Source organism: Psychrobacter glacincola, assembly GCF_904846075.1.
GTDB classification, from domain to species: Bacteria; Pseudomonadota; Gammaproteobacteria; order Pseudomonadales; family Moraxellaceae; genus Psychrobacter; species Psychrobacter glacincola_C.
The window spans coordinates 461,373-519,043 of the sequence record NZ_CAJGZH010000001.1 but is presented as its reverse complement, the minus strand read 5'-3'; the positions used below and the strand labels follow the sequence as shown (position 1 = coordinate 519,043).

Annotated in this window: 52 protein-coding genes, 3 tRNA genes and 1 pseudogene (2 of these 56 cut by a window edge); 20 read left to right on the top strand and 36 right to left on the bottom strand. The window is 43.6% G+C overall.

What is annotated here, in order from left to right; translation table 11 throughout:
• The 19 genes from JMW85_RS02300 to JMW85_RS02210 all read right to left on the bottom strand — a co-directional run.
• On the bottom strand, positions 1-2,014 hold the 5' portion of the coding sequence (locus JMW85_RS02300) for a hypothetical protein (RefSeq protein ID WP_201580833.1). It extends 569 nt beyond the left edge of the window; only the first 2,014 of its 2,583 coding nucleotides appear in the window; the start codon lies at positions 2,012-2,014; its stop codon lies off the left edge, out of view.
• Positions 2,015-2,123: 109 nt separating this feature from the next.
• Positions 2,124-2,486 (bottom strand): hypothetical protein, encoded by a 363-nt coding sequence (locus JMW85_RS14140; RefSeq protein ID WP_227681644.1) that lies wholly within the window; start codon positions 2,484-2,486, stop codon positions 2,124-2,126.
• A 73-nt stretch (positions 2,487-2,559) separates the two neighbouring features.
• Entirely contained in the window at positions 2,560-2,952 is a 393-nt protein-coding gene (locus JMW85_RS14135; RefSeq protein WP_227681643.1) for a PilX N-terminal domain-containing pilus assembly protein, read from the bottom strand.
• Positions 2,953-2,980: 28 nt separating this feature from the next.
• The gene (locus JMW85_RS02290; protein WP_055123503.1) at positions 2,981-3,922 is read right to left on the bottom strand and encodes a PilW family protein; all 942 of its coding nucleotides are present in this window, start codon (positions 3,920-3,922) and stop codon (positions 2,981-2,983) included.
• The gene (locus JMW85_RS02285) at positions 3,922-4,335 is read right to left on the bottom strand and encodes a hypothetical protein (protein WP_201580832.1); all 414 of its coding nucleotides are present in this window, start codon (positions 4,333-4,335) and stop codon (positions 3,922-3,924) included. Before JMW85_RS02285 ends, JMW85_RS02290 begins: the two co-directional genes overlap by 1 nt.
• Positions 4,332-5,093 carry a type IV pilus modification protein PilV gene (pilV, locus tag JMW85_RS14130; protein WP_227681642.1) on the bottom strand — a complete coding sequence of 254 codons (762 nt, stop codon included), beginning with the start codon at positions 5,091-5,093 and terminating at the stop codon, positions 4,332-4,334. Before pilV ends, JMW85_RS02285 begins: the two co-directional genes overlap by 4 nt.
• Before the next feature lie 367 nt (positions 5,094-5,460).
• On the bottom strand, positions 5,461-6,312 hold the full coding sequence (locus tag JMW85_RS02270; protein ID WP_201580831.1) for a ComF family protein: 852 nt from the start codon (positions 6,310-6,312) through the stop codon (positions 5,461-5,463).
• Positions 6,313-6,339: 27 nt separating this feature from the next.
• The gene (locus tag JMW85_RS02265) at positions 6,340-7,767 is read right to left on the bottom strand and encodes a phospholipase A (RefSeq protein ID WP_055123507.1); all 1,428 of its coding nucleotides are present in this window, start codon (positions 7,765-7,767) and stop codon (positions 6,340-6,342) included.
• Positions 7,768-8,141: 374 nt separating this feature from the next.
• Positions 8,142-10,277, bottom strand: a complete 2,136-nt coding sequence (locus JMW85_RS02260; protein ID WP_201580830.1) for a cytochrome c biogenesis protein CcdA — start codon at positions 10,275-10,277, stop codon at positions 8,142-8,144.
• A 67-nt stretch (positions 10,278-10,344) separates the two neighbouring features.
• Positions 10,345-10,908, bottom strand: coding sequence for a protein-disulfide reductase DsbD domain-containing protein (locus JMW85_RS02255; protein ID WP_201580829.1), 564 nt, complete (start codon positions 10,906-10,908; stop codon positions 10,345-10,347).
• Positions 10,909-11,171: 263 nt separating this feature from the next.
• The gene (gspG, locus tag JMW85_RS02250; protein WP_201581226.1) at positions 11,172-11,639 is read right to left on the bottom strand and encodes a type II secretion system major pseudopilin GspG; all 468 of its coding nucleotides are present in this window, start codon (positions 11,637-11,639) and stop codon (positions 11,172-11,174) included.
• 613 nt (positions 11,640-12,252) lie between these two features.
• Positions 12,253-13,455, bottom strand: a complete 1,203-nt coding sequence (gene gspF, locus JMW85_RS02245) for a type II secretion system inner membrane protein GspF (RefSeq protein WP_109591221.1) — start codon at positions 13,453-13,455, stop codon at positions 12,253-12,255.
• Between the two features lie 81 nt (positions 13,456-13,536).
• A complete protein-coding gene (locus tag JMW85_RS02240; RefSeq protein WP_055123511.1) occupies positions 13,537-14,589 on the bottom strand; it encodes a hypothetical protein in 1,053 nt (350 codons plus the stop codon).
• A 291-nt stretch (positions 14,590-14,880) separates the two neighbouring features.
• Positions 14,881-15,816, bottom strand: a complete 936-nt coding sequence (locus JMW85_RS02235; RefSeq protein WP_045452534.1) for an AraC family transcriptional regulator — start codon at positions 15,814-15,816, stop codon at positions 14,881-14,883.
• Between the two features lie 532 nt (positions 15,817-16,348).
• Positions 16,349-16,424 (bottom strand) — tRNA-His (locus tag JMW85_RS02230).
• Between the two features lie 39 nt (positions 16,425-16,463).
• A tRNA-Arg gene (locus JMW85_RS02225) sits at positions 16,464-16,540 on the bottom strand.
• Positions 16,541-16,636: 96 nt separating this feature from the next.
• Positions 16,637-16,713 (bottom strand) — tRNA-Pro (locus JMW85_RS02220).
• 243 nt (positions 16,714-16,956) lie between these two features.
• The gene (locus JMW85_RS02215) at positions 16,957-18,537 is read right to left on the bottom strand and encodes an McrC family protein (protein WP_227681641.1); all 1,581 of its coding nucleotides are present in this window, start codon (positions 18,535-18,537) and stop codon (positions 16,957-16,959) included.
• A 12-nt stretch (positions 18,538-18,549) separates the two neighbouring features.
• Positions 18,550-20,010 carry an McrB family protein gene (locus tag JMW85_RS02210; protein WP_201580828.1) on the bottom strand — a complete coding sequence of 487 codons (1,461 nt, stop codon included), beginning with the start codon at positions 20,008-20,010 and terminating at the stop codon, positions 18,550-18,552.
• Between the two features lie 346 nt (positions 20,011-20,356).
• Between JMW85_RS02210 and JMW85_RS02205 the strand changes: the two genes are divergently transcribed.
• Both JMW85_RS02205 and JMW85_RS02200 read left to right on the top strand, forming a co-directional pair.
• Positions 20,357-21,058 (top strand): DUF4442 domain-containing protein, encoded by a 702-nt coding sequence (locus JMW85_RS02205; protein ID WP_201580827.1) that lies wholly within the window; start codon positions 20,357-20,359, stop codon positions 21,056-21,058.
• A gap of 118 nt (positions 21,059-21,176) precedes the next feature.
• Positions 21,177-21,665 (top strand): RidA family protein, encoded by a 489-nt coding sequence (locus JMW85_RS02200; RefSeq protein ID WP_201580826.1) that lies wholly within the window; start codon positions 21,177-21,179, stop codon positions 21,663-21,665.
• Positions 21,666-21,841: 176 nt separating this feature from the next.
• On the opposite strand, the gene gspE is transcribed toward JMW85_RS02200, so the two are convergent.
• Positions 21,842-23,395 carry a type II secretion system ATPase GspE gene (gene gspE, locus JMW85_RS02195; protein WP_193011286.1) on the bottom strand — a complete coding sequence of 518 codons (1,554 nt, stop codon included), beginning with the start codon at positions 23,393-23,395 and terminating at the stop codon, positions 21,842-21,844.
• Between the two features lie 161 nt (positions 23,396-23,556).
• Between gspE and JMW85_RS02190 the strand changes: the two genes are divergently transcribed.
• Both JMW85_RS02190 and JMW85_RS02185 read left to right on the top strand, forming a co-directional pair.
• A complete protein-coding gene (locus tag JMW85_RS02190; RefSeq protein ID WP_201580825.1) occupies positions 23,557-24,381 on the top strand; it encodes a thiazole synthase in 825 nt (274 codons plus the stop codon).
• A 113-nt stretch (positions 24,382-24,494) separates the two neighbouring features.
• Positions 24,495-25,934 (top strand): WS/DGAT/MGAT family O-acyltransferase, encoded by a 1,440-nt coding sequence (locus JMW85_RS02185; protein ID WP_201580824.1) that lies wholly within the window; start codon positions 24,495-24,497, stop codon positions 25,932-25,934.
• Positions 25,935-25,987: 53 nt separating this feature from the next.
• On the opposite strand, the gene JMW85_RS02180 is transcribed toward JMW85_RS02185, so the two are convergent.
• Both JMW85_RS02180 and dxs read right to left on the bottom strand, forming a co-directional pair.
• Complete coding sequence (locus tag JMW85_RS02180) at positions 25,988-26,815, bottom strand: inositol monophosphatase family protein (RefSeq protein WP_045443417.1); 828 nt, start codon at positions 26,813-26,815, stop codon at positions 25,988-25,990.
• Between the two features lie 346 nt (positions 26,816-27,161).
• Positions 27,162-29,219 carry a 1-deoxy-D-xylulose-5-phosphate synthase gene (gene dxs / locus JMW85_RS02175; RefSeq protein WP_201580823.1) on the bottom strand — a complete coding sequence of 686 codons (2,058 nt, stop codon included), beginning with the start codon at positions 29,217-29,219 and terminating at the stop codon, positions 27,162-27,164.
• 554 nt (positions 29,220-29,773) lie between these two features.
• Between dxs and ribA the strand changes: the two genes are divergently transcribed.
• The 3 genes from ribA to JMW85_RS02160 all read left to right on the top strand — a co-directional run bounded on the left by ribA (position 29,774) and on the right by JMW85_RS02160 (position 32,368).
• Positions 29,774-30,445, top strand: coding sequence for a GTP cyclohydrolase II (ribA, locus tag JMW85_RS02170; protein WP_201580822.1), 672 nt, complete (start codon positions 29,774-29,776; stop codon positions 30,443-30,445).
• Between the two features lie 30 nt (positions 30,446-30,475).
• Entirely contained in the window at positions 30,476-31,483 is a 1,008-nt protein-coding gene (gene hemF, locus JMW85_RS02165) for an oxygen-dependent coproporphyrinogen oxidase (RefSeq protein WP_201580821.1), read from the top strand.
• A 414-nt stretch (positions 31,484-31,897) separates the two neighbouring features.
• Positions 31,898-32,368, top strand: coding sequence for a c-type cytochrome (locus JMW85_RS02160; RefSeq protein ID WP_045443409.1), 471 nt, complete (start codon positions 31,898-31,900; stop codon positions 32,366-32,368).
• Positions 32,369-32,494: 126 nt separating this feature from the next.
• Here the strand turns inward: JMW85_RS02160 and JMW85_RS02155 are convergent, their stop codons facing one another.
• The 3 genes from JMW85_RS02155 to JMW85_RS02145 all read right to left on the bottom strand — a co-directional run bounded on the left by JMW85_RS02155 (position 32,495) and on the right by JMW85_RS02145 (position 34,957).
• Positions 32,495-33,481 (bottom strand): mechanosensitive ion channel family protein, encoded by a 987-nt coding sequence (locus JMW85_RS02155; protein ID WP_227681640.1) that lies wholly within the window; start codon positions 33,479-33,481, stop codon positions 32,495-32,497.
• 103 nt (positions 33,482-33,584) lie between these two features.
• Positions 33,585-34,166: a lactoylglutathione lyase gene (gene gloA / locus JMW85_RS02150; protein ID WP_201580820.1), complete on the bottom strand. Its 582-nt coding sequence runs from the start codon at positions 34,164-34,166 to the stop codon at positions 33,585-33,587.
• 152 nt (positions 34,167-34,318) lie between these two features.
• Positions 34,319-34,957 (bottom strand): carbonic anhydrase, encoded by a 639-nt coding sequence (locus tag JMW85_RS02145; RefSeq protein ID WP_201580819.1) that lies wholly within the window; start codon positions 34,955-34,957, stop codon positions 34,319-34,321.
• Positions 34,958-35,362: 405 nt separating this feature from the next.
• On the opposite strand from JMW85_RS02145, the gene potA reads away from it, so the two are divergent.
• The 5 genes and pseudogenes from potA to JMW85_RS02120 all read left to right on the top strand — a co-directional run bounded on the left by potA (position 35,363) and on the right by JMW85_RS02120 (position 40,023).
• Positions 35,363-36,625, top strand: a complete 1,263-nt coding sequence (gene potA, locus JMW85_RS02140; protein WP_201580818.1) for a spermidine/putrescine ABC transporter ATP-binding protein PotA — start codon at positions 35,363-35,365, stop codon at positions 36,623-36,625.
• Positions 36,625-37,503, top strand: a complete 879-nt coding sequence (gene potB / locus JMW85_RS02135; RefSeq protein WP_201580817.1) for a spermidine/putrescine ABC transporter permease PotB — start codon at positions 36,625-36,627, stop codon at positions 37,501-37,503. The genes potA and potB overlap by 1 nt, the downstream gene beginning before the upstream one ends.
• On the top strand, positions 37,503-38,333 hold the full coding sequence (potC, locus tag JMW85_RS02130) for a spermidine/putrescine ABC transporter permease PotC (RefSeq protein ID WP_201580816.1): 831 nt from the start codon (positions 37,503-37,505) through the stop codon (positions 38,331-38,333). The genes potB and potC overlap by 1 nt, the downstream gene beginning before the upstream one ends.
• A gap of 93 nt (positions 38,334-38,426) precedes the next feature.
• Positions 38,427-39,316: pseudogene (locus JMW85_RS02125) on the top strand (LysR family transcriptional regulator).
• 263 nt (positions 39,317-39,579) lie between these two features.
• Entirely contained in the window at positions 39,580-40,023 is a 444-nt protein-coding gene (locus JMW85_RS02120) for a hypothetical protein (RefSeq protein ID WP_201580815.1), read from the top strand.
• Between the two features lie 120 nt (positions 40,024-40,143).
• Here JMW85_RS02120 and crcB read toward each other — a convergent pair whose 3' ends face one another.
• The 4 genes from crcB to JMW85_RS02100 form a co-directional block, all read right to left on the bottom strand.
• Positions 40,144-40,515, bottom strand: a complete 372-nt coding sequence (gene crcB, locus JMW85_RS02115) for a fluoride efflux transporter CrcB (protein WP_201580814.1) — start codon at positions 40,513-40,515, stop codon at positions 40,144-40,146.
• 56 nt (positions 40,516-40,571) lie between these two features.
• Positions 40,572-41,630 (bottom strand): tRNA (adenosine(37)-N6)-threonylcarbamoyltransferase complex transferase subunit TsaD, encoded by a 1,059-nt coding sequence (tsaD, locus tag JMW85_RS02110; protein ID WP_201580813.1) that lies wholly within the window; start codon positions 41,628-41,630, stop codon positions 40,572-40,574.
• A gap of 321 nt (positions 41,631-41,951) precedes the next feature.
• Complete coding sequence (locus JMW85_RS02105; protein ID WP_201580812.1) at positions 41,952-42,461, bottom strand: c-type cytochrome; 510 nt, start codon at positions 42,459-42,461, stop codon at positions 41,952-41,954.
• Between the two features lie 84 nt (positions 42,462-42,545).
• Complete coding sequence (locus JMW85_RS02100) at positions 42,546-42,923, bottom strand: hypothetical protein (RefSeq protein ID WP_201580811.1); 378 nt, start codon at positions 42,921-42,923, stop codon at positions 42,546-42,548.
• Positions 42,924-43,331: 408 nt separating this feature from the next.
• On the opposite strand from JMW85_RS02100, the gene rpsU reads away from it, so the two are divergent.
• Together rpsU and JMW85_RS02090 are read left to right on the top strand one after the other, a co-directional pair.
• On the top strand, positions 43,332-43,547 hold the full coding sequence (rpsU, locus tag JMW85_RS02095) for a 30S ribosomal protein S21 (protein ID WP_010195908.1): 216 nt from the start codon (positions 43,332-43,334) through the stop codon (positions 43,545-43,547).
• Between the two features lie 141 nt (positions 43,548-43,688).
• On the top strand, positions 43,689-44,138 hold the full coding sequence (locus JMW85_RS02090; protein WP_201580810.1) for a GatB/YqeY domain-containing protein: 450 nt from the start codon (positions 43,689-43,691) through the stop codon (positions 44,136-44,138).
• A 46-nt stretch (positions 44,139-44,184) separates the two neighbouring features.
• Here the strand turns inward: JMW85_RS02090 and JMW85_RS02085 are convergent, their stop codons facing one another.
• Complete coding sequence (locus tag JMW85_RS02085; RefSeq protein WP_201580809.1) at positions 44,185-45,813, bottom strand: M48 family metalloprotease; 1,629 nt, start codon at positions 45,811-45,813, stop codon at positions 44,185-44,187.
• 575 nt (positions 45,814-46,388) lie between these two features.
• Between JMW85_RS02085 and JMW85_RS02080 the strand changes: the two genes are divergently transcribed.
• The 4 genes from JMW85_RS02080 (at position 46,389) to thiS (ending at position 48,715) form a co-directional block, all read left to right on the top strand.
• A complete protein-coding gene (locus tag JMW85_RS02080; RefSeq protein WP_201580808.1) occupies positions 46,389-46,844 on the top strand; it encodes a sulfurtransferase TusA family protein in 456 nt (151 codons plus the stop codon).
• A gap of 241 nt (positions 46,845-47,085) precedes the next feature.
• Complete coding sequence (gene rpoH, locus JMW85_RS02075; RefSeq protein WP_198329691.1) at positions 47,086-47,949, top strand: RNA polymerase sigma factor RpoH; 864 nt, start codon at positions 47,086-47,088, stop codon at positions 47,947-47,949.
• Between the two features lie 63 nt (positions 47,950-48,012).
• Entirely contained in the window at positions 48,013-48,390 is a 378-nt protein-coding gene (locus JMW85_RS02070; RefSeq protein ID WP_201580807.1) for a DUF423 domain-containing protein, read from the top strand.
• A gap of 124 nt (positions 48,391-48,514) precedes the next feature.
• Positions 48,515-48,715: a sulfur carrier protein ThiS gene (gene thiS / locus JMW85_RS02065; RefSeq protein WP_201580806.1), complete on the top strand. Its 201-nt coding sequence runs from the start codon at positions 48,515-48,517 to the stop codon at positions 48,713-48,715.
• 238 nt (positions 48,716-48,953) lie between these two features.
• On the opposite strand, the gene hpf is transcribed toward thiS, so the two are convergent.
• Complete coding sequence (gene hpf / locus JMW85_RS02060) at positions 48,954-49,322, bottom strand: ribosome hibernation-promoting factor, HPF/YfiA family (RefSeq protein WP_045443369.1); 369 nt, start codon at positions 49,320-49,322, stop codon at positions 48,954-48,956.
• A gap of 428 nt (positions 49,323-49,750) precedes the next feature.
• Entirely contained in the window at positions 49,751-51,406 is a 1,656-nt protein-coding gene (locus JMW85_RS02055) for an RNA polymerase factor sigma-54 (RefSeq protein ID WP_201580805.1), read from the bottom strand.
• A gap of 313 nt (positions 51,407-51,719) precedes the next feature.
• Here JMW85_RS02055 and JMW85_RS02050 point away from each other — a divergent pair, with 313 nt between their 5' ends.
• Positions 51,720-52,616: a carbon-nitrogen hydrolase family protein gene (locus JMW85_RS02050; RefSeq protein ID WP_201580804.1), complete on the top strand. Its 897-nt coding sequence runs from the start codon at positions 51,720-51,722 to the stop codon at positions 52,614-52,616.
• 41 nt (positions 52,617-52,657) lie between these two features.
• Here the strand turns inward: JMW85_RS02050 and JMW85_RS02045 are convergent, their stop codons facing one another.
• From JMW85_RS02045 to JMW85_RS02030, 4 genes are all read right to left on the bottom strand, one after another.
• Entirely contained in the window at positions 52,658-53,692 is a 1,035-nt protein-coding gene (locus JMW85_RS02045; protein WP_227681639.1) for a tyrosine recombinase XerC, read from the bottom strand.
• A 14-nt stretch (positions 53,693-53,706) separates the two neighbouring features.
• Positions 53,707-54,594: a diaminopimelate epimerase gene (gene dapF / locus JMW85_RS02040; protein ID WP_045443366.1), complete on the bottom strand. Its 888-nt coding sequence runs from the start codon at positions 54,592-54,594 to the stop codon at positions 53,707-53,709.
• A gap of 252 nt (positions 54,595-54,846) precedes the next feature.
• The gene (gene lysA / locus JMW85_RS02035) at positions 54,847-56,202 is read right to left on the bottom strand and encodes a diaminopimelate decarboxylase (RefSeq protein ID WP_201580803.1); all 1,356 of its coding nucleotides are present in this window, start codon (positions 56,200-56,202) and stop codon (positions 54,847-54,849) included.
• Positions 56,203-56,295: 93 nt separating this feature from the next.
• Complete coding sequence (locus JMW85_RS02030) at positions 56,296-56,637, bottom strand: LptM family lipoprotein (protein WP_201580802.1); 342 nt, start codon at positions 56,635-56,637, stop codon at positions 56,296-56,298.
• A gap of 617 nt (positions 56,638-57,254) precedes the next feature.
• Here JMW85_RS02030 and JMW85_RS02025 point away from each other — a divergent pair.
• A protein-coding gene (locus JMW85_RS02025) for an acetate/propionate family kinase (RefSeq protein WP_055123535.1) crosses the window boundary here: on the top strand, positions 57,255-57,671 show its start. It continues 816 nt past the right edge of the window; 417 of the gene's 1,233 nt are visible here — the first part of the coding sequence; the start codon lies at positions 57,255-57,257; the stop codon falls past the right edge of the window.

The window sequence follows — 57,671 nt, the reverse complement described above, 5'->3', positions numbered from 1 at the left end:
TTAGCTGACTGTACGCTCCTGTATCTATTAGCTTGTCAAACCCTTGAGGCTTACCGCTACTATCCACACTCAATTTACGTAAAATCGGTGTGGTATTACCACTCGAAGTATAGTCCTCAACATAAAGGCTACGAACACTACCAAGGCTTGAGCTTGGTGTACGCAATTGCGCATAAACACCACCAGCGGTAATATTATTGTTGGCTATACTGCCTTCTACTTTGAAATCAGCAGTTTGCCATAGATCTTGAGTTTTCTCATCAAGGTTACCTGCGACATCTTTGTATAGCAGTTTGCTGCTATTACCAAATAGCGTGCCTTTATTCAGCTCATACTTCTTAAGATTGCCTCTCCAAATACTGGATGCTGAAGCAATACTAGGATCGAGCATCGGTAGATAGGCATAGGGTAGTTGGTTTGCAGCGCGATAAGGATCCTCTGGAATAGTAATAGTACCTGAAGGTGCCGTATTGATTATCTGTACCAAGCCTGAGGCAAAATCAACAATACTGGCAGCAATATCTGCTGACTCTTCGGTATAGTAAAAACCGCCATCACCAAAGGTTTTGACTTCATTGTCACCTTTACGCTCACCCAGTTTACATAAATTCCGAGTATTCGCGTTTACACTTCTACCACTATCACAGTCTGTGACTTCTTTCGTTTTTCCATCGATAACGATAGAGCGTTTGCCTGTCAGTCCATCAAAGGCTTTACCAAAACCAACAGTGGCGGTTTTTATCGGCAACCCAAGAGGGTTATTGGCTGGGTTACGTAATATTTCTGCATAGTCAGCCATACACCCCCAAGCACCGTTGCTGCTACCACCAGATAGACCATTACAACTACTGACTGACAATGGTGATGTAGCCCCTAATAATGAGGTATTCATTAATGTTTTCGATCTATCGTTGCTACTACCATTCGGCTCACCATCCGTTAACAGATAGATGCCATTTCCACTACATTCTTTTGGGTTTAAAGGAGACTTATAGCTATTTTTATCTTGAGTTTTGGCTGTCTCTACTGAGTCATTGAAACCGCTATCTCTATTGTCGCTACCTTGATAATAAAGACGGTCGTAATAACCAGTATTGACTGTAGAATCATAACTGGGCAAGATAGATTGGTCCCATGACCAAGAACCCCAAGTACTACACGTATAGACGTATTTATTGAGACCAGTGTCAAGTGATAGTGAATTGGCGTTTTTTTCACATTTACGGTACTGGTAGTAGTTTCCACTTACGCCACGCTCACCAACGATTTTTATGTCAGGTGCCGTTGTAGTACCCATCATATAAGCCCCAGATTCTGCTAGAGCATGTGAGGTTGGTGTACCACCGGTTGCTTGTAAATCCTTCGTTGATTCAATCAATTTGGCACGTTGTTCAGCTGTCAGTGCTTTAGTCGGTACAACAACCACGCCTGAGCGACCATCTCCTTTATAGCTATAGTTACCTAAGCCTATTTCATAGTCGTCCGCTAATGAACCAGTGTCTTTTAAACTATTATCTGATTTATAGACATCATCTGCTAACAATTCAATAAGGGCTATTTGTAAACGCACCAATCTAGAATATCTTGTCACACGATTGACAGTACAACCACTAGGCGTGAAACTGATGGTCGCGTATTTATTTTGGAAGTCTTTAACCGTATTACCATCTACATCTCGAAGTAACCCGTCTTCAGCAGATGGATCAAGTTTACGCTTATAGATAACCGCATTGATTTTTTCTGAACTCACGGAACTGGTACTACAATTCCGAAACGAGTTTCCATAATCATCGTCTATGAAACCATCACCCATACTACCTGAGGTATCCAACATCATAAAGATGGTCGCGGTGCCTGGTTTGGCTGGTGCATAAATCTCCAAGTCACCTATCGGCTTTCTATTGACAGTAGCGGCTTGAGTCACCGTACCAGTCAGCCCTATGACCACCGCTATCGCTAAAGCTTTGATAGGCCATGACTGTCGGTTAGACCTTTTGCTATATACATGTTGCATGACCTATTCCTTATATGTGTCAATTCAATTTGCTAACCATATGTCAATCATATCCCGATGGTCAGCTGCACAGATTTTTTGTCTATAAAATAGTTGCTAGTGACGATTATTAGGTAGAAGGAAGCGTACAACGTAGGCCACTGCCTTTACCAAAGTCAACACACTGTGTACGCTCTGATTTATTCTCTACATTAGCCTTTTCATACAAGACTTTACTGGGAACACCAGCTTTTATCATGCAACCACCAATAGTGTTGTCTTTATTGCTAACGCTATCGACTTTACTAGTCTGCTCAAAACAATCTTTACCATTAACCTTTGGATCAGCATAAGCAGGTAATACAGAAGTGCTGTTGATATCAAACATAAACGCTTGACTGGAAATTGTGCCACTGTCTTGACCAATCGTATAACTACCAAATGCTTCATTGCTAGCACTTGGTGGTGTCAGTGATATATTTACTTGGGTCATGCTCGCATTACGTTCGCTGACATAATCAGCAGATTTAGCAGGATTACAATAGCCTTTGCCAGCGCCTAGTATATTACCCCACCAGGTACAGTAATAGTTGTCTTATTAATGTCAAAAAACCGACTACGAGGACGGAAACAAAAACATATTCATGGTTGGTGCTACTGGTATCTAAGATGAAGTGCCCAAACGGGCCACTACGTGACAGCATATCGTCATAAATACTAGCACTACTACTGCCATTTATACTTTGTTCAATATTCTGATTGGCGTTATCTGCTGACTGTAATAGCAAGGTATTGATTTGGTCACTGGTGGCTAGTCGCAGGTCAGTCGTACTTTGCTTAACAGCGATAACGCCCGCTAATATGATCAATACTAAAAACAGTAATACCACGATCAATACTGCGCCTTGCTGACTGGACAGAGACACTCTTGGATAATAAGACTGCTGAGTATTTGACATATTATTCTCTTCTTATAATGTTGCACAACTATTTACTAGCCGAGACGCCCGTCAAAGCCATGACACGAGCATTACGTAACAAAACGGTTGACTCATAACTACGGCGATAGTATTTCTTACGTGTACTGTCAGCTTTCAGTGTTTGCTCTTTACCAAGAAGGGTAAATGTTTCTTTATCAGCATCTGCTATTAAAGGCGTATCACTGCGGACAATAACACCGATCTTGACAGTGGTAATCGACGGTTTATCTGTCAACTCTAAGTATGTCTTAGCTGGCAAGTAGGTTAATTCATCGACACCTGTCTGAGTACCTAGTAGCACCTTAAATTGTTCTATCGTGGGTACGATAATCTCACCACTGCCAGTGAAAGCAGAAGTAACAATACCAGTATCATTAACGCGTCCAGCATCACAAGCTAGAGCAAGCTCCCCTGTTGTATTGCCAGATGAACGTATGAAGTAACGTTCAACAACCCAATCATTGCTGTTGGCTGCCACTTCAGTTCCTTCACAATCATATAATAGATTTGGAGTGATATTTTTATATTGGATAGTCAGTTGATCACTGCCAATACTGTCTATATTAGATAACCCAGTCCAATCTGTACTGCCAGTGCTAGCCGTAAAATACTTAACATCAGTGGTATTACCACTACCTAAATTACTTTTTGTTAAAACCACACCACCATGATTGGTTTTATCATTAATACTAGTAATGGGATTACCTAAGTTAGTAATTCGAATATGATCTTCCAATGCTTGCATGGCGAAAATAGTACTGTCTTGTACTTCTGATGCACTCTGCTGCACTGTGATGGTTCGAGTATTGATTAAATACACTTGCATGACTGCAGCAGAAATGAGTAGGCCCAGTACTAAAGAAATCATAAGCTCAATAAGTGTGAAGCCTGATACAGCTGCTGGATAACGGTTAAGCTGATGATGACTTGTTTGGTTTTGCTCAATCATTAGTAAGCCTCCGATATCAGACAGTGACTGCCAGTTTTATATACCCCATTATTTGTCGCGCAAGCCTTTGTATCGCTATCACTCATAATAGCTTTTGTATCGTTCCATGCAGTAACGATACACATCTGCTGTTGAATAGCTTCTGCTGATGTACCTGGACATGTCGTAATCGCAAGCTTAATCTCTTCATCAGCCGCTATTTTTTTGACCATCAAGGCATCTCGAGCAGCAAGCTGATCTATACTACAGGGTTGTTTTGGTATCTTTTTACCACTGACTGTTTCAACTTCTGTAGAGAGACAATTGGCACCTGAAGCCAAGATCGAAATTGTTTTGGTATCCTTAACAATCGTCCCATCAGCCTTGGTTTTGTTACTAGAAACAGTGACCGTATTAGTAGCTGGGCTACTCATAACAGCTTGTATAGTTGGTGTTGCCCCGAAACATCTGAAGCAGAACTAGTAAAGGTTGTACCGCTACCAGTAACATAAGCCTCAGGATAAGCACGCATTACTTCAGCCAAGTTACGAACCACCGTTAAAGACTTAGTTCGTACAAGACTTTCATCTGTTGCACTGACGGCTCGTACTTGTAGTGCGCTAAAGCCTAATACTGCAACAGATAGCAATAATACGGCGACTAACACCTCTATCAAACCAACACCACGCTGATGAGTTAATTTATTTGTTAGCATGACACTCCCGTCTATATCGATGTTAGCAAGTTTACTGACATTAACCTTTTTGGGTATAGTCGATGTCTTTGCATCACATATAGTATAGGTAACTGCCGCATCAACACGCTTGCTAGGTTCAAACTTAATACTGGTTTTAGAAGATTTAATAATGCTCTTACTATCGTAACGGTAGCTTGCTATTATCGCCGAATCTGCATTAGTAATATTTATCACTTTGGGATTACTACTATCCTTATAGATTAAAGTAATGGGTTGACGACGAATCAAACTTTCGTTTTTTGCTTCCTTTAACGCATTAGCAAGTGTAGCTGTTGTCGATTTGACTCGCTGATTGGCAAGCTGAGTACTAATACTAGGCGCAGCAATACCGACAATAATAGCCAATACTGCAATCGTTACCATCAGTTCAATCAGGGTAAATCCTGAGTTGGTTATTCGTAGCGTAAGTGGTAGATTGTTTGTAGATGCGTTCACATCAAATCCCTATTTATAACGGCAATTTTATAATAACTATTGTTTGTCTAATACCAATACTGGACTAAAAACATCAACAATGAATTCATATTTTCGTATCATTTTTGCCAGTCTTTTTATTGTTATTAAATCAAAATGCTGCAATTTATGTTCCATAATATTTAACAAAAGTTTTGCATAGAAAAAACAATAGCCATAACAGTTATGCAAGCTATTTAGAAAATATCATTTTATAAGCAATGCTATTGAGTGATAAGCACAATATCTTAGGAATTAATAACAAATAAACATATATTATTTTAATAATATAGCGTTAAGGCAATATATTAGCAACATATTAGTGATTATCAATAGAGGGGAACAGATTTTAAGACTGATTTCCATGCGCCACAGCATAGGCAGAAAGATGGTATTTATGATTGGCTTGAATATCTGACATGGTGACTGTCTCAGCCGAGGTAAGCAGTGTACGTCCTAATGCTTGTAAACTGGCACCCGTGGTCGCAACATCATCAAACAATAATAAGCGTTTCACAGGAGGCTTTTCGATTAAAACAAAAGCATTGTCTAGATTACTCAGGCGCTCAGCACGTGTAAGCCCTTGCTGACTGACAGTGTCGTCAATACGCTTTACACCATGCCATAAAGGTATCTGCCAATGCTTAGACAATTGCGCCGATAAAATACTGACAGGATCGAAGCCACGTTTGAGCAGTCGTTGCTCGGTTGTTGGCATGGCGACAATCACGCTATTATCATGATGACAACCATGAGGACGTGGTAGCTGACGTATAGCATGTAACAATAACGGCAATTTGGTCATGTCTTCATGATGCTTAAAAGCTCTGATCGCTTGACGCAGCGGATACTCATAATAAGTCGCCGTTTGGATGGATAAAACCGTACCAGCAGCAATATCAACATTGAAGGGTTTCGGCAACCACGCGATACTGTCATGACAATGCGAGCAAAGTAGTCCGCTGTTAAAACGGTGGTTAAATTGCTGGCGCAAATTAGCAAAAAATGAAGGATCGTTTGGCAGGGGTTTTAGGGAGTGCGTTATAGAATCAGCCGTTGGCAAGCTACTAATATTTGATAAGAGGTAATTTTGAGATAGCTGAGATTGTGGCGTGCTGCGATAAACACGGCACAACTGGCAGCGTATATCGAGATACTCTGCCAGCCATAGTCCAGTTTGATAAGGCGCTAAAAGTCGCATGGACGATTGTCAAAATGTGCGCTGATATTAGAAACCTTTCCAATCATTCAGTACGATACCAAAGCCAATAGAGGTATTTTCGTGGTTATAATCGATGATGGATTCGCCATAGCCTTGGAAAACCTGAACAAAGCCATTAACATTCTCTGATAATGGATAAATATAATCGACTTGCGCCGCCCCTTTATTGGTGCTTGGATTGTAGCGCAATGTACCGCTCAAGCTCTGTTGATCAGGCAAATCATATAAGAATTTGATATCACCGTAACCCATGTAGTCTTCGATATCTGGATTGTCTTCACTGCTGCTGCTTTCACTATTCACTCGAGCCCACAGGCGCGGTACGATTGATAGCTTACCCCACTCTGCCCCTGCCATGAGATAAGCACGGTTCCATGAGCGTGATAACGGATCATCTTGTCCATTAGAATGATGAATGGCACCAGCACCAAGCATACGAAGACGACCACCAAAAGGTAAATCTGCGGTCACTGGCTGAGTCAAAAATATTTCAGGCTGATAGTCGGTGGCACGGAATGGTCGCGAGTTGTCTTCGTTATAAACTTGCCAATGTGACTCTTGGGTATAACCAAACCACAAATCAGCACTGGTATCGAATAAGTCTTCGGCAACTTTGGTCTTCAAAGACAACTGAAATTTTAGTTCAGTATTGCGTATGTCATTAGAAGTAAAGGACTCAGTTTCCTGTGACGGTGTGCTTGGATCTAGGTTAGGGTCAAAGGTATAAAATACTGGCAATACATAGGTTGGTCGGTACGGCCTTACCGTCCAAGTTCCACGCTCACTGTTTTTATCAAGATCATAGGATAAACTAAGCGGTGTATATTTTTCGATATCTGTTTGAGTGACCCCAACATTTTCTAACACTTGTGCTTCTCTTTGCGTTAGCCCAACGGTGTCTAAACCTTCATTAGTGGCAGGCGCGCGCGCGACTGAGTCAGTAGCGGCATTATTAGCACCAGCAATGGTAGATTTTTCTTCTACAAAAACAACTTGCGGATTACCTGAAAGCGTACTTTGAAAGGTTTTTGCCAAATCTACTGGCTGCTTAGTTGTGGTGTAGCTTGGTGTTTTACCTTCTTCGGCTACTTTGTCAAAGCAAGCCAAACGTGCGGCACTGGTCTGCACTTGGGTACATTCAAAAAACAATTTTGCTTGCTGAGCGATAAATTCTTTACTGACTACTTGGCGATCTTGCGCAGCTGTATTGGCATCCTGTGACACCTGATAATCTTCAAACTCAAACGCTGCCTCCGGTACTGGTAACTCATTATCGCTCTGAGTTTTATCGGCAGCTTGGACTTGCACGGTCAAGCAGGTTAGCGCTAGACCAACAGCAATATTCAAATAATGCTTTCTTGTCTGAAATAAAGTGTTTTTGCGCGCTGTAATAAGAGTTATAGGGCGGCGCTGTGCGGTGATATGGGAAAACATAAGTGTCCTTTATCTAACTGACATTATCGCCAGCAGAGTATATAAGATAATGAGTATGACCATTAGCGTCATCGCTAAAATAAACCCAATGACATTCAGACATAGAAGTCAGCAATTACAACGAGTAATGCGCCTTCAGCATTGTTGCTTTATTGTAATGAAAATGTGTGTACTATACTAGCGTTATCGCTGCCCTATACCAATGTAAATATCAATAATCAACGCTAAACCAAATGCTTAGCATCAGGATGTCAGGTAACCATTGATAAAAATAAAAGAGCCAACGTACTGTATGAATAGTACATTGGCTCTTTTGTATTGTTAAGCCTTTAGAAAAGACTTATTCGTTTTGTTAAGTATCAGTTATTAAGATATCAGTTATTAAGCATCGTCAACGTTTGCTCAAATTCTGGACGATCAATCTCACCTACTTGTTGATTGGTCAACTGACCATCTTGATAATACAGCAATGCTGGCGGACCAAACAATTTATAGCGCGCTAAGATTGCTTTAGAATCGTCAGTAGTTTCTGTTATATCCAGTCTCACCAACTGCCAATCCTGCATCTGCGTTGGACGATTATGAAATAAGTTTTTATCCATAATACGGCACTCGATACACCATTCAGCAGTGACATCGACAAGCACTTTAGGGTTGGCGGCGATAATGGCATCTAACTCAGTCAGCGTTGTGACGGTTTTATCTGTTGTATTACTCATGGCTGGCTGACCAGTCGTCTGCATCATCGGAGCAGCACTTAAAGATGCCAGCGGATGCAAACTATCATCGTTACCCAACGCCGCGCCGATGATTAAACAGGTGGCCCAAATACCAGCGATTAATCCCAATGCTTGGGTCAGCATACGACCTTTACCCAACCAACTCCACGCCCACATCGCTACAACCATAAACCATAACGCCCATACCATTAGCATCACGGGTGAGATAAAGACGCGCTCAATTAATAATAAAGCAACGGCAAAGAGCAATAAGGCAAAACCTTGCTTGACCCAGTTCATCCACGCGCCCGCTTTCGGCATAATTTTACCTTGGGTGGCACCAATTAAGATAAGTGGTGCGGATAAACCAAAACCCAGCATAAATAAAGCTGCAAACCCAAGTAGTGGACTACCAATCGTCGATACGGCAAGCAGCGCCCCAAATAATGGCGCAGAAACACAAGGCGATACTACGAGCGCAGATAAGAAACCCGCGATTAAACTACCGCCCGTACTACCCAGCTTGCTATCCCCTGCTTGACTCAAACCTTGCATTTTATTACTAATAAATCTCGGTAAGCGGATACTAAACACACCCAGCATATATAGTGCAAGTAGGACAAATACAATCGCAAAACCAATCAGTATAATGGGGTTTTGTAGCCAGCCGATAATGCCTAATGATTCACCAAACACGGCGATGACTGCGCCCAAAATACCATAAGCCGTTGCCACGCCAATAGCGTAACTGGTGGTCAGAATAACACCGCGTTTCACCGTTGGATTTTCCTCACGGGCAACGATATTGGCAACGATTGGCAACATTGGTAGTACGCATGGTGTCAATGCCAAACCCAGCCCTGCTAAAAACAATAATACCAATGCCAACCAAGGGTGAGAAGCCAGACCAAAAGGATCGCTATCAGTGGCATTATCTCCAGCAACAGTATTGTTGATTGTCGCAGGAACTTCACTTGTCGCAGTGCCATCGACGCCTTGTTCATCTGCGCCAGAAATCGTATTGGTAGCGCCAAGCTCTCCATCTAAAGCCTCATCATCCAACAACGCATAATCAATCACCCCGTCATCAGTCAGCGCTTGCTCTGCTGCAAGACTATCGGCAACCGTCGCACTTGACTCAGCGGTGTTGTCATTATCTGTCAGACTGTTGTTGTTAGCAGCTTCTTGAGTAGAAGTACTGGCGCTATTTCCTGCAATTTGTGGCGTTGCAGCAGCGATATCAATCGTCGTTTTAATTTTTTCAGGTGGATAGCATAGCCCCGCTTTGGCACAACCTTGCCAACCAATCACCACGGCGGCATCGTTGACGCTTTTACCATTACTACTGCTCAAGGTCGTCGTCGCCACCATATTCGCTTGGTCAAACACCAGTACTTTTCCGAATGTCGGATCATCGATTGACACTGGCTTTTGACTAAAGGTAAAAGGCGCGGCGGTCACGCCAGCTGGCAGCGTCAGTTTGATTTGGTCTTTATAAACATAATGCTCAGGCGTAATATCAAAATTAATGGCTAAGCGCGTGCCATTATTGGTAGCTTTACTGCTATCACTGACTTGGAAGGCTTTGTCCACTGGTAAAAACTTCGTCTGTGCCGCATTTTTATCACTGCTAAATAAATCACCCAGCCCTGCCGCGTGCGTCATCATGGGCATCGCAGCCAGTCCTGTAAACAACGAGCTACTAGCGACCGCAAATGCTAGTAGATAAGATTTTTTGGACGAGCGATGTACCGTTAGCGATGGTTTTTTTTCTATTGTCTTGATGGACATGAAGAGCTACCTATTTATTACCTAATATGCTATTTATTACCAATATTTGAGTCGATCGGCTTGTGGTCTATTTGCGTGTCACGGCGATATCAACCGTGGTTTTGATTTTCTCTGGCGGATAGCATAGCCCAGCTTTTGCACAGCCTTGCCAGCCAATGATAATCGGTGCATTTTTTGCGCCTTTACCATTGTTAGTAGTCAGAGTCGTGGTTGCTACCATATTTTTTTGGGTAAAAACGGGAACCTTACCAAAGGTTGGGTCGTCAATGGAGACTGGCGACTGACTAAAAGTAAAGGGGGTTGCACTCACGCCCTTAGGGAAACTGAGAGTAAGCTGATCTTTATAGACATAATGACCTGGCGTAATATCAAAATTAATAGATAAGCGCGTGCCCTTAGAGGTGGCTTTGGTGCTGCTAATAACTTGAAACGCTTTATCGACAGGCAAAAACTTCGATTTTTCGGCACCATTATTAGCAAATAACTCGCCCAAACCTGCAGCTTGGGCGCTCATAGATGCCATTGACAACCCTATCATCAATGAAGTACTCATGATTGCAAGTGCGTGAGGCAACTTAGAGACTCGTTTATTTGTAATGACGGCTTGTGAGTTGAGTTTGTTGGTAAACATGAGTAATGACCTCTACTGGCTGATTTTAATAACAAATGAGCGGGGCGATATGACTGGTATCAAACGTATAGCTTGTTGGAAAAATGGATGGTTTGACACTACCTATGGAATGCCACGCCATTTATTTACTGATATAAAAATATCAACCAATAAGGTCTTATTGGTTGATATTTAAGAGCTTTAGAGCGGCCGTCACCAATAAACATACTATTGAGTAAGGGATCGTTAGCTACCCATATTTTAATTACCCGTCAAGCTAGTGCTTATAATTGGGCATAAAGATCAGCATCTTGACCTTCGCCGCCTTGCTGGCCATCTGCACCCAGCGAGAATAAATCATAAGGACGACCTTCACTGCCTGGGGCGACATATTGCATCTCGTTTTCCCAGCCATCTGTTGGATAGCCGCCTTTGATATAACCACCATCTGGATAGTTTTTGGCTTCTGCTGGCGGTGTGGTTAATGCTTCTAGACCTTGTGCGGTAGTCGGATAGCGCGAATTATCAACCTTATACATATCAAGGGCGTTGGATACTGTAGCAAGCGCTGTTTCAGTGGTCTTGACACGAGCTTTATCACTTTGTCCCACCACTTTTGGGACAACTAAGCCTGCAAGAATTGCCAAGATTACAATCACGACCATGATCTCGATCAGAGTAAATCCAGACTGGTTATTACGCATAGGCAGTGGCTGACGGGCTCTCGTAGGAGCTGGCTTGTTGGCATTCATAGCACTTGTTGGCATAGTAGTTACTTGAATTTTGTCAATTATAGTCATCGCTTTTGTCATCGCTTTTGGCATCAGGGTGATGTAAATAGGAAAAGTGGCGTTCAATTAACATGAATAATCGGCGTATTAATGAGCACTGAAACGATTATCACTATAAACCATGATTTTATTTTTATCTAGGGCGTGTCCTCAATTCAATCGATTAACCTCTGAATGGGCTAGAAATAGCTAAATTTTGCCAAACATCATCAAATAGCTTGTTAATATCTCGATATTATTTGCGCTACTTTCCTTGTTTGACGGTAATTTATCTCATTTTTATCACCATTTTTAAAATAAGGAAACGCCCTAGCACCGCAAGTAGATTGTTATGAACACTGACTTTTATAAGCATCAATACTGAACCACAGCATAACGAGTGATATTTATAAGGATAACTTTTGATTGACGCTTACTATAGCTTGATGGCTGGCTTTACCCTAGTAAAAACCTGGCTCAGTCAACAATCTACAACAGTAAGCAAATCTTAAGAAAGCTAGCGTAATATTTAGTAAGATAGCTACAATAAAAATGTGAGCGGGAGGCACACAAGCTCAGAAGATTTGAGTGCTCATTATCCTGCTAGATCATTCATATTGACAATCGGCAGCATCACTGCCATTACGATAATCATCACCACCACGCCCATCAGCACTAGCATCAACGGCTCAAGTAGCGACAATAAGGTACTGATAAAGTTTGTGGCTTCTGCTTCCTGCATATTGGCGGCACGGCTGAGCATGTTTTCAAGCTCGCCTGAGTTTTCGCCACTTTTAATCATTTGCACCATCATCGGCGGAAAGTAACTGGACTTTTCTAATTGACTCGATAAACTTGAGCCTTCCGTCACCCTATCAGCTGCAGTGATAATAGTTTTTTGAATGTGTAAATTGGTCGTCACCGCCGCACCAATATGCAATGCCTCAATCAACGGCACCCCTGAGCGTACCAATATCGCCAATGTACTGGCAAAACGTGCTGCATTCAGCCCTTTTGATAACCGCGCCAATATCGGTAATCTTAGCACGATGCTGTCTATCGCTAACTTACCCGCTTGCGTCTGCGCGAAACGATAAAACAAAAACGCCGTTCCGGCCAATACTAGCAGCATCAGCCACCACCACTGTGTAATGAGGTTAGATAGGCTAAGAACAATTTGGGTAATGAGCGGTAGCGCTTGCTCAGATTGCTCAAACACTTTGACAATTTTGGGCACCACAAAACTCATCAAGCCCATAATCACGCCGACTGCCATCACCATCAGCACAATCGGATAAACCATCGCGCCTTGGATTTTCTTTTGCAATGCAAAGCGGTTTTCGGTGTAATCTGCCAACTGGTTCAAGATTAAATCCAAGTGACCTGACTTTTCACCTGCCGCAATGGTCGCGATATATAGTGGTGGAAAACTGGCGGCTTGCTGCAATGCTCGCGCCAAGCTCAAACCTTCTAATACATGCGAGCGCACGGCAAGCATGAGAGATTTAATATGGGTTTTTGGTGATTGTTTGGCAACGGCAGCAAGCGTTTCTTCTAACGGAATACCCGCTGCCAATAATACCGATAATTGACGGGTCAGCAATGCCAACTCGTAAGCAGACGGTTTTTTATAGCGGTTTTTATTCTGGTTTTGTCTGTCATTGACGGCACTGACTTCAACGGGCGTCCATTGTTTATCACGCAGCTGCTGGCGAACTTGCCGCGCAGAATCGCCTTCGAGCAAGCCTTTTTGCACACTGCCATGGTCATCTAACGCTTTATAATGATAAGCGGGCATAGCAGCGAATATCCTAAAGTGGTCAACAAGAAAAAGTAATAAACAAGGACTTGTAAAGGAGGTCTATCGAGATTTAATGGCTTAAAAAAGCGGCGTAGAATCGCTACTGTCTGGCATCAAACCTTGCAATAACAAAACATCTAAGTGCTGCTGCTGCAGTTTTTTATCGAAGTCGTTGACCTCAGCAATGAGCATTCTCTCGATACGCTTGTCACTGGCAAAGACACTCAATCGCGCACAGATAACTGCCAATTGATAAATACGTTTTTTACAGTAGCCATCCAGCCCTTGTAGCAGTCTAACCATGTATGGCGTCTCAAGACTGGCGTAATCGTAATCAGCTATAACCTGCGGACCAAGTGCCGTAACACCATAGCTAATAGATAGATGGGCACAAAAATAACAGCTGAATAAGTAGCCAACGACATGGCCAATATAATAGCCGCGGTCATAGGTAAAACTACTCACGCCGAAGTGCCCAAGCACATAGCTATTTAGACTGCCTTGATCACGAATAGGCTTACTGTTCTTTAATTTGCCAACGGTGGCAAAGCATAGCGGATTTCGCCCATCCTGAGTAGTCAGTTGCCAACCTGCTGGTTGCTGAGCTGGCATATGACGGACAATATCAGCGATGATGTCATCGACCACATGCAGCTGCTGCCAAAGACGCTCTAGTCCATCGGTATCCATCAAGCCACGTTTATCAAGCTGCTGTGCCAGCAAGTATTGCTGATGTTCTGCGAATTGTGATTTGAGCGTTTGTACCAAATAAGTAGGCCGCGTGGCAGCGGATGCCATATACAATAATCGCGTACGCTCATGCTGGGTACGATACAGTGCCACACGCTGCTCGGCAATATTCATCTCGCTAGCAGCAGGCTGTTGCACCCTGCTAGGGGTATTAGACAACTCATCAGCTGCGCCTTTAACGACCTCTTTAACAACTGCCTCTTCAATATCTGGCAGCGTAAACAGTGCCAATAACATGGCTTTGTCAAGTGTCGCACCCGCCTTGTCTTTTCGACCACGCTTGACGTTGCTTGGATTTATATCGCTTTGTTTTTTAGCGGACACAGCTGAGCCTTGTTGGCTATTGGCTCCTGCGCGTGGCTTTGCGGTCGGTTCAGTCATAACATACCATCAGCAGCAAAAATAAATATCATTTAGAACAAACGATCTGACCACCATACAGTGACATATCTTACGCTAAAAACAAGCGTTTGCGCCTAGACGACTCATTATTCCATAGTACCTGAACACAAGCACATTGTCAGCTGTCCATCGTCAAAATACTCTCTATCAACACCTGTCAACCATAGACGAAATATCTTCATAGAAGTCTCATACTTCACCATGAGAAAACAAAAAAGCGTTAAGGGCCTAATGGCAACCTTAACGCTTTTATAGTGTATTAACGATACGTTATGCGATGTTTTCTTGTTGATATTGTTGGCGATAGGCTTTTGGTGATACCCCATAAACGCGCTTGAATGCTTGACTAAAGGTCGAGTCTGACGCATAGCCAACCAACTCACTGATACGGCCAATACTGTTTTGCTGCAAGCGTAGATAACGGGCCGCCAAGCGCAAGCGATAATCAATTAGATAAGTCAGCGGCGGCATACCAACTGTATCTTTAAAGCGCTGCGCAAAGCTCGAGCGTGACATTCCTGCGACTTCAGCCAGCTTATGAATGGTCCAGTTTTGATTGGGCGCTTGATGCATCGCTGCTAACGCCTTGGTCAAAAACGGATCTTTCATGGCTTTTAGCCAATTTTCTGTGGCCTCAGGCAAACTTTCAATATAAACCCGCAAACATTCAATCATCATAATACTTGCCCAATGATTGATGATCGCGGTCTTGCCCATGCGCTCACGCTCGGCTTCTAAGGTCAGCAGCTTAATCTCGACATCAATGACCTCAAATCTACCGTCAGACTCATCATTGATTTCAGGCAAAATCGCAGGCAGCACAGACAACAAAGGACGTATCATTTCTTTATCATACTTGCATTCAATCAATATCAAAGACGAGTTAGGATCACCGTTGCCATCGATATCAAGGGTGTTTTCCTTACAATGAGTCAGCAACTCATCTAGCGGTAGCGCATCGTCACCATTATGATCTAAGGCATAGCTCACATGCTTATGAGCACTGGGAATCATAATCATATCGCCTGCGTGCGCCTGTCGCAAACCATTGCCGACGTCGATACAAAAGCTCCCAGACATCACTAAATAAAACAAAATCGTATCTTGTCTAGTGATGGAATAAGACCAATTACCAGTCCCATTCAAACGATAATACTTGGTTTCAAACAAATGCACGTTTTGTAGCAATACGCTCAATGCGTCCATCAATCACTTCCTCAATAATATAAGATCCATAGCAGCGCATCTCAGACAAGCACTCACATCCCTACTACAGTCTTAGGCTTACTTAATCTATTCAATATATTTTTTAACTGACCTTTGGTTTTCTTAACACTCGTATCATCTTCAATGGATCACTTCTTAATGGATGACCTAATATATCAACGGGCTTTAAGACCTTATCATGATGCATCACTAAAAGCGTTGCCTTTGTTATTCTATATTTTGCTATTCTATATAAAGGCGGTTAAAGAATAACAAAGCAGGTTTAAGGCACGTACAGAGATAGCGAGTGTCTCAAAAGAGAACCTATAATAAAAATAAATGAGACAAAAGGCCAGTAAATCAATAGACAATCAAAGGGCTGATGAGTCTATAAATTTTAATCGCAGGGGGTAAGATAGGTTAAAACCAATCATACAGGCACAAAAAAAAGCCAAACATGGCAAGTATTATTATTTAGAATAAGGTTTTTATAATGAGGTAGAACAAGAAGAGGATAATGCAGAATAAAATATGGGGCGACTGATGGGACTCGAACCCACGACAACCGAGATCACAACCCGGGGCTCTACCAACTGAGCTACAACCGCCATAACTATTGCCTGATGAGGCAAGATTTTCAGGCTAAATGGTGCGCCTGGCAGGATTCGAACCTGCGGCCACCTCCTTAGAAGGGAGATGCTCTATCCAGCTGAGCTACAGGCGCTCTTAGAGGACTTTTATATACTAAAGCAAGTTTTAAATATATCAGAAACTAAACCATTATACATAAAAAAAAGCCTGTAAGGCTCTTAAAAATAGATGGTCGGAGTGATAGGATTCGAACCTACGACCCTCTGGTCCCAAACCAGATGCGCTACCAAACTGCGCCACACTCCGAAATTTCTATTATCACGATAGCTTGTTGATTAACTCGTTGTTGGCAATGCCACTAACTTGTTAACGTTCCTTGCTATCGAGGTGCACATATTAAGGGGAAAAGCCGATGGTGTCAACACCTATTTTTAATTAATTTAAAAAAACTGCTAAATTACTTAAAAAACGCTCATTTATCATAAAAACCACTATGACAAATCCTTTTCTCCACGATGCTAAGTGCTACTTACTCATCGACAGCGCTCATTATACTCTATTCCAATCAGGAAGCAAGCTGCCGTTTATCGTACCAGTCAGAACATTGAACGGTATGAGCCACAATGGCGCAGGACTCACTTTTTCACCAGCAATATTATGGCTCTTATCATGGTCGTTAGCGCCATCAGTCTTTTTATAATCATGCACTTGTTGGCTGAGCGCAACTGGTAACCGCTCATTATCTTGTACTGGATAAACCAGCCACACCTGCCCTGCTTGATAGGCCTGAGCGTAACTCATCAGTTGATAAGCATCGCTGGCACTAATGCTGGCTGTCTGCGATAAATACTTCCATTTAATATCGATGACATGGCTATAGTGACCTTTTTCTCTAGCTTTAATAACCGCAGTGCCACTCTGATTTTGACAATTATCATTAGCATCAGTTTTATATATGAGCAAATCAGGTCGTATAGACAGACATGCGCGCCCTTCTGCATCCGTTAGCCAGATACTTTGCGTTTGATATAACGGCTGATATTGTTGACTCACTTGCTGAAACATCGAGGCAATGCGCATACTTGCCCATTGTTCAAAAGCTTGATTCATATCAATCAGCAAGCATAAACGCGGAGACGACAGATTTTGCTTGAATGGTTTATTTGGCGCAATACCATTACCTGTTGCCACATTGGACTGCCTTAGTAACCAATAAGCCATATCTAACAACTGCTGAGCAGCTTGTAATTGCGGTGCTCGAAGCGGTTGAGCGGCTAACTGACGCTTTGCTTGCTTGTATATCGACTCTAACTGTGTCAGCTCTTGATAACTCAACGCCGCTACTCGCTGCCAAACCTGCAAAAATTTAGGCGCATCTGCTTTCGATAGCGTTGATTGAAAAAATAAAGGTGTCATCAAAACCAACGTGCTCTTAATCAGCCGATTACCTAGCATGTCTTGGCTCAGTATACTGCTCTCACAGACAAACTTATGCGGCTGCATGCTGTTGTGGCGCAATTGTTCTTTGATGAGCAGTCGACCTTGTAGCGATGCTTGATTATCGACCTGCGTCTGATAGTGTTTGCTTGGTCGATAATGAGCCAGCCGCTGCAAAAACTGCGTGATAAGCCAATCTGACAATGGCATTACAGCTATCGATAGCGGCGACAATTGACTGCTAAATTGACCTAGATTTTTTGTATTGGGTAGCTTGTTTTTGACATGACTGCTATTGGTCAAATCCGATAGCATGCCCTGCACCCATTGGCGAGTTAGACTGATATCGGGGCGATGACTGGTATTCTGTGAAAGGTATGATTGCTGCGCGACTTGATCGCTAGAAGTTTTTGCCGCAAGTTTAGGTAAAATCTCAAGCGTCATGCCGCTAGGCAGTAAAATAACCCCTATATAATGTCCGACTTTTAACTGCCATTGTCCCTGTCTGCGCTTAATGCTAAAGACCGCAAACTCTTGCGCCATCAACCAATGGAAATCAGATACCCGTAAGAAGTCATGCGCTGTTAAACGCTGATGCTCAAACACCGTGATGATATTGGTATCACGCGCATTAACGTCGGTACTGTCAATATTATTGGGTATGACTTTATGACTAAAGCTTTTATTTATCAACGCTGAGCACCTTTATGGATATAAACGTTGATAGACAGTAGGTTTGGCAAAATCGCCTACCCCCGCAACGAGGTCGGTATTTATCTTATAGCCAGATGTGCTCATAGACTGACCGAAAAATGCGCTTTGACCAGTAAACAGCGGATTTTGACTACTAGCATTCACTTGGTCATTCACACTGTCATTAATGAATGCATGACTATCATGAATAAACTGCGCTCGCAGTGGCTGCTGCTCATCTCTAAAGATATATTGCAAAGTACCCTCTTGCCCACCCGTCGCTTGCATTAACTGCGGAATGATTTGTTCGACCAACACCGCTTGCAATTGTCCAAGATCCATCACTGACCATAAAAAAGCATGACCCAATTGCGCTTCCATTCCCACTGTTTGCGTGATGCGATTATTCAAACCGGTTAATAGCTTTGCCAAATCTATCGTTGCTGCTGGACTGTCAGTTTCTAAGTTTTGGGGCACATGAATCATCGGTAATAATTCTGGTTGCGGTGGACATTCAATAAAACGAAAGCGCCGACGTAATGCCATATCAAGTGGTGCTAAAGAGTGATCTTGGGTGTTCATCGTGGCATAAATATCGATGTTGGCAGGGATGCTAAAAGCCCGTCCAGAATAGGCCAAATGAACGGTCATCGCGTTTGCCATGCCAGCCCGTTTGTCTGGCTCAATTAGACTGAGTAGCTCGCCAAATACTCGTGACACGTTGGCGCGATTGATCTCATCAATTAAGATGGCATAACGCTGCTCTGGATCATTTGCTGCCCTTTGACACAGTTTTAAAAATGCACCATCTTGAATGGCGTAATTCATTTGAGATAAGCTACTTGTTGTATGATTAGACGCTGCCATGACAGGACGAATGCCTTCGACAAACTCTTCATAGCCATACGCTTGATGGAAGCTAACCATGGTAAAGCGCTGCTGGCTAAAACCTTGATTTGGATTAGCTTGGCTTTGGTTGACACTGTTATCACGCTGCGCTTGCTGAAATTCGGCAAGTTGCTGCGATAGCTCTGTTAATAACTCAAAGCTTTCTGGCAACAAATACCACGCACCACCCTCATCTTTATCAAAATAGGCTTGGCTGGCACGGTTTTTATAAGTCACAGTTTTTGAATTGGTAGGGCTATGCATTTGAAGGACAGACCAAGCCGTATTGCTTAAGTTTTTTTCGCGTGCATTCTGCGCCGCTTTCGCGACAAAAAACGCATGATTGACGATTTCAGGCACTTTTACCAAGTCTTGGTGTTTAGATTGAAAATCCAAAAGTACCAAGCATACGATTTCACGCCAGCTAAGCTCTTGCAATAGCTGCCCCAACAAATCTGCCTCATCGGCTCTCGGCAGATAGTCGGTATATCGCTTAGCAATTTGTAACAGTCGATAGGTTTTCCCCGTACCAGCAACGCCTGTATAAATGATATTGGTCGGCACATGAATTGACGTGTCAGGCATAGCTTCATCCAGCATAGAAAAAGGAAATAAGAAAAATAATCAATCAGATACACTAAAATGTCATCATTATAGCGTGGCTGTCTTTATGGCATCCAGCAGCACTGTTTATGAGAGCATCTAAGTGATACGATATTGCGTTGAGCGATAGCATTCCTAGCATCTAGGATATCATGACGTTAGCCCTATTTTATAAGCGCAGCAGTTCATGCTAATAATAGTAGGCAGACGGCGGTTAATGTACCATAGTGAGCATGGCAGCTTGCACAATAGGCATCCTATCAGCTGCTATGATGAAATATATAACACTCAAAGCGTCATTTAATCTATCTACATTAAGGAATTTTGTATGTCAGGATTATTAAAAAAACTCCCTAGCAAGCTAACCAATAAATTGCCAGCCAAAACCTCTGACAGCACAAGATCGCCCGTCGAAAAACCCAACAGCACGCTCAAGCCCATCAGCAATCAATTTACCAAACTGTTATCTATTACCAAATACTTACCTGCCAGCGCACGCTCGAGCATCTTATCCAAAGCCTTTGGTAAAGTGGTGCCATATGTGGGCACAACGGGCGTCTATTATGAAACGGTCGAACCCAACCAAGTCGTGGTGAGCTTAAACAACACCAAAGCGGTGCAAAATCATATTGGCTCTATTCATGCGGTCGCCATTACCTTACTTGCCGAAACAGCGACTGGTTTTATTTTGGGTTTAAACCTACCCTCTGACCGCGTACTATTGATTAAATCATACTCGGTTAATTTTTATCGCCCGATTAAAAAAGGTCAAATTGCAGCAGTGGCGTCTTTATCGGATGAGCAGCGCTTAGATATCCTAAATACACCAAAAGGCGAAATGGTAATTCCGTGCGTCATTCATGACCGTGAGTCTGACAGTGATCGTGACCCTATCGTGGTTGAGATGACATGGGCTTGGATTCCTAAGTCTGAATTAGAAGCCCGCCGTCAAGGCAAAAGTAGCGAAAAGCCGCTAGAAGCTGACACTGAATCTAAAACAGAAGTCGAAGCTGAGCAAAACGACCAATAACTGGTTAAGCATAAGTAAGACATAATGTGTCATCTAGTGTGATGAGACATTATGTTTGTTAAACTTGTATAGTGAATTTAAAAAAATTGTGAAAAAAACTTATAATAAGGAGACAGCGATGTCCAAGATTACCCATAAATTGACTGCCCATTTAACTAAGGCGTTGCTCGTGGGCGCGTGCTCACTAGGCCTTGCTATGACAGCGAATGCGGCGCCAATGGCAAATACCGCAAGTGTGACTAAGTCTAGCCCTGTATTTCTTGGTGATGGTGGTAATTATCCTTTTTCAGAAGCAGTACGGGTGGGCGATACGCTATACATGTCTGGACAAATTGGTTTTAAAGATGGCAAATTGGTCAAAGGTGGTGTCAAAGCCGAAGCCAAGCAAGCACTGGATAATATTGATGAAACCTTGTTAAAATACGGCTATCAAAAATCAGACATCGTCAAATGTATGGCGATGCTGACAGACATGGATGACTTTGACGATTTTAATAAAGTCTATAAAGCGGAATTGGCCAAACCTTATCCGGTACGTTCAGCCTTTGGCGTCGCTGAATTGGCGGCAGGTGCCAGCGTTGAAGTTGAATGTATCGCTGCAAAATAATAGCGATTTCACAAGTTAAATTATTAAAAGCACTGAAGTATTCAAAGCACTAAAGTATTCAAAGCACTAAAGAATGACCATCAAATAACTGGCTACCATAGCCAGTTATCTTTTATCTGCTGTGCAGACCCTTTATCTGAGGTAGATTAAACAATCACCAATGCACTCTAGGCATTTTATACAAGTATCGTGTCATCAGCTAAGGCACTCTCTTTCGTCACTCGTAGCACTTCCTCTAACGTCGTACGACCTGCAATGACTTTATGCAACCCATCCGCACGAATCGACGGTGTCTGCTGACGTGCGTACTCCTCTAGCTCGTACTCGGCGGTATTACTATGAATCATACGGCGCAAGGTATCATCAACGGGCACCACTTCATATATCGCCGTCCGTCCTTTAAACCCTGATTGATTGCATTTATCGCAGCCAACTGGTCTGGGTAGATTGATAGGTGTAGTTGTTAAAGTTTCAGCACCATTCTCTGAGACTGGCACAATACCAATCTCAGTAAATAATTTAGCCTGTTCGCTATCAGCCACTTGCCAGCCATGACAATGCGGGCATAACGTACGCACCAAGCGCTGGGCGACGACACCAATCAGCGATGACGATAATAAAAATGGCTCAACGCCCATATCTTGCAGACGCGTGACGGCACCAATGGCGGTGTTGGTGTGTAAAGTTGATAACACCAAATGTCCAGTAAGCGACGCTTGTACGGCAATCTCTGCCGTTTCTAAATCGCGAATCTCACCAACCATTACCACGTCTGGATCTTGACGTAACATCGCACGTAAACTTTTGGCAAAAGTCATATCGACTTTATTATTAACCTGCGTTTGCCCAATACCATCGAGCTGAAACTCAATCGGATCTTCAGCGGTCAAGATATTACGGGTTTGGTCATTGAGATCGGTCAGTGCTGAATATAGCGTCGTGGTTTTCCCTGAACCTGTCGGTCCTGTCACCAAAATAATGCCGTGTGGGCGATGAATCAAGCGCTTAAGCTCGCTATAATCGTTATCAGACAGCCCAAGATAGGTCATATTCAGGCGACCTGCTTGCTTATCTAATAGACGCATGACCACGCGTTCACCAAAGCTTGATGGCAATGTCGATACCCGCACATCAACCTCACGACCTGCCAAGCGCAAACTGATACGTCCATCTTGTGGCACGCGTTTTTCGGCAATATCGAGCTTGGCCATGACTTTGATACGCGATACCAATAATGGCGCTAATTGGCGTTTTGGCGTAATGATTTCTTTTAATTCCCCGTCAACGCGAAAGCGAACGACCAAGCGTTTTTCAAAGGTTTCAATATGGATATCTGAGGCGTTTAAACGTATCGCTTCGGACAACAATGCATTGATGAGACGAATGATAGGCGCATCATCTTGTTGATCCATCAGATCTTCAGTTTCAGGGACGCTATCTGCCAAACTATCAAGATCAGGATGGTCTTCGAGCCCAGCGGCAATATGCTGTGACTCACCAGTATTGCCTGCATAAGCGGCGTTCATGCGCTTTTCAAAGTCATCGGCGCTGATGCTTTCATAAGTGGGCACACCGCGTACCCCTTGCTGCTGTAAAAATCGCACTGCCTCATTAATCGCTGATAATGGCGTGGCTTTGGTCAGCACCAAAGTCGCTGGCAGCTCAGGATCAATGGCAAGTATGGCCAAAATTTGATGGCGTTTCGCAAAACTGTACGGCAGTTGCATCATAAAAGCGACCTGATAGATAAAGATAAACTCAGAAAGAAACTCGTGGCAAAGCGTAGCAAACGTATTATGCTTAACTGGCTAAACCAAAAAAGACTGCAAGTAAGATTGCATGATTTTGTTATAATAGCATTTTGTTTTACTCGCCATTAGGATTTTCAGTTATGTCAGAGAACACAAGCACTGCTACTCATCCGACGCCCCTTTTACAAGACACTTTTACGGTCGGGAGTCGTACTTTTTCTTCTCGCCTGTTGGTCGGTACGGGCAAGTATAAGGATATGACTGAAACGGGCGCCGCCATTGGCGCGTCGGCAGCAGAGATTGTCACCGTTGCTATTCGTCGTACCAATATTGGACAAAACAGCAGTGAGCCCAATCTACTTGATGTGATTTCCCCCGATAAATACACCATTTTACCCAACACTGCTGGTTGTTTCGATGCCGAGACTGCCATTCGTACCTGTAAGCTTGCTCGCGAGCTGTTAGGCGGGCATAATCTGGTTAAGCTTGAAGTATTGGGCGATGAAAAAACCCTCTATCCGAATGTGATGGAAACGCTAAAAGCTGCCAAAGTATTGATTGATGATGGCTTTGAGGTGATGGTTTATACCTCAGACGACCCTATCGTCGCTCAAGAATTAGAGAGTATGGGCTGTGTGGCAATTATGCCACTTGGTAGCTTGATTGGCTCAGGTCTTGGTTTACTGAATCGTCACACTCTCAGTCTTATTATCGAGAATGCCAAAGTACCGGTATTGGTCGATGCAGGCGTTGGCACGGCTTCTGATGCAGCACTGGCTATGGAGCTGGGCTGTGATGGCGTACTGATGAATTCGGCGATTGCCAATGCGCAAAACCCAGTCATGATGGCCCATGCCATGAAGCATGCCATCTGGGCAGGGCGCGCGGCGTTTTTGGCGGGTCGTATGCCAATGCGCAAAATGGCGACTGCCAGCTCACCGCAAACAGGATACTTTTTTCAATAGCTTTTAAACTTAATGACCATTATTAAATTGATAGTATTTAATAAAAAGTCAGCTATAAAATAATAATAAAAGAAGTAACTCTTACTCAACTTATCGTCATAAAAGGATTTATTATGCGGCTTCTCACAGCAGTCGACCAGTTGTTTTTACTTCTTGAGTCGCGTAAACAGCCCATGCATGTTGGAGGTTTATTCCTATTCGAATTACCAGAGAATGCGGGTAGCGGTTTTGTTTGCCAATTGGTCAAACAGATGCAAGATTCTGATGTGTCGCCTACCTTTCCTTTTAACCAAGTGCTTGAGCATTTGGCTTTTTGGAAAAAGGACAAGCATTTTGATGTTGAGCATCATCTGCATCATATTGCCTTACCAAAGCCTGCACGGGTTCGCGAGTTGTTGATGTATGTTTCAAGAGAACATGGTCGGCTGTTGGATCGTGCCATGCCATTGTGGGAATGTCATGTGATTGAGGGTATTCAACCAGAAAACGAAGGCGACCCTGAGCGTTTTGCCCTATACTTCAAAATTCACCATTCATTGGTTGATGGCATTGCTGCCATGCGCCTTGTCAAAAAATCATTATCGCAATCGCCCACTGAGCCAGTAACGCTACCGATTTGGTCATTAATGGCACGCCATCGCAATCAAGTCGATGCGATTTTACCCAAAGAGCGCTCCGCATTACGCATCATTAAAGAGCAAATATCAACCATTAAGCCTGTATTTACCGAACTGCTGGATAATTTGAAAAATTATGGTGATGACAGCTATGTCGGTACTTTTGATGCGCCGATGAGTGTGCTTAATAAACGCATCTCAGCATCACGGCGCATAGCCGCGCAGTCTTATGATATTCAGCGTTTTAACGATATTGCTGAGCGACTAAATATCAGTAAAAATGATGTGGTGCTGGCGGTATGTGCGGGTGCCATTCGTCGTTATCTCATCTCCATGGATGCGCTGCCTAGCAAGCCGCTCATTGCTTTTGTACCGATGTCGCTACGTACGGATGACAGTGTGGCAGGCAATCAATTATCCTTTGTACTGGCCAATTTGGGCACGCATTTAGATGATCCCTTGAGCCGAATCAAACTGATTCATCGCAGTATGAATAACGGCAAACGCCGCTTTCGACGCATGAATCAAGCCCAAGTGATTAACTACAGCGTGATTGCCTATGCTTGGGAAGGTATCAATTTAGCGACCAGTCTATTTCCCAAAAAGCAGGCGTTTAACCTGATTATCTCTAATGTGCCTGGTTCTGAAAAACCGCTATATTGGAATGGTGCACGTTTACAATCTTTGTACCCTGCATCTATTGTCTTCAATGGTCAAGCAATGAATATCACCCTTGCTAGTTATCTAGATAAGATTGAATTTGGGATTACGGCTTGTAGTAAAGCACTGCCGCATGTACAAGAAATGCTGACGCTTATTGAAGAAGAATTGCAACTGTTGGAAACCACCAGTAAAGCGCTTAAGTTCCAAGGCATTACGGTTGAAGATAAAGGTGACTATAAGAATAATGGTAAAACAAAAAAGCTGGCTCCATAATAGAACCAGCTTTTTAGTGTTAAGTTGTCTTAATAATTATGCTTAAGTGGTGCTTAAAATGCGTCACCCCACGTTGGGACAACTACTTGCATCAATGGCTTCAATAACTTAATGTTACAGGCGAAAATAGAGCCTGAAGTCATTGAGTTGTGTGCACCTGTATGGTCAACTACCACGCCACGTGCTTCGGTCACGATAAGCTCACCTGCCGCGATATCCCAAGGCTTAATTGACATCTCAAAATAACCGTCAAAACGACCCGCAGCGACATAACATAAATCAAGCGCAGCAGAGCCTAAACGACGAACTTGACCGCCTGCTTCAGAGATTTTCTGTAAGCTCTCAAAATGCTGCTTGGCATAAGAAATGATTTCGCCATTGCGTTTACGCTCAAGCGGATGACCAGTGGTAAATAGACCGCCATCAATCGTTTTGCGCTCGCTTACTTGCATGCGGCGATTGTTCAAGCGCGCGCCTTTACCACGGCTAGCAGAGAACATCTCATCACGGACAGGATCATAGATCACGCCATGTTGGGTTACGCCTTTATGCTGTACGGCGATAGACACACAAAACTGCGGCACACCATGGACGAAGTTTTTGGTACCATCTAGCGGATCAATAATCCAGCACCAGTCCGCATCTTCACCGCGACCTTCTTGCATACCAAACTCTTCACCCAAGTACGAGTGATTTGGATAGCTGGCTTTTAGGGTTTCAATCGTCAGCTCTTCGCTAAAGCGATCAATACGCGTAACCAATCCATCAAGCCCTTTTGACTCAATATCCAACTCAATTTTATGGCGGTTTTGATGCGCATATAAAATCTCTTTACCAACTTTTTCAGCAGTACGTGCTGCGATGACGACCATGGGTTCCATAAATAACCTATTTGCTTGATGAATGAATGTCAAAAATAAGACGAACTCTGTGCCCACAACATGCCAATCAGCCGCTGCATCACACTGTATTTATACGATTAAAAAAATGCGCCATTTAAAAGCGATGATCGCATTATACTAAAATTGTTCGATAAAAAACGAAAAAAACCATGACGTTCGCCAAACCAACCCAAATTTTGGTGGTCATCACAAACTGCGTAAGTTGTAAAAAAGTCAGCACCTACGACTAAGTAGGCGTTCGCTCTATCGATCGAGCTTTTATCTATTTAACCAATACTCTGTCCAAATGACAGCTAGAAACTTTAAAAACGTTCAAAGGTATAACTTACGACAGAAGCTTTTCAAGCTGCTTTACCACACCATTAACATCTAAACCACAATCAACCATTTGCTCTGCTTGTGAGCCATGGGCGACAAAGCGATCTGGAATGCCGATATTAATAACGGCAGGACGGTTATCTTTAAAGGCTGGCGATTCGTTAAGCAAATACTCATTTACCGCACTGCCCGCGCCGCCCATAATCATGTGCTCTTCCAAAGTCGCAATGTGTGTAATACCTTGCTCTAATAACTTTTCTAATAATGCCGTGTCTAAAGGTTTTACCCAGCGCATATTAATGACATGTATCTGACAGTCTGATGCTATATCATTGTCAATTAAGCTTTCTGCCGCTTGCTGAGCCGTCGCAACCATGGTACCAAATACGAGTATCGCTAGCTTTTTAGGCGCATCCTCACTACCTAATACCGACTCTACCACTGCCTCGCCAACGTTATAAGTCTGTGCTGGCGATGCAATAACTGCGCCAGTACCAACACCGCGCGGATAGCGTACTGCCGTACAGCCTTGGTATTCATAGCACGTATTGAGCAAATGGTAGCATTCGTTTTCGTCTTTTGGCGCGGCGATCAGCATATTGGGCACGCAGCGTAAAAAGGCAAAATCGAATACACCGGCATGCGTTGCACCGTCTTCACCGACTAAACCTGCTCGGTCAATAGCAAACATCACATCAAGGTTTTGCAAAGCCACATCATGAATCAGCTGATCATAACCACGTTGCAAAAACGTCGAATAAATCGCCACAATCGGTTTGACGCCTTGGGTTGCCATACCAGCAGCCAGTGTGACTGCATGTTGCTCAGCGATGGCTACATCAAAAAAACGCTCTGGAAATTGACGGGCAAAGTCAATCATCCCCGAGCCTTCTTCCATAGCAGGTGTGACGGCAAGCAGCTTATCGTCTGCGGCTGCTTTGTCACATAAGAATTGCCCAAATACTTGCGAGTATTTTAACGCAGGTTTGGTGTTGGGCAGTGATTTTTCTGTGGCGATAGCCTGAGTATCATTCTTGATTTCGACAGGGAGCTTACTGATAGCATGATAGCCGACGGGATCTAACTCAGCTGGGGCAAAACCTTTGCCTTTGGTGGTATAAATATGGACTAAAACAGGCCCTTTTATCTGCTTGGCAAGTGACAATACCCGCAGTAGCTCAGGGATATTATGACCATCAAACGGACCAAAGTAGGTAAAACCAATCGCTTTAAATAAATTGTCTTCTAACTGCGGCACATCGCGCATTTCTTTATGACGCTTACGGCGATCAAAGCCTTGCATATCAGGGCGCTGGCATAGCACTGGCTCGCCTGCATCAGAGATATCAACCTGATACCCTGACTCCCATAGCATCGCTAAATGCCGTGAAAAACCACCGATAGAACAAGAGATCGACATGTCATTGTCATTCAAAATGACCAATAAATCCGCATCTTGTTGCACCGCATCATTCATCGCTTCAAACGCCATACCACCAGTCATTGCACCATCACCAATGATACAAGCAACGGTTTGCGCGCGACCTTGATAACGCAGTGCTAAGCTCATGCCTAGACCAGCTGAGATTGACGTCGATGAATGACCAACGCCAAAGGTATCGTAAACGGATTCTGCACGCTCAGGAAAGGCAGTCAAACCATCTTTCGAGCGAATCGTCGCCAACTGGTCACGGCGACCCGTCAAGACTTTATGGGCATAGGCTTGATGACCCACGTCCCAAACGATTTGATCTTGCGGCGTATCTAGTAGGTAATGCAGCGCAATGGTCAATTCAACCACGCCCAAATTGGCACCAAAATGCCCACCGCTTTGACCTGCTGAATACAATAGAAATAGCCGCAGCTCATCAGCCAAGGTGATAAGTTGAGCGGTTGTCAGAGTATTAAGATCAGCTGGCGCTGCAATGCTATCCAGCAAAGGCGTATCAGGACGGACGCGTGGAATCACAGTATAAGTCTGCTGTAAATTCGACAGCTGGGCAGCAGAATCGACAGCTGGCATAGATACGGACTGAGACTGTGGGAAATGAGGTGACTGCTGCATAAACCGTACGATACCTACCAATCTGCTGACAAGACAGCCTCTTAGTGCAGAATGCTAACTAAGTGACGTCAATAATATCTACACCATTATTGGTGTAATCGACCATATAACTGTTCATAAATTTATTCAGGCAGCCTCTATGTCTTTATATAAACATATAAAGGCTGAGCCGAATAGCACATACGCTGCCGTCATAGACAGCGATAGAGCTTTGCTTTGACTCTTTCATAACAAGGGATAATATTATGCCTTATTATTGTGCATCAATATCGGATGTTAGTGACGACATAGTAATGTAAGGGCAAAGACTTGTCACTGTATCCGTCAAAATAGTATGGCATAATAGCATTTATTTTTAATTGTCGCTTTAATCATCGTGCGTCGTTTGTGAACTTTGTGTGTTTTTATAATAAAGACAATCAGCATGCACTCTTTACGAATGAATTATACTGGCATTATCCTACTTTCATCATGCAGCTAGGATGTCATCGCTGTTTTAATATGGTTAAAAAAGACCCTCTACCGCCACGCTTATCGGCTTATGCAGGACATTAATGTCATATCAATTTATTACCAGTGCCAAACTACCTACTCGTCACGGCGAGTTTGATATTCATATCTTTGAAAACGATGAAGGTCAAGAGCATGTGATGCTGACTGTCGGTCTGCCTGTCGTCGATCAACATATGACGGACAGCTCACCGAGTCAGACGGACGCCACGCGAGCAGAAAAAACCATTCCATTGATTCGTATTCATTCAGAATGCTTGACGGGCGATGCTTTTAGCTCATTAAAATGTGACTGTGGGCCGCAGCTCAACACGGCGATGCAAGCAATACAAGAGACTGGCTGCGGGGCGATATTATACTTGCGCCAAGAAGGTCGCGGTATTGGTCTGACCAATAAGATTCGCGCTTACGCCCTGCAAGACCAAGGTCATGATACTTTAGATGCCAACCTCATGTTGGGCTTACCCGCTGATGCGCGCATTTATGATATGTGCGGCCCGATGCTCGCTCATATCGGTGTTGACGCCGTCAGACTCATCACCAACAATCCAGACAAAGTGGCTTATCTAACCGAGCACGGTATTAATGTCGTGGAACGCGTGCCTTTATTGGTTGGGGTGAACGATATGAATGCTGAATATTTAGCGACCAAGCGCGACCGCATGGGTCATTTATTAGATAAAGATTTCAATACCGCGTTACATCTTAATAAGTAGACATCAATACACTAAATAAATAGATATTTTATGAGTATTTCAAATACAGATAATAAGACAGAGCTATCAGCGACAGACTTAACAGTGCCAGCCAATAACGACATCATGCGTGTGCGTGAATTTTTGGTCGATTTGCAGGCTCGTATCTGTCAAGCCTTAGAAGCGCAAGAGCGCGATGGCAGCAGTGATAGCCAAACGTCAGCAGTCTTTATTCCTGATGACTGGGAACGTCCTGAAGGCGGCGGCGGTCGCTCGTGTGTCCTAGCAGCTGGTGAGGTAATTGAAAAAGCGGGTGTGATGTTCAGTCATATTCACGTGCATAACTTGCCTGCTTCAGCCACTGCACGCCATCCCCATATCGCTGGTCGTAAAGCCCAAGCCATGGGTGTCTCATTGGTTGTCCATCCCAAAAACCCGAACGTCCCAACCAGCCATGCCAATGTGCGTTTGTTCGTTGCTGAAGCTGAGGGCGAAGACCCTATCTGGTGGTTTGGTGGTGGTTTTGATTTGACGCCATTTTATCCTGTACTCGCTGATTGCGTGCATTGGCATCAAGTCTGTCATGATCTGTGCGCGCCTTTTGGTGACAACGTCTACCCTGATTTCAAGCAATGGTGTGATGAGTATTTTCACCTACGTCATCGTGATGAGCAGCGCGGTATCGGTGGCTTGTTTTATGATGATGTCAATACAGAAAGTCGCGGCTGGGATTTTGAGACCTGCTTTAACTTTATGAAGGCGGTCGGCAACGGTTATCTTGACGGTATCATGCCCATCTTTGAGCAGCGTAAAGATGCCCCTTATACCGAGGCACAGCGCGAATTTCAACTTTATCGCCGTGGTCGCTATGTTGAGTACAACCTTGTTTATGACCGCGGCACTTTATTTGGACTACAAAGCAATGGCCGTATCGAGTCCATCTTAGTCAGTATGCCGCCGCTTGCCAGCTGGCATTATCGCTTTGAGCCGACTGAAGGCTCGCCTGAGTTTGCATTGACCGATTTTTATCTAAAACCACGCGATTGGTTGACTCTATAGTTTGGGTGAATATAATAAAGGCTAAGGTATTTATTAGCTTGTCTTTAAAGAGTATCAAGAAGGTCAGCTATCCACGCTGACCTTTTTATATGAGCGCGAATTTATATGGGCGCAAATTTATATGAACGATAGTCACTGACTCAAAAATTACGATGATATAACAACTAAATTTACGTCCACTGCACGGATAACCGTTACAATGAAAACTATTGTTGGAAAAATCCTTTAGAAGCGAATGCGTTTCCAAAAGATGATGAGGTAATTTTTATAACAATACGCTTTATTTAAAAGCAGTATTTAGAAGAAACCTTTCGATTTAGAAGAAGTCTTTAAAGGCTGTTATTTAAAAACAGTATGTAAAGCCAGCGTTTATAAGCGCGCCTACTACTAACCAATTTTACAGGAGTAACTCACATGGCACAGGTTCATACCAACCAATCATTAAAATCTATTTTTGGCATCACATTGATGGCAGCCGCCCTAGGTCTAACAGCGTGTAGCACTGCTACTGACCCTGATGTAAAAGCCCGCCAAGATAGCATGAAAAGCTATGGTGATGCGATGGGTGTCATGGGTGATATGATGAAAGCACCTGACACCTTTGATGCCGCCGTATTCAAAGAGCAAGCCGCATTTTTAGCAGAAGACGCTGCTACGCCTTGGAGTCATTTTGAAAATAAAGAAGCCGTTGGCAATGCGACTGATGCCGTTTGGTCAAATGCCGATGGTTTTCGCGCAGAAGCAGAAAACTTTCAAAAAGTCACTGCTGAGCTGAACGCTGCTGCACAAACAGCCACTAGCATCGACGATGTCAAACCAGCCTTTGGTGAAGTCGGCGCTAGCTGTAAATCATGTCATACCGATTTTAAAGTCAAAACTGACTAATCAAAACTGACTAAATTGTCATAAATTGATATCGTAAAAAAATCCGCCATGTCATTTGATAGGGCGGATTTTTATTTCGAAAATTTTGTGTAAAAGGCCGTTCTTTAAAATAACGCGCTAAACAAATTACTCTGCCGCTGCTTTATTAACATCGTTATTAACATCGATCGCCTTTTGCTCATGCAATTTATTCACAATCGATGTCACTGATGGATCACTCAAATCTATCGTGCGTATCGGGAATGGAATGTTGACGCCTGCTGCATCGAGTGCGCTCTTAATCTCTACGATCACTTGATGAATCGAGGTCACTTTGTTGGCTTGGGTGCCATCTTCGATAAACCAACGTACCATCAAATCTATCGTTGAATCACCAAAGCCCGTAGCAATCACACTTGGCTGCGCTTGCTTCGATACGCTTTCGACTTTATCTAACGCTTGTAGAATCTCAGCTTTTGCTGCTTCGATATCATCTTCATAGCCAATACCAACAGCCACTTGCAAACGGCGCTGCTTATAGGCGGTATTGACAGTCAATGCTGAGGTATACAAATCAGAGTTGGGAATAACCACTTGCCGACCGTCATACGTCTTGATAGTCGTGGCGCGTATTTTAATATCCTCAACCGTCCCTTCATAGTCGCCTGAGACAATCTGATCACCGATGCGAAACGGCTCTGAGATCAGCAGCAAAATACCAGAGAGCAAGTTTTGAAAAATATCTTTAAAGGCAAAACCAATAGCGACGGAACCAATACCGAGTGCGCCAATCAGCTTAGCAGGGGTAAATCCTGGCACGGCAATCACCATAGCAATCATAAAACCGATAAAAATGATGAGTGCGCCGCCTACTCGCTGAAACACTTTAACCAAGTTCTGATGCCGACTGCGACTGCCTAAAAGTTTGTATACCACTTTTTTGAAGACAATCGATAGAAACCAAAAAATCAGAATAACAATAATTGATGCGACAAAATAAGGAATGCGTTCAACAAAGCCAACCACTATCTCATTTGCTGAATCAATAATGCTTTGATATGTCAGCACATCCGTTGTCACTGGTTCAGCCGCTATATTGGTATTTACTGTCGTTTCTGCCTCAGAGGTAGGCATCTAGACGTCACTCCTTTGGTTGGTTGGCTTTATGCTTCCATTCACTCGATTATTCGATTCTTTGACTGAAACAGCTGCCATATTGGCTTATCAGCTGGTAAAACTAGCCCATTAAATCTGCTTGTACAATTTCAATCCAGTAACCATCAACATCTTTGATAAAGGCAATGTTTTTCATACTGCCATCTTCTGGGCGTTTTTTGAATTCGACATTATTTTTATCAAACCAAGCAACCGCTTCATCGAGACTAGGTACACTAAAGCAGATATGTCCAAACCCTTGTGGCTCACCATTACCATCATGGTAGCTAAAGTCAGCTTTGGTTTCGGTGCCATAATTATGGGTCAACTCTAAGATACCGCGTTGGCGGAATGCAAAGATTTCCAAATCATCACCTGCGGGCAAATTGTCGCGCTCGCTTTCGGTCAGCTTGGCTAAAAAGTATAAATCAAAGCCCATATCAGAGAATTTTTTTACTGCTAGCAAAGTCATACCGAGGACACCAGTATAAAACGCTAGCGACTTGGCAGGATCTTTTACCCGTAGCATGGTGTGATTAAAAGTAAAACCTGTCGTCTGAGCTGAGATAGGCTGAACACCATCAGCATTTACGCTGCTCGTCGGCTGCGTGATGAATGATTCTTTATTATTATCGGTGGCTGAGCCAGTATTTGATATAGACATAGTTATCCTAATATTGACAAAATAGAGAGTTTAAAAGCAAGCGCGTGAATATTTTTTACGCGCTTGACCCTTTTATCATAATAAAAAATCGCGAAAGCATTGAGTGGGTTTTGTAAGAGCGCACACTGGGTGCTACCCATTTAACCGATTAATTAGCTGTCTAAGAAACGTACTTTGCCAGTCTCTAAATCATACTCCGCACCAACGACCAGCAATTGACCACTGTTGGTTAAGTCCTCTAACGCCCGCGAGCCATGTTTGAGCTGGCTAACTGACATACGTACGTTGGCACGGATAGAACGATCAACCAACTCGTCTGCATCGACGTCTTGCCCATTGGCAGTGGCAAGCTCATGCAAGTTATAGACGCTTGGACGGATACGATCGACAATCGACTGTAAGTTGGGTGAGTAGTTTTTCTCAGGGTTGATCAGCGTCTCCACACAAGCTGTGACCGCGCCGCAATGTGAGTGCCCAAGTACAACCACTAACTTCGTACCGAACTTTTCGGCCGCAAATTCAATCGAGCCAATCTGTGAAGGCGCAACGACATTGCCCGCAACTCGAATAACGAACAAGTCACCCAAGCCTTGATCAAATACAATCTCAACAGGTACCCGTGCATCTGAGCAACCCAAAATAATGGCCAATGGATCTTGATCCTTAACCAACTCAGGTCGCCTTTGCATGGTTGGGTCAGTGGTAGTCAGGCTATCTATATAGCGCATATTGCCTTCTTTTAAAAGCTCAAGCGCTTCTTGACCTGTTGTTGGACGTACATCGGTAGGCATGAGAGATCCTTTATTATCAATACTATAAGAGTTATAAACAGCTTTACATACATGTGTTCAAACATAGATTTGCGAATGGCTACTAACCTATCAGGCTCATTATATTTGTTGGCCACAAAGTAATTGTATAGGAATAAAAGCCAAAAAATGGTAAAAAATTTTGTTTAAATGTCATTATACAAAAGCGTGTAGCAATAAAAATATAGCAATAGCTAACGCTGCCATGAAGGTACGACTCGCGTAACTTATAACGAACTTGCACTAATTTAGATCAAGGGTTTGTTATAATACGCGGCCACCAGACTGGGTTTGTACCCATCGCTGATATCCCTATTAAATCACCTTGACGACAGTGTCCTAAATAAATGGCTGTACTGCGATGTCGGACACGTAGGAACAAACATTATGACCAATTCACCGCCAAATACGCAAAGAACCTCTGCCTCATCTCCCGATGACAAGGTACTCTTGCAACTGACTGGTCTAAAAAAAACCTATGATCAAACTGAAGTATTAAAAGACATCAATCTTGACATCAAGCATGGTGAGTTTTTAACGCTGCTTGGCCCATCAGGCTGTGGTAAAACAACCTTACTGCGCTTAATTGCTGGTTTTGAGCAGCCGAACGCTGGGGCAATTTATCTAGATGGCATGCAGATGGCGGGCTTACCAGCCGATAAACGTCCTGTAAATACAGTGTTTCAGCAATACGCCTTGTTTCCGCATATGAGTGTCGCGCAAAATGTCGCTTACGGGCTCAAACTTAAAAAAGTGCCTAAAGATGAGATTCAAACCCGCGTGCGTGAGATGCTGGCCATGGTACAGCTGGAACATTTAGCCAACCGCAAACCACAGGACTTGTCGGGTGGTCAGCAGCAGCGTGTCGCTATTGCAAGAGCTGTCATCAATCGTCCTAAACTGCTGCTACTTGATGAGCCACTATCCGCACTCGATCATAAGCTGCGTTTACAAATGCAATCTGAGCTTAAACGGCTGCAACGAGAGCTTGGCATCACCTTTGTCTTTGTCACCCACGATCAAGAGGAAGCACTATCGATGTCGGATCGTATTGCAGTGATGAAAGATGGCACCTTTCAGCAAATCGGTACGCCTATTGAGATTTATGAAACGCCCGCTAATTTATTTACTGCCAAGTTTATCGGTGAGACCAACTTATTTAAAGCCGAAGTCATAGGGGTTTACCCTGAACAACCAGATCGCGACGGTCGCTTGACCAATGGCCGTATCGAAGTCGAAGTTTGTGAGGCACAAGCGCAAGAGGGCCCGATCACCTTACGCAATCTACGCCGTCCTAATTTTGCTAACGATGTACAAGTGGGCGATATCGTCAATTTATTGCTACGCCCCGAAGATTTACGCATTTATGATCCCAATGATAAAGAACATGGTGGCTTACTCGGGCGAGTGATTGAAAGCAACTATAAAGGCAGCACCTTAGACTCAATCATTGATTTAGCAAACGGTCATATTATTAAGGCCTCTGAATTCTTTGACGAAGATGATCCAAGTTTTGATTACAAGTTAAATGAAGGCGTCAAAGTTTCGTGGGTCGACGGCTGGGAGTGGGTCCTGCCAGAAGACGGTACGCTTAATGAGGAGGCAAATAATCAATCTGCCAATTTAGCGTCTCAAAAGGATAATAGCTGATGGCACGTCATAGCTTGGGCAGTAAAAGTCCTTTTCGTACCGCAACGCTCTGGCTGATTTGGGGCTGGTTACTGATATTTGCGCTATTACCAAATATCTTGGTCATCGCTGTCAGTTTTTTGACCCGCGATACCAGTGCTTTTATTAGCTTGCCTGTCAGCATCGACAGCTATATACGTATGATTGATCCGCTATATTTCGGTGTGTTTATTCATTCGTTATGGATGGCAGGCATCACGACCATCATCTGTTTGTTACTTGGCTACCCTTTTGCCTGGCTGATATCCAAAGCCAAAACGCGCTGGCAACCGCTGCTCATGATGCTGTTAATCCTACCGTTTTGGACCAACTCTCTTGTGCGTACTTATGCACTCAAGTTACTGTTTGCCAATAACGGCTTGATTAATAAATCCCTAATGGCGATAGGTGTCATCGATGCTCCTATCAATATTTTATATACGCAAGGGGCGGTGATTGCTGGTCTGACGTATTTATTGTTCCCGTTTATGGTGTTGCCGTTATACGCTGTATTTACCGATTTGCGCAATGACATGCTACTCGCCTCACAGGATTTGGGTGCATCAAAGACCCAGACTTTTTGGCATATCGTATTACCATTGACGACGCCTGGTATTATCTCAGGGGTATTATTGGTGCTGCTGCCAGCGATGGGAATGTTTTACGTCGCAGACATTTTGGGTGGTTCACGCAATTTATTGGTCGGCAATATCATCAAAAACCAGTTCTTGGATGCACGTGACTGGCCATTTGGCGCAGCCGCCAGCGTGTTATTGACACTGGCAATGGCGGTACTATTACTCGCCTACCGTGCCAGTAGTCGCCGCATTGGCAAGACTGACTTTAATGAGGTGCCCTAATGTCTGATAGTTCACTGAATCATCAACTGAGTAGCTCGACGACTAAAAAAAGATCGTCTATCAAGATTGGCAGCATCGCGGCTAAAGGCTATCTTGGCCTTATTTATACCATGCTGTATTTGCCGATTATCGTTCTAGTCGTCATGTCATTTAATAAATCAAAAATCGGCTATAACTGGGGCGGCTTTAGCTTAAAGTGGTATGAGTCGCTGTTGAATAACCAAGCGATGCTCGATGCATTTTGGCATTCTATTGTATTAGGATTGGTCGCAGCCACCGTCTCAACTTTAATAGGAACATTGACCGCCCTTGCGCTACATCGATATAACTTTCGCGGTAAAGGCTTATTAAACGGGCTGTTATTCGTATTGATGATGTCACCTGAAATCGTGCTCGCCATTTCATTATTGGCATTATTCTTATTAATAGGATTGCAATTAGGCTTTGTCTCGCTGTTATTGGCACATATTACTTTTTGCTTACCGTTTGTAGTCATCACAGTCTTTGCACGATTAAGCAGTCTCGATGAACGCTTGATGGAAGCCGCACGCGACTTGGGTGCCAATGAATCAACGATGGTACGTACTGTACTTATTCCTGTCATTCTGCCCGCAGTGATGGCAGGGTGGCTACTGGCCTTTACTTTATCGCTAGATGATGTGGTGGTTTCTACCTTTGTCACTGGCCCTAGTTATGAGATTTTACCGTTACGAATCTATTCGATGGTACGGGTAGGACTCAAACCAGAGGTTAATGCCATTGGTACGATTTTATTGGTTGCTTCGCTGATATTGGTCATTATTTCTCAGCTATTATTACGCCGACGCTAATTTAGCATCGCGGATTAAGTACTGACTTTGAATGAAAATCAGTGCTATATCGATTATAATGAATTTTTCTCATCTTAGCAGTTAGGTTGTCTTATGCTAGAACTCCGTCATCTCATACCTTAACCGCGCTGCGAGCACACGGCTCACTGGCAGCAGCGGCCGATGAGTTGCACGTCACGGCGTCTGCGGTCTCACATCAGTTAAAAGAGCTGGAAAATTATTACGATATCAGTTTGGTCAATCGCCGAACACGCCCGCTCACTTTTACGCCAGCAGGTAAAACGGTACTGGCATTGGCAGATAGCATCATGCCACAAGTAACTCGCACCAAATCCAACCTCAAGCGCTTGGCCCATGGTCAAGCGGGTAGATTACGCCTAGCTTCTGAATGTCACAGTTGCTTCGATTGGCTCATGCCGATACTCAATCATTACCGCCGCGAATGGTCTGATGTAGAGCTGGACTTTGCGACAGGTTTTGAGCCAGAGCCGCACCACTTATTGATGGAAGGTGATATTGATTTACTCATTACCACCAGCGATTTACCGATAGACGGTATCAGCTATCAGCCGTTATTTGAGTATGAAAGTCGCTTGGTGCTATCGCCCACGCATGATTTGGCGGCGCAGAAAACTATTGAACCAGATGATTTAACCAATGAAACCCTGATTGCGTATCCAGTGGAAGCCAAGCGCCTTGATATTATTGCCAACTTTATGACGCCAGCGCACGTAAGCTTTGATAGCATTCGTACCACAGAGTTGACGGCGATGCTGATTCAATTGGTTGCTAGTGAACGCGGTGTGGCGGCGTTACCTGATTGGGTAGTCGCTGAATACGAGAAAAAAGGCTGGGTCGTCTCGCGCCCATTAGGTACAGGCGTGTATTGTCAGCTATATGCAGCGACGCGCACTTCAAGCCAAGATACCGCTTATATGCAAGGGTTTGCGAGTTTATTAGAGGGTATTGTGAAGCCGGTGTAATATTTCACTATCTACTAAATTATTCCAGTTAAGAAATATCATCCGCTCTCTTACGCTATGACGAGCGTTATGGTAAATAACGGTACACTAGTGAAGGCTCGAATCTTTGGCAGTAGGCTAATGGTATCAAAGTTTCAACTTACTGAAACGATCACAGTGTACTTCATGGTGTACCTACCATACATATTCTATTCGTGTTCGGTGCGCTATACAGGCATCGAACTGCTGACCGTATAACCAAAGATGAATGGATAAAAAAACTAATGCCTACTATAGAAAAAAAGCTGAACCAAGCAGAGATTTTTTACCAAAACTATGAACCAGAGCTAGCTCTTGATATCTTAAATGAAGTAATTTCTGATAGTAATTCAACAGATAGTGAAATAGCGGAGGCTTTAAACCTAAAAGGAATAACTGTAGATCTTGCTCCATATCTTTCGGAAGATAAAGAAAACTACTCTGGACTAATTTTTTTCCAAAAAGCTTTGGAATACGCCCCTTATAATACTAGTATTCTATTCAACGTACTCAATTCATTTTCTTGTATAGACATGATGCAAGACTATACTCAAAAAAACAAAAGTACTTTTATGTGCGCTTATGATGTCTTGAATAATGACTTGTATGATTCTTTAAACGAAGAATCCAAAAGTAATTTGCATAAATTTTCTTCTAAATATCATGAATTTCAAGAGGAACGCTTTTAGGATATACCCTAAGGGAACCAGCTATTTCACCCTGCAAACCTATTAACAGACCACTTGAAATAGACTGCTATAAAAGAACTATTCAAACCAGACCATTATGCGAGTAACATCTATCAAAGCTTATAAAACCAGCTTGAAAAAGTAAAATCCGATAGCGGTTGCTAGTAACGTCAGTCCCACATGTAGCCCGACCAATCCCAAACCTGCTAGTAATTTGCCAGCGTTGATAAAGGCAAAAACTTCTGCACTAAAAGTACTAAAAGTGGTCAATCCGCCCAAAAAACCGGTAATCACAAATAGTCGGACATTGGGCGATAGACCGCTGCCCACGCGCTCAAACCACACCAGTGCCAACCCTATTAATAGTCCACCCAATATATTGGCACTAAGCGTCCCAAGTGGTATCCAGTGGTGCAGCGGATTAAAACGAGCCAACCACGCCCGCAGGCAAGCGCCAATTGCAGCCCCTAGTCCAATAGCAAGCCACTGCATAGTTTATCCTTAGGTTTAATCAAGGTTAACGGAGATAGTATTGAGCAAAGCCGCCTTTACACTGCTGGTAGCTCAGTCATCGGCCAACGTGGCACACAACTCACCGCCAAATCATCAGACTGCCCTGCTTGCAAGCGCTCATAACCGGCATAAGCAATCATCGCCCCATTATCAGTACATAATGCAGGCGGTGCATAATGCACAGTGGCATTTATTTTAGCAAGCTCACTCTCCAAGGTTTCACGTAAATGAGTGTTGGCACTGACACCACCCGCAATCACCAATCGGTTCATTTCTACTTGCTTAAGTGCTTTGACGCATTTTTTCACCAGTGTATCGACGACTGCATGCTGAAAGCTGGCGGCGATATCAGCACGAACTTGCGGATCACTATCAGAGCTATTCCCTGAGCCTCCTGAACCATCTGTGTCTTTAATAAGATTATGCACGGCCGTTTTCATACCACTAAAGGAAAAGTCTAAGCCGCGATGTAGCATGGGTCTTGGCAAATTGTAAGCATTTGAGTTACCTTTTTCAGCCAATTTAGCAATATTGGGACCACCCGGATAAGGCAAACCTAGCATTTTGGCGGCTTTATCAAAGCACTCACCTGCGGCATCATCAATCGACTCACCCAATATTTCATATTGCCCAACACCACGTGCGGCGATGAGCAACGTATGACCACCTGAGACCAATAACGAAACAAACGGAAAGGCGGGTGGATTGGCCCCCATCAGTGGCGCGAGCAAATGTCCTTCCATATGATGAATACCAATAGCAGGGATATCCAAGCCATATGCCAAACTGCGCCCAAATAATGCGCCTGTCATCAAAGCGCCAATCAGTCCGGGTCCCTTGGTATAAGCAATGGCATCAATCTCGCTTTTTTTCACATTACACTGCTCTAACAACTCATTAAGCAAAGGCACCAACTTGCGAATATGATCGCGGCTTGCAAGCTCAGGCACAACGCCACCATACAGTGCGTGCAGCTCTATTTGTGAATACAGGACTTGTCCAACCAGTCCTTGATTGTCACTATTCACTTGCTCACTGTCAAAAATCGCCAGACCTGTCTCATCACAAGAAGTCTCTAAACCCAATACTTTCATATTTTTGCCTTTATCATACTTTGGTCTGCGTATTATTTTTTACAACGTTGCCATCTTTTAGGGCGTGTATTCTTTTTAAAAATGCTGATAAAAACGAGATAAATTATCATTAAACAAAGAAAGTAACTTATAAATATCGAGATATTAATAAGCACTTTGGACAATGTTTAGTAAAATTTAGCCCATTTAGAGGTCAGTCGATTGAATTGAGGACACGCCCTAGTATCTGCCAAAAAACGTGCATAAAAAAACCGCCATTGTCAGTCACAATGACGGTCAGTTTAACAAATTTCAATGGTCAATATATCTTAATATATCCTATCAGCTAACGGCTTCAATCATGTAATCTACAGCCGCGTGAACTTGGGCTTCACTGACCTGATCAGTGGCTTGGGCTGGCATCTTATTAAAACCTTTTGCCGAATGCATGTGCAGCGTCTCTGTGCCTTTGGCCAAACGCGGCTCCCACGCTACTTTATCACCGTATTTCGGCGCGTTCAGCAGCCCTCCTTCATGACAAACTTTACAGTTAGTCTCATAAAGCTTGGCTCCTGCATCCGCAGCCAACACTTCTGGCTCAGCAGAGATTTCCTGCACTTGCTCGTCTTCAATGACCGTCGTCTCGGCATCTGCCACAGGTTCCGGCGTAACGACTTCAGGTTCGACTATAGGCGATTCTTCTACCACTATAGCTTTATCGGCAGGTTCATTGACAGTGGCAGAATCTTCAACTGCTGTATTGTCACCACTACAAGCAGTTATTGATAATAGTGCACTCAAACTGATTGCAGATAAGGTCAGTTTATTCATACGCTGCCGTTTATTCATCATGATCACACCTCTATTCGATATTTCATGTTGGCGACTGTTTATGACAGCGCATAAATTTAAAACGTATCAAAACACAAACCGTTATTAGTTCGTAGCTGGTGCAGCGTCAGCAGTAGGCGTTGCCGCCGTATCAGCAGCTGGCATATCTGCACTATCAGCGACAGACGCATCAGTTTCCGCGCTGTCCGTTGCAACTGGCATATCAGTAGCAGTTGTACCTGCTTCAGCAGTTGCAGCACCATCTACAGTGCCAGCAGCTTCAGTTACTGGCGCTGGAGCCGTTTCTGGGAATTCCATCTTTTCGGCTGGTGGTGCCTTTTTAAGCGCGAGTTCAGCGGCTTCATCAACGCGATCTTTTGCCAATACTTCATGATCTTCCCCGCCACCACACGCGCTCACACTCACACCCATCGCCATGATAAGTGCCGTACTCATAACTGTGTTCAATACTGTTTTTTTCATTCCAACATCCTCAATAAAATGCGCATAAAATGGTTAATATGCTGACTATCATATGCAAATTATCATAGCATAAACTCCAGCCAAACCGTTATAGACAGTAGGGTTTTTATTTATAGTGATTTTATACTTTGTCTTTATAGATTCATTGAATCTGGATCAAAAACATGCATCCTAATCACTTTTCTAATTGTCTCTTCGCATTACGTCTTGCAACTTAATGATAAATATGGATTAATGTGTTAAAATAATTGACTTTATTGCTATTTTTTATTAAAATACCTGCCCTTGTGCTCATGCGCAAGATTATCCTAGTTTGAGCTGATGCCTGTAATCTTGAGATATTACGGCTAAATACTAATACACAGCCAAACTAATGCCCTTATATCTCATCCTAATCGAGGAGTCTTCATGCCTGCAGTTAAGGTTAAAGAAAACGAACCAGTTGACATCGCTATCCGTCGTTTCAAACGTGCTTGTGAAAAAGCTGGCGTATTATCAGACGTACGTAAGCGTGAGTTTTATGAAAAACCAACGCAAGTACGTAAGCGTAAGAAAGCTGCTGCCGTAAAGCGTTATAAGAAAAAATTACAACGCGAAACTATTCGTACCACTCGTATGTACTAATCGACAAGTCGATTAATCAAGTACAAGTGCTACATTAACGCCACTGTTATCCATTGATATCAGTGGCGTTTTTTATGCTACAATTTTTATTATTACTAAAAAATTTGAACAAATAATTCTTCACAAATAAGGATAATAACAATGAGCCAACTTAAGCAAACTTTATCAGACAATGTCAAAATTTCTATGAAAGCGCGTGAGATTGAGCGCGTTAAAGTCTTGCGCAACGTGCAAGCCGTCATCAAGCAAATTGAGATTGACCGTCAAATTGAGCTTGATGATGCGCAAGTATTAGAGATATTGCAAAAACAGCTCAAACAGCGCCATGAGTCATTGACTATTTTTACCGAAAACAGTCGTGATGATCTGGCCACCAAAGAGCAGTTTGAGATTGATATCATCAATGAGTTTATGCCAAAACAAATGGATGATGCTGAACTTGCGGCGTTGGTCAATGCAGAAATCGCTGCACAAGGCGCAACGTCTATGCGTGACATGGGCAGTGTGATGGGTGTATTAAAGAACAAAACCGCAGGACGCGCAGACCCTGCTCTTATCTCTAAGCTAGTAAAAGATGCGCTGCAAGGCTAGACATAGTGTCATCGAAAGCCAATGACACCATTGTAACCATAACCGCCTAAGGCTCAAAGTCTTTGGCGGTTTTTACTGCTTTGATTTCTGCATTAATATTGGCAAGTAATGGGCGGGCACTACCGGCTTGAGCCGTGGTTTGAAGTTTTTCCGTTAGTTGTTTGGCTTGGGTCAGTGACGTCAATGCACTCTCATAACGACCACTCCATAGCTGGTCATGACTACGATAGCGTAGCGCGTTAATGGTGGCAATACTTTTCAGCGACGCAGAATCAGTCGTTTTTGCCAGTTTTTCATTGGCCAATTGCAAGGTCTGCCACGCATAACGATCGCTTGGCTGCTGCTCGGTCAGCGGCTTGAGCAGTGCTTGGGCTTTGACCGGCTGATTACTATTAGTGAGCGCTTCTGCCAAATAAAGACGCAGATCACGACGCTCAGGATACAGACGCTGCTGGCTGGCTAATATGTCTGCTGCTTGTGACCATTTATTCTGTTCTGTTAAAATTTGGCTATGAGTAATCGATAGTAAAGGCTCTAAATTTTGACGTTGCGTAGGCGGTAGTCGATTAATTTCAGCCAGTACCTCGCTTGCCTCTGTAAAACGTTGCTGTTCGCCATACCAATTCATCAAAGCCAATTTGGCGCCTACGCTATTTTTAGCAGCCGTCGTTAGGACGGTCTCTGAGGCATGTTTGCCAGTACTTTGGACACGCCAGTAGAGCAAATCAAATAAAGACTGATGACGCTGCTGTTGGTTTAGGGGCAATGAGGGATAATGCTGTGCACGACTTTGTGCTTCACTTAAGCGCTCGTTACTCAATGGATGCGAGCGTACAAAGCTTGGTAAAAACCGATTCTCAATTTGATTGAGCTGGCTGCGTTGATTCATTGTGGCAAAAAATCGTGGCATTGCCCTTGGATCATAGCCTGCTTGGGTCATTATTTGCATACCCACACGATCGGCCTCGCGCTCATTATTTCGACTAAATGCCATGGTACTATTCATCGTTGCCGTTTGGCTGCCCATCATAACTGCCGCCGCAGCATCACCATCGACCGCCGATGCTGCAATCGCCGCTAGCATACCGCCTATCTGCATCAGCAAAGCCTTTTTGCGCTCATCAGCACCACTCTCATAATGGCGCTGACTGATGTGAGCAACTTCATGCGCCACCACACTGGCAAGCTCATCCATACTGCTAGCGGCCAGAATCGTCCCTTTATTGAGTCCAATGACCCCACCTGGTGCTGCAAAGGCATTGATACTTGGGTTATCAATGATAACCAAACCCATCGGCGCTTGCTGCCTTGCTTGCGCATTGAGACGCCAAGTCATGTCTTTGACCGTTTCTTGAATCCAAGGATCATGCTCCATTTTGATACGACCATTGACGTTCCGTAACGACCATTCGCCGAGCAATTTGTTTTGATATTGCTCAGCGAAGCTCAAGCCTTGTCCACGCAAATTGGGCAGATTTAGCTCTTCTGAGCCTGTGGTTTGCCATGAATTATAATTGGATGCCATCACTTTGCTGCTCGTATTAGCATTATTAAGACTATCCTCGCTCATGGCAGCAGTGGTCATCGTCATTAGTACCGCCGACAACGCCAATTTAATAGCGCTCGATAATGCCATCGAACGCTCGGCACTTTTACATTTTTTTTCCTGGGTCATGGGCGCATTACCAAGTATCGATTGTCTATTAAAATGGTTCAAGTACGTATCCTATGCAAGTGAGTAATGATACTTTTTTTGAAGTAAGGTGTTTTTGAAGTAAGGTGTTTTTGAAGTAAGGTTTTTTCGACTGATTTTTTGACTAAACGTTTTTCGACTATACGAGCTTGCTGATATAAGGTCAATTCTAGTCTGCATTCGACTACCAATAACTCAGCTGTCCGTCACTATTGTGCAACATGGCTTTAGTCAATCCCCTATAAAATGGATATGGTGTCAGGCGCGCTTAGTCTACTATTTTTAGTACTTTTGCTCGCCTTCCTTGTATCTAAATTATCTTGAACAAACTATATGTGATTCTAATGAACTGAATGTGACGTTGATTATATTCAACTTCAACTACATATCGGCTATTTGGTATAATGGCATTTCATGATTATAGGGTCTGGCCACTGCCGAGTGTCTTTTATGAATTACAGGCACTGTCATTGTCATTGTCATTGTCATTGTCATTGTGTGTTTGCGAATGTTCAATACAATTTAGTACAAACCAAAATATTTATAAGGTTTATTTTATGTCTGCTGATCGTCAGTCAACCACCGTATATTCGCCTTATTCTATAAACTTATCAGCAGATTTGTCTGATACTGAGCAGCAATACATCAACAACCTGTTAGACTTGTTACCAGCGCATACTGTCACTACAGATCATGAGGCGAATGAAACGCAGCCTATTCATGTTCAACGTTTCGTTGATGGTCGCGGACTTGCTTGTCCAATGCCGCTGTTAAAAACCAAAGTAGCACTACGTGACGTCACAGCTGGCGGTTCATTATATGTGGTCGCAACTGATGCCAACTCACAGGCTGATATCACCGCTTTTTGTCAACAAAGCCAGCAAGCAAATGCCGCAAGTCAACTGCGATTAATCGTTAATAGCATGACGGATCAGCCATCAGCGGATAGCTTATCAGCACAGCGTTTCGATACAATATATCACTTCATCATTACTAAAACTGATAGCAACTAAGTGTCGCTATCCTTTACAATTACAACTATAAAGATTTTTATCTGACTATTTGCGTCACTATTTAATCAAGGTCAAGAATATGGCTAATAATTCTACTGATACGGCAAAAACGAATAAAAAAGATGAGGCAGCTCCTATAAAAAACGAAGCACGTGATGCCGCATTAAAAGCTGCCGCCCAACGTCCACCTTATGATGCGAGCGCCTTAGGCGACACTAGCACCCGTGACTTAGTGCCAGCGATGCCGACTCATTTGTCAGCACCTGGGGTCAATTTGGGCGCTTATATCAACACGGTGCACCAAATTCCAATTTTGACACCAATCCAAGAGCAAGAGCTGGCACATCGCTATTATGACGAAGGCGATGTAGAAGCAGCACGTCTGCTCGTGATGTCGCACCTGCGTTTTGTGATTCATATTGCCCGCAGCTACTCGGGTTATGGTTTGCCGCAAGCAGACTTAATCCAAGAGGGTAATCTGGGACTAATGAAGGCTGTAAAACGCTTTGACCCGAATAAGGGTGTGCGTTTGGTGTCATTTGCTGTGCATTGGATTAAAGCAGAAATTCATGAATTTGTGATTCGTAACTGGCGTATTGTCAAAGTCGCGACCACCAAAGCGCACCGTAAATTGTTCTTTAACTTGCGTAGTCTCAAAAAAACCAACAACCAGCTAACGCTAGAAGAGGCTGATGCCATTGCCAAAGACTTAAATGTCACACGCAAGCAGGTGTTAGAAATGGAATCGCGGCTTACCTCTTATGATGCCTCGTTTGAGGCGCAATCTAGCGATGACGACGATGGACGTTATGCACCGCAGCTATTTTTGGAAGATGGTATCGATCCTGCCGAGCAGTTAGAAGAAGCCGATTGGGAAGAAAGCAACTCATCTGCATTGATCGCGGCAATGGATACCCTTGATGAGCGCTCACGCGATATCGTGGAGCAGCGCTGGCTCTCTGAGCAAAAATCAACCTTACACGAATTGGCAGCCGTCTACTCTATCTCAGCAGAACGCGTACGCCAAATCGAAAAAAACGCCATGGACAAAATCCGCGAGGCAATGACCATTGATAGCGTTATTTTGCCAGACGATATTCAGTAGCAATTACCTATCAGTAGTGCCTGTCTTTCACCAGCGGTATTTTTTAGATAATACGAGTTTGTCATGTTAAATTGGATAGGAATTGCAGCGATCAATATGGCCATCGCCGTCGCTTTAGGGGCGTTTGGGGCGCATGGCCTAAAAAACATCGCCAGTGCTCAACAACTCGAATGGTGGCACACTGCAACACTTTATTTTTTTATACATGCGCTGGGTTTATTACTGGTTGGTCTGTTTATTCGCATGAAATATGCTACTCAAATCACTGCATGGCTATTACAAATTGGCATTATCATATTTGCTGGTAGCTTATATGCGATGACACTTGGCGCACCACTTTGGTTTGGCGCGATCACGCCTATCGGTGGTGTACTAATGATTGCAGGTTGGCTATGGCTAGCATTGTCATCATTTAAGATGAACAAATTGGTCGCAAAATAACCAATCGATCAAACAATAAGTAAGTTGCACTCTATAGCATATCCCCATTTTGAAAATAGAGATAAAAATGAGGACACGCCTTAGTACGCACAAAAGGATAAAAAATCATTAAGGAGTATATTTTATGAGTACCATTATCGTTAACGGTAAGACACTACAGACTACCCATCAGACCGTGCAATTGGTCATCAATGAGCTTGGTCTTAGCCAAGGTCGTTACGCAGTAGAAGTCGATGGCGACCTGATTCCAAAGAGTGAGCTTGCTCAATTAAGTATCGCTGAAGGTATGAATATTGAAGTGGTACAAGCAGTCGGTGGTGGCTAATTTAGCTAAAATGATGATCTGTTGATTTGAAAATGAATGTACTTAAAGAAATGTATTTAAAGATGAGTTTTTAAAAAATAATTGCTCATAAAAAAGACCTCAACGTAGCAAACGTTCGAGGTCTTTTTCCGTTTTAGGCAATGTCATTTAGAGATATCTAAAAATGCGGCTATTTATACTATATATTATTTCATCAGCCAGTAATCATTAACCTTTAAATATCCTAAACTCTATAACATTAAACTGCTGGAGCAGCATCGTCTGTCATCAGCTCTTCATAGCGTCCGTCACGCCCAGCACCCTGAGTCTTTTTGCTCTCCAACTTGGTTTTGTACTTGCGTACTTGTCTATCAAGTTTGTCTGCCATCTCGTTAATGGCTTTATACATATCATCGTCAAGCGCTTGGACAAACATCTCTTTACCCGAGACTCGCATAATCGCTTCAGCCTTATGGCTCTTTATAGCACCGCTGTTATCTAATGATAAAATGACTTGAATACTTTGAATTTGATCAAAATGACGACCAATTTTATCAAGTTTTTCTTGAACAGCTGCGTTCATAGCGTCGGTAACACTGATATGGTGACCACTGATAGAAACATTCATATTGTTGTCCTTTTATTATGACTTACATTGTTGCCTACGTTGTTGCTTGCGTTGTTACTTACAATCAACAGATGAGCCAGCATTCCTGCTTTTTCACCCTGCCTTACCAACAATGAATGGTGTATCTTTATTAATGAGCGCCTTTAGTAATCGATGCTTTTAGCAAAAATCGAACGTGTCCTTTCGTTGTCATTTTGATTAATGAGATAAGTAAATACGCTAAATCGACACTTAGATTTCGTTGTTGGTACGACTCTAATTTGTCATGAATATCGAATAGTAGCAAGACAGTAAAGTGTAATTAAATGTAATAAAATCGGTTGTTTCCTAAATGTTTCTATATAATCAGAAAATTTTATTTTTTATATTTATCAAGAAATATATTAGCGATAGCACTATTTTTCTCTTAACTCATTGAATTGTGACATTTAATATTTCTGTTTGCGCTGAGTAGACGAGCCAATATTCATTGCTTCACGATATTTGGCCACGGTTCTTCTAGCGATATCGATACCTTCGGATAATAAACAATCTTTTATGCGACTGTCAGATAATGGCTTTTTGGCATCTTCATCGGCTATCAGTTGCTTAATCATGGCGCTAATGGCAGTCGATGAAATATCACCGTCGGTACTGCTGACATGAGATGAAAAGAAATGTTTGAGTGAAAATAATCCCTGCGGCGTCAAAATTGTTTTACTGGTGGTTAGACGTGAAACGGTCGATTCGTGCAAATCCACTTCTTCCGCAATGGCTTTTAGGATGAGCGGTTGCATGGCAGTCGCGCCATGCTGCAAGAACTCTTGCTGATAACGCACAATACTGGTTGCCACTTTTAATAAGTTTTGATTGCGCTCTTCAATACTACGAATAAACAAGCGGGCATCGGTGAGGTTTTCACGCAGATATTGATTGTCGGGGCTGTCATCACCGCGCTTCACCAAATTGGCATATTCTTGATTGACTCGCAGCTTTGGCATGGTGTCAGGATTGAGGCGCACATTCCAGCCGTCCTCTTGCGTCGATGTATCTGAACTCGTCTGATTCTGATGGTGACGTATAGGCGTGACCAAAACATCAGGAATATCATAGCTGGCTGGCGACTGAGTATAGTCTGGTTGGCTGCTTTGAAATAGTAGGCCAGGTGACGGATTCAAGGTACGCAGTAAGTTAAGCGCGGGGGTAATCTGTGCAGGCGCGAGTCCAGTCCGCTCAGTCAATGCTTTGATGTTATTGCTCACCAAATGCTCACTGGCTGACAATAATGCTTGCGCTTCTTTTAGATGGTCAGTATTTGCATCGAGCTTGGACAACTGAATCGCTAGGCACTCACTGAGATTTCGCGCCCCGACACCCAGCGGATCGCAAGACTGAATAACCCGTAAAACAGCCATGACTTCATCGTGCTCAACAGATTCATCCCATTGATAAAAACTTGCCATGGTATCGAAGCTTTGCAACAGCTCATCGATATCAAGCCGCACAAAACCCATGTCATCCATAGAGTCTATCAGATAGGTTGCAATCAACATGTCCGCTTCTGAGAGATGCTTGAAGTTCAGCTGCCAGCGCACATGGTCTTGTATGGTGGCAGAAGTGCCGCCTTGATAACTATCAAAATCCTCGTCACTTTTGCTCCCCGAACTGCTCGGCGTAGATGCATAGTTGCTGTTATCAGCACTATTTTCAAAGCTACTATAGTCGTCACTATCCATCGTATGATTGTCTATGGCACCATCATCGATACTGGTTTGCTGTAATTTTTCCAAGCTGTCACTAAAGTCTTCATCTTGTTCAGAGTTGTGGGTATTACTCTCAGAGGTTACGCTAAATGAATCAGTATCAGTACTCTGGTTCCAGCTATCAAGTGTCAATGACTCATCTACTCTATCGCCGCTGCCATAATCGTATTCATCTTCATCATCCTCAATACGTTCAAGCAATGGATTACTATCCAGCTTGGCCTGAACCTCTTGCGCAAGCTCAAGACTAGAGAGTTGCAGCAATTTAATGGCTTGCTGCATTTGCGGGGTCAGTTTTTGTGAGGTGCTCAGCGTGGTCGCCAATCCGAAAGACATACTCATGGGTGGCTTATTACACTCCGATACTGGTGATAGTCTATATATGTTGCCACTTAAAGTAGCGATTTAACGTTATCAGGACATGACGATAGCATTTTTCGTGGCAATTTTGCTATGATAATTTATAGACGGCCCAATACGCTTATTGCTCTCTACTTATAAAACTCTATAAATTTGACCGTTTTAGCATGAACTGCCAAACAATAAACAACCAAATCTTGTTGATAATAATAAGGCTATATAAAAAATACAAGGTACATGACACAAAACCTTCGAGCCAATTGAACCACTCTTAACATTAACCGAGAATAATACGATGAATGACCAAGCAAATAAACCACACCTTGTCACTGCTGCGATTCAAATGAATAGCCAGCAAGACATCGAAAAAAACCTAGCGGCTATAAAATCTGCCATCAGCGATGCCAGTCATCAAGGTGCTCACCTTGTTGTCTTACCTGAAAACTGTTGTAGCATGGGCAGACAGTTTGCTACGGCAGAGCGATTCGATGCGCTGTCAGCGACGATAGCAGAGTATGCACGTTCCTACGGTATTTATGTACTGGCAGGCTCCTTGCCCTGTCCGTACCGTCCTGATGGTGTCATCGTGCCTGACGGTAGATTGCGTCAAGTGAGCCTATTATTTGCCCCTGATGGGACGCAGGTCGCTCGCTATGACAAGATTCATTTATTTACCGCGACAGTGGCTGACAAACAAGGCAGCTATAATGAAGCGGCGACGTTTGAGCCGGGTACACAGACGGTGGTCGTACCCATTGAAGTTGATACAGGCATTTATCAGCTAGGTATGATGGTGTGTTTTGATTTGCGTTTCCCTGCATTGGCGCAGCGCTTACGCCAAGCAGGTGCGGATCTGCTCAGTGCGCCGTCGGCATTTACCTATCTCACTGGTCAAGCGCACTGGTCGCTGTTACTTCGCGCACGGGCGTTAGACAGCCAGTGCATGGTCATTGGCGCGGCACAAGGCGGCGACCATGTTTATAAAAACGGTGATATCCGTCAAACGTGGGGGCATACCACTATCACAGCTTTTGATGGCACGATTATTAACAGCTATGAGGATAGTGAATTAAACAACGCTATTCATAAAGATAATAAAAATTATGCTTTGATTTTGGCAACCTTAGATAAACAGACTCAACAGCAAGGCCGCCAAAAAATGCCCATTTTTGATTGTCATCGTTTGGCGTAAGTCAATTTCAATATTGAATAGTAAGTATTGAATATCGAATATTAGGTGGTATTTTCTTCGGTCCGTGTATGAGTCGCGCGCGGATGAGCGCGATCATAGACTTGCGTGAGTTTAGCAAAATCGACATGGGTATAAATTTGCGTGGTACTGATATCGCTATGCCCAAGCATTTCTTGCACCGCGCGCAAATCGCCACTGCCTGACAGCATGTGCGAGGCAAAACAATGACGCAATAGATGCGGATACATATTTTGTGCGATGCCGGCACGCGTAGCCGCAACTTTGAGACGCTGCTGCACTGCCCGTGTCGATAAACGCGTACCTAGTTTTTCACTAATGAATAATGCGCTGTCCATTTGCTCCACCCAAAGATTACGATGCGGTAGATAACGGCTAATCGCTTCTGCTGCCTTGATACCTAACGGCACCAAACGCGTTTTATTGCCCTTACCTGTCACGCGCACGCGCAGGTCTGACAAATCTACATCTACCATATCCAACGCGACCAACTCACCTACGCGCAGACCGCTGCTGTATAGCAATTCAAACATCGCCTTATCACGCAGCCATAGGCGCGCTTGTTCGGGTGTGTCAGGCATCTCTTGGTCAAGCAGCTGAGTGAGCAAATCAACATCAGCGATAGACGGCAGCGGTCGAGGACTACGTTTGAGCTGATAGCCAGTCGTTGGGTTAATACGTGCCAAGTTCTCTTCCATCAACCAACCATAAAAATGGCGAATGGCTGATAGCTCTTGCTGGACGCTGGCAAGTGCCAGCTTGTCTTCATCAAGACGTTGGCTAATATGCTGGGCTAATTGGCGTTTATCGCAGCGCGTCCACGTCAGGCGTTTCCCACGTAAAAATAGCGCCAATTGATTCAATCCTGCAAAATAAGCGGTCAACGTATGCGGCGAGTGATTGCGCACCGACAAGACATTAAGCCAACGATGCACGGGCGCTAACAAATCACGTAATGCAGCATCCGACTCTATAGCCGCGGCGTGCTCGACTGATAGCCATGCTTTTGCCTCAGAATCTGAAGTAGGCTCCATCGTATGATTGTTTTTATTGGACATAGCCCTATTATCCATTAACCTTCTGGATTGGGCTTGATGCCCGCTTGTGCCATCAGACCATCTGGGCTAAATACGCCTTCGTAAACAAAGGCGGTCGGACCGGTCATCATCACTGAATAACCCGGCTGCCATTTGATGATCATACTGCCACCATAAAGCTGCGCACGCACGTCTTCGCCTTCATCGAGCCAGCCTTCGCGGATACCAACCGCTACTGCGGCACAAGCGCCAGTACCACAGGCTTGTGTCTCGCCGACACCGCGCTCGTAGACACGCAGACGAATATGACGCTGATTCATCACTTGCATAAAGCCGACATTGACGCGGTCGGGAAAGGCAGGATGCGATTCGATGGCTTTGCCTAAGGTTTCAACGTCGGCATCGAGCACATTATCAACTTTGATAACGGCATGCGGGTTGCCCATATTGGCAACATAAAGCTGTACAGGAGTGCCATTTACATCGAGATGATAGGCGTTTTGGATTTTGGTCGTGGCTCTGGGGGTAAAAGGAATCTCGCTTGGTTCAAACTTAGGCTTACCCATATCGACTTCGACCCAGCCATAACGATCAGTGGTCAATGAAATGATGCCGCTTGCCGTCTCAACACGCAAACGCTGTTTAAATGACAGTTTACGCGCTTGCACAAAACGAGCAAAACAGCGCGCACCATTACCGCACTGCTCAACTTCTGACCCATCAGCATTAAAAATGCGATAACTAAAATCAACGTCAGGACGCATCGGTGGCTCAACGACGAGCAGCTGATCAAAGCCAATACCCAAATGACGGTCACCCAGTAACTGTACCAAATCCTTGGTCAAATCTAAGCGCTGAGTCACCAAATCGATGACCATAAAATCATTGCCCAGACCATGCATCTTCGTAAATTCTATTAGCATATCCTTGTTATCCTATCCTATTTTTATGTATGTCTTATATTAGCACGCTGTCAGATACAATCATAACTATCACCGCTATCAAATACTAAGTTAGCACGATGCTAAATCCACCTTGTACAGCCAAACTGATATCTCTCATTAGAGCACGCCATAAAAAAGCCCATCATCATAAAGACAATGGGCTTTTTATTTAGAGCATGCCCTCAATCTCAACGAAAACGCCTAAATGGGCTAAATCTGTTGGTCACCGATTTATTTACCTTGCCACAATACTTCGTCTGCATATAGTGCTTCAATGGTTTCGCGTTTGCGAATCAGTTGATGGCTATCATCGGCTACCATTACCTCACTAGCACGCGGGCGTGAATTATAATTGCTACTCATGGTAAAGCCATACGCACCAGCGCCTGTGATTGCTAAAACATCGCCTGCCGCGAGCGACAATAAACGGTCTTTCGCTAAAAAATCACCCGTTTCGCAAATAGCGCCAACGATATCCCATGGCTGTGTGCCATCAGTGTCGATGCCATTATCAGGCAAGACACTTGGAATGACTGCCATTTCAGCTTGATATAACGCCGGACGAATCAAGTCATTCATTGCTGCGTCAACAATGGCAAAATTCTTATGTTCCGTTGGTTTTAGCACATCAACCTTGGTCAATAATACCCCAGCATTTGCCACAATACTGCGACCCGGCTCAAAGAATACCGTTAAGCCAAGCTCACTAAGTTTCGGTAATAACGCTTGAGCAAACTCGTCGATAGATACTGGTGTCTCATCGATATAACGCACACCCAAACCACCGCCCAAATCGATATGACGCAGCTCGATACCTTTATCACGTAAATTGTGTATTAGCTCAATCACTTTATCTAAAGCCGCGATAAATGGCGCAACTTCAGTCAACTGCGAGCCAATATGACAGTCAATACCGACAATATCGATATGGGATAACTGCGCCGCTTGCTCATAGACGGCAACCGCGTCTTCGTGGGTGATACCAAATTTATTGTCTTTTAACCCTGTTGAGATATACGGATGCGTCTTGGCATCGACATTAGGATTAACCCGTAGTGAAATTGGCGCAGGTTTATCCAATTTCTGTGCCACATCATTAATCAAAGTCAGCTCGCTGATTGACTCAACGTTAAAACAACCAATACCTTGGTTAAGCGCATATTCAATATCGCTATAGGTTTTGCCGACGCCTGAGAATACCACACGCGAAGCAGCACCACCTGCCGCCAATACGCGCATGAGCTCGCCACGAGAGACGATGTCAAATCCTGCCCCTGCTTGCGCCAATATACCAAGTACCGCAAGATTAGAATTGGCTTTTACAGCATAACAAATCTGGTGCGTTAAACTGGCAAAGCTATCGCTATAAGCTTGATAGACATCCAAAATGGCTTGTTTTGAGTAGACATAACAAGGCGTACCATAGTGTTTAACCACATCATCAATACTCACCTGCTCCATATACAATGCACCATCGCGATAATCTAGCGCGGGTAAATGGGCGGTTAAAGCTTGAGGATTAACATACAAGCCTTGCTCAGTTTGGATCGTGACAGATTCGCCAGTTTGTTGCTCAGAATGACTCATATAAACATCTCTAATTTCATCAGGTTACAAAGTTAAAAAAATCTTAGGGTGCACACCGAAATCTCGTTGACGGCATTGAGTTTTTAATAAAAATCAATAATCATTCGGGTCTTCACTAGGTTCCGGTAGCTTAAAACCATCCATTTCTTGATGACCATCATCTTGTGTCGAATAGGTACTACCCTGTATGCCAGCGCTATCCGTAGCTCCCTGAACCGTCTGGCTACTAGAGTCGGCGAGGTATAGATTGCCTTTTTGACCGCAACCCGTCAAACCCATCATAATCACCCCACTAATAATAAAAGTGGAGATAACACGGCGACCAAGATCAGCAACATTAGTGTGCTCAGTTTTCGAAAAGCGGTTAATAGTAAACATAGAATAGAGAACCTGTGACTTTGCAATGGCATGAGGATGATAAAAAGCACGAGTCATAAAGGCGATAGATCCAACCCTATAGACAGCTAAATAAAAGCTATCGCCATCGCTAAAAAATGACAATATGACTGCTTTGGATAATAGCATTATTACATAATGCTGTGTGCATACTGAATATCCCTAATCAATAAATTTGGACGAGTTTGGTTTTGCTAAGCTTTACTAGACCGTGCGACTGCCATTTACTAAGCGAGCGTTGATACTAGCGGTCTTAATGTATCGCTATAATGGTAAAACAGCCTATTATATTTACTTAGACAAATTTTCTTACAATTTATTATGAGCTACTATATTTGGCTGTAGCAGCCGACAAACCCTAGCGACACTCGGTGTACAGTTGTATTGTCTATACCACATTCTATCAATTTAACCCTTATAGTTATCGTGGTATAGCCATAAAACTATGGTACATTATGTGTAGACCTTGCGACTGTGTTGAGGCGCTAGCATGCGACTTAACAAGCACTGATCAATAGTGCCAGCCCAAGAGTGACCAGAATCAGCAATGTACTTGCTTGACCTATGTCGGCATGGATGCGGCTGGTTTTTGTTTATTCAACCGGTACTCGTCTGTGATGAGTCACCCTTTACAAAATACAATCTAAGGACAGAGTATGAGCGCCAGCCTAACCACCACTTTTGATGACAAAAATACCGAAACATCGAACCTAATCAATCCCACCTTAGTCCTCAACTGCGGTTCCTCTTCTATCAAATACGCGCTGATTAGCGAAGACAATTCTATTCGTATCACTGGTTTGGCCGAAAACTTAGGACTCGATACTGCTCGTATCAAACACACGACGTTGAATGGTGATAAGCTGGAAATCTCTATCTCAGGTGGTCGTCATCAGTTAGCATTACAAAAAATTCTTGAGCTATTAGAACAGTATCATTTCATCGCCGTTGGTCATCGCGTGGTTCATGGTGGCCGTGAGTACTCTGCAGCAGTCCGTGTCGATGAGCATGTGCTGGACGAAGTAAAACGCTTAAAAATACTCGCGCCACTGCATAACCCTGCCCATGCTTTA

Bases quoted from the DNA above. Each gene is read 5' to 3' on its own strand.
- JMW85_RS02090 (WP_201580810.1), top strand. From the start codon at position 43,689: ATGAGCCAACTTAAGCAAACTTTATCAGACAATGTCAAAATTTCTATG.
- JMW85_RS14135 (WP_227681643.1), bottom strand. From the start codon at position 2,952: ATGTCAAATACTCAGCAGTCTTATTATCCAAGAGTGTCTCTGTCCAGT.
- JMW85_RS02055 (WP_201580805.1), bottom strand. From the start codon at position 51,406: ATGAGTATGTCTTTCGGATTGGCGACCACGCTGAGCACCTCACAAAAA.
- ribA (WP_201580822.1), top strand. From the start codon at position 29,774: ATGTCATATCAATTTATTACCAGTGCCAAACTACCTACTCGTCACGGC.
- JMW85_RS02260 (WP_201580830.1), bottom strand. From the start codon at position 10,277: ATGTCCATCAAGACAATAGAAAAAAAACCATCGCTAACGGTACATCGC.
- JMW85_RS02050 (WP_201580804.1), top strand. From the start codon at position 51,720: ATGAATGACCAAGCAAATAAACCACACCTTGTCACTGCTGCGATTCAA.
- JMW85_RS02200 (WP_201580826.1), top strand. From the start codon at position 21,177: ATGTCCAAGATTACCCATAAATTGACTGCCCATTTAACTAAGGCGTTG.
- lysA (WP_201580803.1), bottom strand. From the start codon at position 56,202: ATGAGTCATTCTGAGCAACAAACTGGCGAATCTGTCACGATCCAAACT.
- JMW85_RS02120 (WP_201580815.1), top strand. From the start codon at position 39,580: ATGCCTACTATAGAAAAAAAGCTGAACCAAGCAGAGATTTTTTACCAA.
- gspE (WP_193011286.1), bottom strand. From the start codon at position 23,395: ATGATGCAACTGCCGTACAGTTTTGCGAAACGCCATCAAATTTTGGCC.
- JMW85_RS02210 (WP_201580828.1), bottom strand. From the start codon at position 20,010: ATGCCTGACACGTCAATTCATGTGCCGACCAATATCATTTATACAGGC.
- crcB (WP_201580814.1), bottom strand. From the start codon at position 40,515: ATGCAGTGGCTTGCTATTGGACTAGGGGCTGCAATTGGCGCTTGCCTG.
- JMW85_RS02085 (WP_201580809.1), bottom strand. From the start codon at position 45,813: ATGACCCAGGAAAAAAAATGTAAAAGTGCCGAGCGTTCGATGGCATTA.
- thiS (WP_201580806.1), top strand. From the start codon at position 48,515: ATGAGTACCATTATCGTTAACGGTAAGACACTACAGACTACCCATCAG.
- JMW85_RS02070 (WP_201580807.1), top strand. From the start codon at position 48,013: ATGTTAAATTGGATAGGAATTGCAGCGATCAATATGGCCATCGCCGTC.
- JMW85_RS02205 (WP_201580827.1), top strand. From the start codon at position 20,357: ATGTCAGGATTATTAAAAAAACTCCCTAGCAAGCTAACCAATAAATTG.
- JMW85_RS02255 (WP_201580829.1), bottom strand. From the start codon at position 10,908: ATGTTTACCAACAAACTCAACTCACAAGCCGTCATTACAAATAAACGA.
- JMW85_RS02235 (WP_045452534.1), bottom strand. From the start codon at position 15,816: ATGGACGCATTGAGCGTATTGCTACAAAACGTGCATTTGTTTGAAACC.
- JMW85_RS02100 (WP_201580811.1), bottom strand. From the start codon at position 42,923: ATGAAAAAAACAGTATTGAACACAGTTATGAGTACGGCACTTATCATG.
- gloA (WP_201580820.1), bottom strand. From the start codon at position 34,166: ATGTCTATATCAAATACTGGCTCAGCCACCGATAATAATAAAGAATCA.
- JMW85_RS02045 (WP_227681639.1), bottom strand. From the start codon at position 53,692: ATGTCCAATAAAAACAATCATACGATGGAGCCTACTTCAGATTCTGAG.
- rpoH (WP_198329691.1), top strand. From the start codon at position 47,086: ATGCCGACTCATTTGTCAGCACCTGGGGTCAATTTGGGCGCTTATATC.
- rpsU (WP_010195908.1), top strand. From the start codon at position 43,332: ATGCCTGCAGTTAAGGTTAAAGAAAACGAACCAGTTGACATCGCTATC.
- JMW85_RS02155 (WP_227681640.1), bottom strand. From the start codon at position 33,481: ATGCCTACCTCTGAGGCAGAAACGACAGTAAATACCAATATAGCGGCT.
- dxs (WP_201580823.1), bottom strand. From the start codon at position 29,219: ATGCAGCAGTCACCTCATTTCCCACAGTCTCAGTCCGTATCTATGCCA.
- JMW85_RS02180 (WP_045443417.1), bottom strand. From the start codon at position 26,815: ATGGAACCCATGGTCGTCATCGCAGCACGTACTGCTGAAAAAGTTGGT.
- potB (WP_201580817.1), top strand. From the start codon at position 36,625: ATGGCACGTCATAGCTTGGGCAGTAAAAGTCCTTTTCGTACCGCAACG.
- dapF (WP_045443366.1), bottom strand. From the start codon at position 54,594: ATGCTAATAGAATTTACGAAGATGCATGGTCTGGGCAATGATTTTATG.
- JMW85_RS02190 (WP_201580825.1), top strand. From the start codon at position 23,557: ATGTCAGAGAACACAAGCACTGCTACTCATCCGACGCCCCTTTTACAA.
- JMW85_RS02105 (WP_201580812.1), bottom strand. From the start codon at position 42,461: ATGATGAATAAACGGCAGCGTATGAATAAACTGACCTTATCTGCAATC.
- potC (WP_201580816.1), top strand. From the start codon at position 37,503: ATGTCTGATAGTTCACTGAATCATCAACTGAGTAGCTCGACGACTAAA.
- JMW85_RS14140 (WP_227681644.1), bottom strand. From the start codon at position 2,486: ATGACCCAAGTAAATATATCACTGACACCACCAAGTGCTAGCAATGAA.
- hemF (WP_201580821.1), top strand. From the start codon at position 30,476: ATGAGTATTTCAAATACAGATAATAAGACAGAGCTATCAGCGACAGAC.
- gspF (WP_109591221.1), bottom strand. From the start codon at position 13,455: ATGCCCGCTTATCATTATAAAGCGTTAGATGACCATGGCAGTGTGCAA.
- JMW85_RS02185 (WP_201580824.1), top strand. From the start codon at position 24,495: ATGCGGCTTCTCACAGCAGTCGACCAGTTGTTTTTACTTCTTGAGTCG.
- tsaD (WP_201580813.1), bottom strand. From the start codon at position 41,630: ATGAAAGTATTGGGTTTAGAGACTTCTTGTGATGAGACAGGTCTGGCG.
- JMW85_RS02240 (WP_055123511.1), bottom strand. From the start codon at position 14,589: ATGACTGAACCGACCGCAAAGCCACGCGCAGGAGCCAATAGCCAACAA.
- JMW85_RS02030 (WP_201580802.1), bottom strand. From the start codon at position 56,637: ATGACTCGTGCTTTTTATCATCCTCATGCCATTGCAAAGTCACAGGTT.
- JMW85_RS02285 (WP_201580832.1), bottom strand. From the start codon at position 4,335: ATGAGTAGCCCAGCTACTAATACGGTCACTGTTTCTAGTAACAAAACC.
- JMW85_RS02080 (WP_201580808.1), top strand. From the start codon at position 46,389: ATGTCTGCTGATCGTCAGTCAACCACCGTATATTCGCCTTATTCTATA.
- JMW85_RS02270 (WP_201580831.1), bottom strand. From the start codon at position 6,312: ATGCGACTTTTAGCGCCTTATCAAACTGGACTATGGCTGGCAGAGTAT.
- hpf (WP_045443369.1), bottom strand. From the start codon at position 49,322: ATGAATGTTTCTATCAGTGGTCACCATATCAGTGTTACCGACGCTATG.
- JMW85_RS02265 (WP_055123507.1), bottom strand. From the start codon at position 7,767: ATGTTTTCCCATATCACCGCACAGCGCCGCCCTATAACTCTTATTACA.
- potA (WP_201580818.1), top strand. From the start codon at position 35,363: ATGACCAATTCACCGCCAAATACGCAAAGAACCTCTGCCTCATCTCCC.
- JMW85_RS02145 (WP_201580819.1), bottom strand. From the start codon at position 34,957: ATGCCTACCGATGTACGTCCAACAACAGGTCAAGAAGCGCTTGAGCTT.
- gspG (WP_201581226.1), bottom strand. From the start codon at position 11,639: ATGAATGCCAACAAGCCAGCTCCTACGAGAGCCCGTCAGCCACTGCCT.
- JMW85_RS02160 (WP_045443409.1), top strand. From the start codon at position 31,898: ATGGCACAGGTTCATACCAACCAATCATTAAAATCTATTTTTGGCATC.
- JMW85_RS02290 (WP_055123503.1), bottom strand. From the start codon at position 3,922: ATGATTGAGCAAAACCAAACAAGTCATCATCAGCTTAACCGTTATCCA.